The organism is Streptomyces virginiae (assembly GCF_000720455.1).
In the GTDB taxonomy this organism is placed as follows: Bacteria; Actinomycetota; Actinomycetes; order Streptomycetales; family Streptomycetaceae; genus Streptomyces; species Streptomyces virginiae.
In genome coordinates this window covers 169,002-224,362 of sequence record NZ_JOAK01000003.1, presented here as the reverse complement: position 1 = coordinate 224,362, position 55,361 = coordinate 169,002, and the positions used below count along the sequence as shown (strand labels likewise).

At 73.4% G+C, this 55,361-nt stretch carries 53 protein-coding genes and 2 pseudogenes (2 of these 55 cut by a window edge); 28 read left to right on the top strand and 27 right to left on the bottom strand.

The genetic code is table 11. The features are described 5' to 3' along the window. The 3 genes and pseudogenes from IG86_RS0106330 to IG86_RS0106320 all read left to right on the top strand — a co-directional run. Window positions 1–2,540, top strand: partial view of a cation-translocating P-type ATPase gene (locus tag IG86_RS0106330; protein ID WP_051784997.1) — the 3' portion only. The gene continues 37 nt to the left of window position 1, outside the view; the window shows 2,540 of its 2,577 coding nt (coding positions 38–2,577); its start codon lies off the left edge, out of view; its stop codon occupies window positions 2,538–2,540. 35 nt (window positions 2,541–2,575) lie between these two features. Further along, window positions 2,576–2,779: pseudogene (locus IG86_RS45280) on the top strand (DUF1918 domain-containing protein); the annotation flags it as partial. A 118-nt stretch (window positions 2,780–2,897) separates the two neighbouring features. Further along, window positions 2,898–4,655: a sensor histidine kinase gene (locus tag IG86_RS0106320; RefSeq protein ID WP_244305792.1), complete on the top strand. Its 1,758-nt coding sequence runs from the start codon at window positions 2,898–2,900 to the stop codon at window positions 4,653–4,655. Between the two features lie 15 nt (window positions 4,656–4,670). Here IG86_RS0106320 and IG86_RS0106315 read toward each other — a convergent pair whose 3' ends face one another. The 3 genes from IG86_RS0106315 to IG86_RS0106305 all read right to left on the bottom strand — a co-directional run bounded on the left by IG86_RS0106315 (window position 4,671) and on the right by IG86_RS0106305 (window position 6,586). Further along, entirely contained in the window at window positions 4,671–5,369 is a 699-nt protein-coding gene (locus tag IG86_RS0106315) for a response regulator (RefSeq protein WP_030818433.1), read from the bottom strand. An 88-nt stretch (window positions 5,370–5,457) separates the two neighbouring features. Beyond that, the gene (locus tag IG86_RS0106310) at window positions 5,458–6,096 is read right to left on the bottom strand and encodes a CBS domain-containing protein (protein ID WP_030818435.1); all 639 of its coding nucleotides are present in this window, start codon (window positions 6,094–6,096) and stop codon (window positions 5,458–5,460) included. Window positions 6,097–6,121: 25 nt separating this feature from the next. Beyond that, a complete protein-coding gene (locus IG86_RS0106305) occupies window positions 6,122–6,586 on the bottom strand; it encodes a Crp/Fnr family transcriptional regulator (protein WP_030895355.1) in 465 nt (154 codons plus the stop codon). A gap of 340 nt (window positions 6,587–6,926) precedes the next feature. On the opposite strand from IG86_RS0106305, the gene IG86_RS0106300 reads away from it, so the two are divergent. Together IG86_RS0106300 and IG86_RS0106295 are read left to right on the top strand one after the other, a co-directional pair. Further along, complete coding sequence (locus IG86_RS0106300) at window positions 6,927–7,334, top strand: pyridoxamine 5'-phosphate oxidase family protein (RefSeq protein ID WP_234316019.1); 408 nt, start codon at window positions 6,927–6,929, stop codon at window positions 7,332–7,334. An 87-nt stretch (window positions 7,335–7,421) separates the two neighbouring features. Beyond that, on the top strand, window positions 7,422–9,125 hold the full coding sequence (locus IG86_RS0106295; protein WP_030895351.1) for a SulP family inorganic anion transporter: 1,704 nt from the start codon (window positions 7,422–7,424) through the stop codon (window positions 9,123–9,125). Window positions 9,126–9,408: 283 nt separating this feature from the next. Here IG86_RS0106295 and IG86_RS0106290 read toward each other — a convergent pair whose 3' ends face one another. Continuing rightward, a complete protein-coding gene (locus IG86_RS0106290; protein ID WP_030818443.1) occupies window positions 9,409–10,599 on the bottom strand; it encodes an acyl-CoA dehydrogenase family protein in 1,191 nt (396 codons plus the stop codon). A gap of 128 nt (window positions 10,600–10,727) precedes the next feature. On the opposite strand from IG86_RS0106290, the gene IG86_RS0106285 reads away from it, so the two are divergent. Then, window positions 10,728–11,282, top strand: coding sequence for a DinB family protein (locus tag IG86_RS0106285; protein WP_030895349.1), 555 nt, complete (start codon window positions 10,728–10,730; stop codon window positions 11,280–11,282). Between the two features lies 1 nt (window position 11,283). Here the strand turns inward: IG86_RS0106285 and IG86_RS0106280 are convergent, their stop codons facing one another. From IG86_RS0106280 to IG86_RS0106270, 3 genes are read right to left on the bottom strand one after another with little or no spacing between them, the layout of a single operon-like run. Next, a complete protein-coding gene (locus tag IG86_RS0106280; RefSeq protein ID WP_030895347.1) occupies window positions 11,284–11,817 on the bottom strand; it encodes a hypothetical protein in 534 nt (177 codons plus the stop codon). A 19-nt stretch (window positions 11,818–11,836) separates the two neighbouring features. Then, on the bottom strand, window positions 11,837–12,673 hold the full coding sequence (locus IG86_RS0106275) for a class II fructose-bisphosphate aldolase (RefSeq protein WP_030895344.1): 837 nt from the start codon (window positions 12,671–12,673) through the stop codon (window positions 11,837–11,839). Then, entirely contained in the window at window positions 12,670–13,572 is a 903-nt protein-coding gene (locus tag IG86_RS0106270; RefSeq protein WP_030818451.1) for an SIS domain-containing protein, read from the bottom strand. The genes IG86_RS0106275 and IG86_RS0106270 overlap by 4 nt, the downstream gene beginning before the upstream one ends. 189 nt (window positions 13,573–13,761) lie before the next feature. Between IG86_RS0106270 and IG86_RS0106265 the strand changes: the two genes are divergently transcribed. After that, window positions 13,762–14,541, top strand: coding sequence for a DeoR/GlpR family DNA-binding transcription regulator (locus tag IG86_RS0106265; protein ID WP_030818453.1), 780 nt, complete (start codon window positions 13,762–13,764; stop codon window positions 14,539–14,541). Between the two features lie 22 nt (window positions 14,542–14,563). Here IG86_RS0106265 and IG86_RS0106260 read toward each other — a convergent pair whose 3' ends face one another. The 3 genes from IG86_RS0106260 to tdh form a co-directional block, all read right to left on the bottom strand. After that, window positions 14,564–15,478 carry a LysR family transcriptional regulator gene (locus IG86_RS0106260; protein ID WP_030653790.1) on the bottom strand — a complete coding sequence of 305 codons (915 nt, stop codon included), beginning with the start codon at window positions 15,476–15,478 and terminating at the stop codon, window positions 14,564–14,566. Between the two features lie 12 nt (window positions 15,479–15,490). Beyond that, the gene (locus tag IG86_RS0106255; RefSeq protein WP_030818455.1) at window positions 15,491–16,705 is read right to left on the bottom strand and encodes a glycine C-acetyltransferase; all 1,215 of its coding nucleotides are present in this window, start codon (window positions 16,703–16,705) and stop codon (window positions 15,491–15,493) included. Window positions 16,706–16,812: 107 nt separating this feature from the next. Then, window positions 16,813–17,841: an L-threonine 3-dehydrogenase gene (gene tdh / locus IG86_RS0106250; protein WP_030818457.1), complete on the bottom strand. Its 1,029-nt coding sequence runs from the start codon at window positions 17,839–17,841 to the stop codon at window positions 16,813–16,815. A gap of 201 nt (window positions 17,842–18,042) precedes the next feature. Here tdh and IG86_RS0106245 point away from each other — a divergent pair, with 201 nt between their 5' ends. Beyond that, window positions 18,043–18,951, top strand: a complete 909-nt coding sequence (locus IG86_RS0106245; RefSeq protein ID WP_037847304.1) for an alpha/beta hydrolase fold domain-containing protein — start codon at window positions 18,043–18,045, stop codon at window positions 18,949–18,951. A 6-nt stretch (window positions 18,952–18,957) separates the two neighbouring features. On the opposite strand, the gene IG86_RS0106240 is transcribed toward IG86_RS0106245, so the two are convergent. Beyond that, window positions 18,958–19,695: a class I SAM-dependent methyltransferase gene (locus IG86_RS0106240; protein ID WP_030818461.1), complete on the bottom strand. Its 738-nt coding sequence runs from the start codon at window positions 19,693–19,695 to the stop codon at window positions 18,958–18,960. Between the two features lie 129 nt (window positions 19,696–19,824). After that, window positions 19,825–20,745 (bottom strand): LysR family transcriptional regulator, encoded by a 921-nt coding sequence (locus IG86_RS0106235; protein ID WP_030895337.1) that lies wholly within the window; start codon window positions 20,743–20,745, stop codon window positions 19,825–19,827. Between the two features lie 121 nt (window positions 20,746–20,866). Here IG86_RS0106235 and IG86_RS0106230 point away from each other — a divergent pair, with 121 nt between their 5' ends. Next, window positions 20,867–22,375 carry an MFS transporter gene (locus IG86_RS0106230; RefSeq protein ID WP_051784995.1) on the top strand — a complete coding sequence of 503 codons (1,509 nt, stop codon included), beginning with the start codon at window positions 20,867–20,869 and terminating at the stop codon, window positions 22,373–22,375. A 7-nt stretch (window positions 22,376–22,382) separates the two neighbouring features. Further along, window positions 22,383–24,548, top strand: coding sequence for a SpoIIE family protein phosphatase (locus tag IG86_RS0106225; protein ID WP_167751140.1), 2,166 nt, complete (start codon window positions 22,383–22,385; stop codon window positions 24,546–24,548). Here the strand turns inward: IG86_RS0106225 and IG86_RS0106220 are convergent. Next, complete coding sequence (locus IG86_RS0106220) at window positions 24,545–25,390, bottom strand: hypothetical protein (protein WP_030818469.1); 846 nt, start codon at window positions 25,388–25,390, stop codon at window positions 24,545–24,547. The two genes, IG86_RS0106225 and IG86_RS0106220, sit on opposite strands and share 4 nt — an antisense overlap. Before the next feature lie 5 nt (window positions 25,391–25,395). Continuing rightward, window positions 25,396–27,198: a glycoside hydrolase family 15 protein gene (locus tag IG86_RS0106215; protein ID WP_030818471.1), complete on the bottom strand. Its 1,803-nt coding sequence runs from the start codon at window positions 27,196–27,198 to the stop codon at window positions 25,396–25,398. A 176-nt stretch (window positions 27,199–27,374) separates the two neighbouring features. On the opposite strand from IG86_RS0106215, the gene IG86_RS0106210 reads away from it, so the two are divergent. Next, window positions 27,375–28,010, top strand: coding sequence for a VOC family protein (locus IG86_RS0106210; RefSeq protein WP_030818473.1), 636 nt, complete (start codon window positions 27,375–27,377; stop codon window positions 28,008–28,010). A gap of 2 nt (window positions 28,011–28,012) precedes the next feature. On the opposite strand, the gene IG86_RS0106205 is transcribed toward IG86_RS0106210, so the two are convergent. Then, window positions 28,013–28,576, bottom strand: coding sequence for a DoxX family protein (locus tag IG86_RS0106205; protein WP_030895326.1), 564 nt, complete (start codon window positions 28,574–28,576; stop codon window positions 28,013–28,015). A gap of 121 nt (window positions 28,577–28,697) precedes the next feature. On the opposite strand from IG86_RS0106205, the gene IG86_RS0106200 reads away from it, so the two are divergent. Further along, window positions 28,698–29,162 (top strand): MarR family winged helix-turn-helix transcriptional regulator, encoded by a 465-nt coding sequence (locus IG86_RS0106200; RefSeq protein WP_030653762.1) that lies wholly within the window; start codon window positions 28,698–28,700, stop codon window positions 29,160–29,162. Window positions 29,163–29,217: 55 nt separating this feature from the next. Beyond that, window positions 29,218–29,526 carry a YkvA family protein gene (locus IG86_RS0106195; RefSeq protein WP_030818477.1) on the top strand — a complete coding sequence of 103 codons (309 nt, stop codon included), beginning with the start codon at window positions 29,218–29,220 and terminating at the stop codon, window positions 29,524–29,526. 16 nt (window positions 29,527–29,542) lie between these two features. Here IG86_RS0106195 and IG86_RS0106190 read toward each other — a convergent pair whose 3' ends face one another. The 3 genes from IG86_RS0106190 to IG86_RS0106180 form a co-directional block, all read right to left on the bottom strand. Continuing rightward, window positions 29,543–29,914, bottom strand: a complete 372-nt coding sequence (locus IG86_RS0106190) for a VOC family protein (RefSeq protein WP_030895323.1) — start codon at window positions 29,912–29,914, stop codon at window positions 29,543–29,545. A 74-nt stretch (window positions 29,915–29,988) separates the two neighbouring features. Beyond that, window positions 29,989–30,624, bottom strand: a complete 636-nt coding sequence (locus IG86_RS0106185; protein ID WP_030818482.1) for an alpha-ketoglutarate-dependent dioxygenase AlkB — start codon at window positions 30,622–30,624, stop codon at window positions 29,989–29,991. 45 nt (window positions 30,625–30,669) lie between these two features. Beyond that, on the bottom strand, window positions 30,670–31,902 hold the full coding sequence (locus IG86_RS0106180) for an MFS transporter (protein ID WP_030895320.1): 1,233 nt from the start codon (window positions 31,900–31,902) through the stop codon (window positions 30,670–30,672). 366 nt (window positions 31,903–32,268) lie between these two features. On the opposite strand from IG86_RS0106180, the gene IG86_RS0106175 reads away from it, so the two are divergent. The 7 genes from IG86_RS0106175 (at window position 32,269) to IG86_RS0106145 (ending at window position 39,365) form a co-directional block, all read left to right on the top strand. Further along, entirely contained in the window at window positions 32,269–32,496 is a 228-nt protein-coding gene (locus IG86_RS0106175; protein WP_030657740.1) for a CbtB domain-containing protein, read from the top strand. Window positions 32,497–32,508: 12 nt separating this feature from the next. Continuing rightward, on the top strand, window positions 32,509–33,339 hold the full coding sequence (locus IG86_RS0106170) for a CbtA family protein (protein ID WP_030818486.1): 831 nt from the start codon (window positions 32,509–32,511) through the stop codon (window positions 33,337–33,339). 83 nt (window positions 33,340–33,422) lie between these two features. After that, a complete protein-coding gene (locus IG86_RS0106165) occupies window positions 33,423–33,773 on the top strand; it encodes an ArsR/SmtB family transcription factor (protein WP_030818488.1) in 351 nt (116 codons plus the stop codon). 117 nt (window positions 33,774–33,890) lie between these two features. Then, entirely contained in the window at window positions 33,891–35,294 is a 1,404-nt protein-coding gene (locus tag IG86_RS0106160) for an MFS transporter (RefSeq protein ID WP_045936491.1), read from the top strand. A 52-nt stretch (window positions 35,295–35,346) separates the two neighbouring features. Then, a complete protein-coding gene (locus IG86_RS0106155; RefSeq protein ID WP_030895314.1) occupies window positions 35,347–36,777 on the top strand; it encodes a hypothetical protein in 1,431 nt (476 codons plus the stop codon). A 93-nt stretch (window positions 36,778–36,870) separates the two neighbouring features. Further along, window positions 36,871–38,112, top strand: a complete 1,242-nt coding sequence (locus tag IG86_RS0106150) for an AAA family ATPase (RefSeq protein ID WP_107051815.1) — start codon at window positions 36,871–36,873, stop codon at window positions 38,110–38,112. After that, the gene (locus IG86_RS0106145; protein WP_030895311.1) at window positions 38,109–39,365 is read left to right on the top strand and encodes a vWA domain-containing protein; all 1,257 of its coding nucleotides are present in this window, start codon (window positions 38,109–38,111) and stop codon (window positions 39,363–39,365) included. Before IG86_RS0106150 ends, IG86_RS0106145 begins: the two co-directional genes overlap by 4 nt. 7 nt (window positions 39,366–39,372) lie before the next feature. Here the strand turns inward: IG86_RS0106145 and IG86_RS0106140 are convergent, their stop codons facing one another. Together IG86_RS0106140 and IG86_RS40505 are read right to left on the bottom strand one after the other, a co-directional pair. Then, on the bottom strand, window positions 39,373–40,500 hold the full coding sequence (locus IG86_RS0106140) for a CPBP family intramembrane glutamic endopeptidase (RefSeq protein WP_063761494.1): 1,128 nt from the start codon (window positions 40,498–40,500) through the stop codon (window positions 39,373–39,375). A gap of 62 nt (window positions 40,501–40,562) precedes the next feature. Further along, window positions 40,563–42,500, bottom strand: coding sequence for a PAS domain S-box protein (locus IG86_RS40505; protein WP_244305789.1), 1,938 nt, complete (start codon window positions 42,498–42,500; stop codon window positions 40,563–40,565). Between the two features lie 273 nt (window positions 42,501–42,773). On the opposite strand from IG86_RS40505, the gene dhaL reads away from it, so the two are divergent. Together dhaL and IG86_RS0106125 are read left to right on the top strand one after the other, a co-directional pair. Further along, the gene (dhaL, locus tag IG86_RS0106130; RefSeq protein ID WP_030818500.1) at window positions 42,774–43,388 is read left to right on the top strand and encodes a dihydroxyacetone kinase subunit DhaL; all 615 of its coding nucleotides are present in this window, start codon (window positions 42,774–42,776) and stop codon (window positions 43,386–43,388) included. Next, window positions 43,385–43,822: a PTS-dependent dihydroxyacetone kinase phosphotransferase subunit DhaM gene (locus IG86_RS0106125; protein WP_051784993.1), complete on the top strand. Its 438-nt coding sequence runs from the start codon at window positions 43,385–43,387 to the stop codon at window positions 43,820–43,822. The genes dhaL and IG86_RS0106125 overlap by 4 nt, the downstream gene beginning before the upstream one ends. A gap of 56 nt (window positions 43,823–43,878) precedes the next feature. On the opposite strand, the gene IG86_RS0106120 is transcribed toward IG86_RS0106125, so the two are convergent. After that, window positions 43,879–44,268, bottom strand: coding sequence for an RNA-binding S4 domain-containing protein (locus tag IG86_RS0106120; protein ID WP_030818504.1), 390 nt, complete (start codon window positions 44,266–44,268; stop codon window positions 43,879–43,881). Window positions 44,269–44,414: 146 nt separating this feature from the next. On the opposite strand from IG86_RS0106120, the gene IG86_RS0106115 reads away from it, so the two are divergent. From IG86_RS0106115 to IG86_RS0106105, 3 genes are all read left to right on the top strand, one after another. After that, complete coding sequence (locus IG86_RS0106115) at window positions 44,415–44,810, top strand: TOBE domain-containing protein (protein ID WP_030895301.1); 396 nt, start codon at window positions 44,415–44,417, stop codon at window positions 44,808–44,810. Between the two features lie 156 nt (window positions 44,811–44,966). Beyond that, complete coding sequence (gene modA / locus IG86_RS0106110; protein WP_030895297.1) at window positions 44,967–45,782, top strand: molybdate ABC transporter substrate-binding protein; 816 nt, start codon at window positions 44,967–44,969, stop codon at window positions 45,780–45,782. A 254-nt stretch (window positions 45,783–46,036) separates the two neighbouring features. Then, the gene (locus IG86_RS0106105) at window positions 46,037–47,923 is read left to right on the top strand and encodes an ABC transporter permease (protein ID WP_208864249.1); all 1,887 of its coding nucleotides are present in this window, start codon (window positions 46,037–46,039) and stop codon (window positions 47,921–47,923) included. Between the two features lie 45 nt (window positions 47,924–47,968). On the opposite strand, the gene IG86_RS0106100 is transcribed toward IG86_RS0106105, so the two are convergent. Continuing rightward, window positions 47,969–48,979 carry a helix-turn-helix transcriptional regulator gene (locus IG86_RS0106100; RefSeq protein ID WP_030895291.1) on the bottom strand — a complete coding sequence of 337 codons (1,011 nt, stop codon included), beginning with the start codon at window positions 48,977–48,979 and terminating at the stop codon, window positions 47,969–47,971. Window positions 48,980–49,072: 93 nt separating this feature from the next. Between IG86_RS0106100 and IG86_RS0106095 the strand changes: the two genes are divergently transcribed. Next, a complete protein-coding gene (locus IG86_RS0106095; RefSeq protein WP_030818512.1) occupies window positions 49,073–49,471 on the top strand; it encodes a VOC family protein in 399 nt (132 codons plus the stop codon). Between the two features lie 93 nt (window positions 49,472–49,564). Here IG86_RS0106095 and IG86_RS0106090 read toward each other — a convergent pair whose 3' ends face one another. Together IG86_RS0106090 and IG86_RS38395 are read right to left on the bottom strand one after the other, a co-directional pair. Next, a complete protein-coding gene (locus tag IG86_RS0106090) occupies window positions 49,565–51,631 on the bottom strand; it encodes a SpoIIE family protein phosphatase (protein WP_030895286.1) in 2,067 nt (688 codons plus the stop codon). A gap of 137 nt (window positions 51,632–51,768) precedes the next feature. Next, window positions 51,769–51,996 (bottom strand): hypothetical protein, encoded by a 228-nt coding sequence (locus IG86_RS38395; protein ID WP_037847320.1) that lies wholly within the window; start codon window positions 51,994–51,996, stop codon window positions 51,769–51,771. 427 nt (window positions 51,997–52,423) lie between these two features. On the opposite strand from IG86_RS38395, the gene IG86_RS0106080 reads away from it, so the two are divergent. Further along, a complete protein-coding gene (locus IG86_RS0106080; RefSeq protein ID WP_078905845.1) occupies window positions 52,424–53,074 on the top strand; it encodes a DNA alkylation repair protein in 651 nt (216 codons plus the stop codon). A 159-nt stretch (window positions 53,075–53,233) separates the two neighbouring features. On the opposite strand, the gene IG86_RS44150 is transcribed toward IG86_RS0106080, so the two are convergent. Both IG86_RS44150 and IG86_RS44145 read right to left on the bottom strand, forming a co-directional pair. Beyond that, window positions 53,234–53,599 carry a hypothetical protein gene (locus IG86_RS44150; RefSeq protein ID WP_244305787.1) on the bottom strand — a complete coding sequence of 122 codons (366 nt, stop codon included), beginning with the start codon at window positions 53,597–53,599 and terminating at the stop codon, window positions 53,234–53,236. Continuing rightward, window positions 53,590–53,802 carry a hypothetical protein gene (locus IG86_RS44145; protein ID WP_244305785.1) on the bottom strand — a complete coding sequence of 71 codons (213 nt, stop codon included), beginning with the start codon at window positions 53,800–53,802 and terminating at the stop codon, window positions 53,590–53,592. The genes IG86_RS44150 and IG86_RS44145 overlap by 10 nt, the downstream gene beginning before the upstream one ends. A gap of 126 nt (window positions 53,803–53,928) precedes the next feature. Here IG86_RS44145 and IG86_RS0106070 point away from each other — a divergent pair, with 126 nt between their 5' ends. Further along, the gene (locus IG86_RS0106070) at window positions 53,929–54,168 is read left to right on the top strand and encodes a hypothetical protein (RefSeq protein ID WP_030818518.1); all 240 of its coding nucleotides are present in this window, start codon (window positions 53,929–53,931) and stop codon (window positions 54,166–54,168) included. A 540-nt stretch (window positions 54,169–54,708) separates the two neighbouring features. Here IG86_RS0106070 and IG86_RS44140 read toward each other — a convergent pair. Next, window positions 54,709–55,361, bottom strand: a pseudogene (locus IG86_RS44140) (DUF6777 domain-containing protein) (its annotated part continues 580 nt past the right edge of the window); the annotation flags it as partial.

Below are 55,361 nucleotides of genomic sequence, written 5' to 3'. Positions count from 1 at the left end.
CCCCGACCCCGACGGGGCTGACACAGGCCGAGGCCGAACGCCTGCTGGCCAGGTACGGCCGCAACGAGGTGGAACCGCCACGGCCCACACCGCTCCACCGTCGTGTGCTGGCACAGCTGCGCGATCCACTGATCATGGTGCTGCTCGGCGCCGCACTCCTGACCGTCGCGATCGGCGACCACCCGGACGCCGTCGTCATCGGCCTGGTGGTCGTCTTCAACACGACCGTGGGAGTGACCCAGGAAGTTCGGGCGGACCGCGCGGTCGCCGCGCTCTCCGCTCTCTCAGCCCCGCATGCCCGAGTACGGCGGGGCGGTGAAGCGCACGAAGTGGCGGCAGCGCTCGTGGTGCCGGGTGACAGCCTGCTGCTGGGCGAGGGAGACATCGTCGCCGCGGATGCCGATCTCACCGAGGCGTCCGCTCTCCTGATGGACGAGTCCATGCTCACCGGGGAATCGGAACCCGTCGCCAAGACCGCGGGTGACACGGTCAGCGCCGGCACCGTCGTGGTGCGCGGCCGGGGTGTCGCGACCGCCACGGCCACAGGATCCGCCAGTGCCCTCGGACGCATCGCAGCGCTCCTCGACGGAGAACACGAACCGACCCCGCTCCAGCGCCGCCTCGCGTCCCTCGGCCGCGTTCTGGCCGCCGTCACTCTCGCCCTGTGCGTGCTGTTCTTCGCCCTGGGGCTCGTACGCGGCCTCGAAGTGAGCACGATGGCGGTCACCGCCATCAGCCTGGCCGTCGCCGCGGTGCCCGAGTCCCTGCCCGCCGTCGTCACCCTTGCCCTCGCCCTCGGGGCCCGCCGCATGGCGGCCCGCAATGCCCTGATCCGACGCCTCCCGGCGGTCGAGACGCTCGGCTCGGTGAGTGTGTTGGCCACGGACAAGACCGGCACCCTCACGGAGGGCCGCATGGTCGTCCAGCACGTGTGGACTCCGGCCGGAGCAGCGGACCTCTCCGGCAGCGGATACGAACCTCACGGAGAGCTGACCCGTGCCGGACACGCCCTCACCCCCGAGCAGCTGCGCCCCCTGCAGGAGCTGCTCACCACGGCGGCCCTGTGCAACGACGCGAGCCTCAAGCCGCCCCGGAGCCGTTCCGACGTCTGGACGGCTGTGGGCGATCCCATGGAGGCCGCGCTGCTGGCAGCCGCTGCCAAAGCAGGCTGCCCCGACCCGACCGAGCTGCAACAGGCCCGTCCCCGGATCGGAGAAGCACCGTTCGACAGCCTGCGCAAACGGATGACCACCCTCCACCACCTGCCCAACGGCAACGTACTGGTCTGCCTCAAGGGGGCGCCGGAGACCGTCCTGGCCGCGACGGTCCTGGCCGACCCGCCCGAGGTCCTGGACCAAGCGCATCGGCAGGCAGCACGGCTGGCTGCCCACGGATTCAGGGTCCTGGCGGTAGCGGGCGCCGAACGACTCCAGTGGCACCCACCTGCTGCCGAGGCGGAACACGGCCTACGCCTTCTCGGCCTGGTCGCCATCAGCGATCCACCGAAAGCGACCGCCGCCGCCACCTTGGCGGCCTGTCGCGCCGCCGGCATCACCCCCGTCCTGATCACCGGAGACCACCCGGCGACGGCCCACGCCATCGCCGTGCGCACCGGCCTCGTCGAGGAAGGCCCGGCCGACGTGGTCGTCACCGGACCTGAGCTGGCCGCGGCACCGGACACCGATCTGACCGCGGTCCGCGTCTTCGCCCGGACCGATCCACAGCAGAAGCTGGACATCGTCCACGCCTGGCGGGCCCGCGGCGCAGTGACCGCCATGACCGGGGACGGCGTCAACGACGGGCCAGCCCTGCGCCAGGCCGACATCGGCGTCGCCATGGGCGCCCGCGGCACCGAGGTGGCCCGCCAGGCCGCCGACCTCGTCCTCACGGACGACGAGCTCTCCACCGTGGTCACTGCCGTCGAGGAAGGCCGCCGCGTCTACGACAACATCCGGCGCTTCCTCGTCTACGCCATGGCCGGTGGGGCCGCCGAGATCCTCGTGATGCTGGCAGGTCCCCTGCTCGGCCTGGCCCTGCCACTGCGGGCGGGGCAGATCCTGTGGATCAACCTCCTCACCCACGGCCTCACCGGTGTGGCGATGGGCGCCGAACCGGCCGCGCCGCAGGCCATGAGGCGCCCGCCCCGGCCGCCGGGACAGCACATCCTGGCCGCAGGCGTGTGGCAACGCCTCCTCGTCCTCGCTGCAGCCGTGACAGCATTCAGCCTGATCGCCGGCATGAGCGCGCGTGCCATGGGCCTGCCCTGGCAGAGCGTGCTCTTCCTGTCCCTGCTCGGGGCGCAGCTGGGCGTGGCCCTGGGGCTGCGGGCCCGGTTGCTCACCACCCGGAACCTCTTCCTCCCCGCCTCTGTGGCGGCCTCCGCCCTCCTCGCCATGGCCGCCCTGCACGTTCCCGCGCTGCAGTCGCTGCTGAGCACCCAGCCGGTCGGCTGGGCCGGCACAGGCCTCGCCACCGCGGCAGCCCTCGCGGCATTCGTCGCCGCCCGACTCCTGCGGGGCGCATTCCACAGAAAGGCATGACCATGAACGCGTACTCACCGGTCTACGGGCACGGAATCCACGCCGAGGTGGGTGACCAGATCGTCGTGGGCGGCCCCACCGTCGGAAAGCCGGGCCGAGACGGAGAAGTCATCGCCCTGCACCATCAGGACGGCACCCCTCCCTACGACGTGCGCTGGTCCGACACCGGCCGTACCACCGTGTTCTTCCCCGGCCCGGACGCCCACGTCCGGCACCTCCACGATGAAACCGGCACGCCGCGACACGAGGAGAGGCCGTACGGAGCAAGGGCCCGCTGAGCGGGAGGGCCGGGCCACCCGGCCGGAGATACCGTGGAATCGATGGCGCTCTCGCCATCGATTCCGGCCGGAGGTGGGGATGAGCGCAGCCGATCAGCCCGTCGGCCCGAGCGCAGGCGAGCACCCCACCAGCAGTGGTGTTCCCCGGCTGCGGCTCGACGAACTCCTGGATGAGCTGCAGGTACGGATCAACGAGGTCAGGGGCACCCGGGACCGGCTGAACGGGCTGCTCGAAGCCGTAATGTCGGTGGGCCGGGAACTCGACCTGCCGCAGGTCCTACACGGCATCGTCGAGGCCGCCGTGGTGCTCGTGGACGCCGAGTACGGGGCCCTCGGAGTCATCGGGACCGACAAGAAGCTGGCCGAGTTCCTGCCCGTCGGCATCAGTGACGAACTGCGCGGGCGGATCGGGGACCTGCCCTCCGGCCACGGCATCCTCGGCGAGCTGATCCGCCACCCCGAGCCCCTGCGGCTGTCGGAACTGTCCGAGCACCCTGCCTCGTACGGGTTCCCGGCCCACCACCCGCCGATGCACTCCTTCCTCGGAGTCCCCATCCGGATCCGCGAGGAGGTCTTCGGCAACCTCTATCTGACCGAGAAGCGCGGTGGAGTCGAGTTCGACGCCGAGGACGAGGCGGTCCTGTCGACCCTCGCGGTGGCGGCCGGCATCGCCATCGAGAACGCCAGGCTCTTCGAAGGTCTCCGGTTGCGTGAGCGCTGGCTGGAGGCCAGCGCGGACATCACCAGCGCCCTGCTCTCCGGAGCACCCGAGGACGACGTGCTCGAAGGCATGCTGGAGCGGGCCAAGGACATCACCGCCGCCGACATGGGCGTCTTCTACCTGCTGGGCTCCGCCGGTGAGCTGCGGGGCTCCCTCGCCCTCGGAGAGGGAGCAGAGGCTCACCGCGGAATCGTCCTGCCCAGCACCCAGGGAACTCTCGCCGAGGCCGCTCTGGCCCGCGACGGCCTCATCACGGTCCCCGACGTGGCGACCGACGAGCGCGTCACCGTCCAACCCGAGAGGTGGACCGGCTTCGGCCCGGCCGTGGCCGTCACCGTCGGCACCAAGGAAAGGCTCAGCGGCGTCCTGATGCTCGCCCGGCGGCACGGCCGCCCCGGGTTCGCCACCGCCGAGATCGCCGCGCTGCCGGGGTTCGCGGGCCAGGCCGCCCTCGCGCTCGAGCTTGCCGGCCGGCGCCGCGACGCCGAGCAGATGAGCCTGCTGGAGGACCACGACCGCATCGCCCGCGACCTGCACGACCTCGCCATCCAGCGGCTCTTCGCCACCGGCATGACCCTCCAGAGCGCCCAGCGCTTCGTCGACCACCCCGAGGCGTCCGAACGGCTCACCCGCGCGGTGGACGACCTGGACGCCACCATCAAGATCATCCGCTCCACCATCTTCGGACTCCGCGAGCACGAGACCCCCGGTCAGGCATCCAAGGTGCGCTCCCGCCTGGTCCAGGCGATGGACGAGGCCGCGGCAGCCCTCGGCTTCGCCCCGGCCCTGCGGATGGAGGGACTGATCGACACCGACGTACCGTCGGCCGTCGCGGACGAGGCCCTCGCCGTGGTGGGGGAAGCACTCACCAACGTCGCCCGCCATGCCGAGGCCACACGGGCGGAAGTCTCGATCGCCGCAGCCGCCGGAAACCTGACCATCACCGTGACCGACAACGGCATCGGCCTGCCCGAGAACGGCCGGCGCAGCGGACTTCGCAATCTGGCAGAGCGTGCCGAAAGGCTGGGCGGCCGGATGGAGGCCTCAGCGCGGGGTGACGGCAAGGGAGGCACGTACCTGGAGTGGCAGGTACCCCTGGCTCCCCCCTCGCGGTGATCGTCACCGTCGTCGCTAGTGCTTCGCCGTCCCGGTGTCGTGCTCGTGCACCTGGGCGGCGATCACGGCCGCCTGGACCCGCCGCTCCACGCCGAGCTTCCCCAACAGCCGCGAGATGTGGTTCTTGACAGTCTTCTCGGACAGGTAGAGCTGCTTGGCGATCTGCCGGTTGGTGAGGCCGTCTCCGATGAGTTCCAGAACGGCCCGCTCGCGTTCGGACAGAGCCGCCAGCCGGGCGTCCTCCGGCTCCTTCGCCGCCTCGGGGTCCCGCAGGGAGTGCATCAGACGGGCGGTCGTGGCCGGGTCCAGCATGGACTGCCCGGTCGCCACCGTTCGTACGGCGGAGACCAGGTCGGAGCCCTTGATCTGCTTCAGCACGTATCCGGCGGCACCCGCCATGATCGCGTCCAGCAGGGCGTCCTCGTCGTCGAAGGACGTCAGCATCAGGCAGGCGAGGCCGGGCATGCGGGAGCGCAGCTCCCGGCAGACGGTGATGCCGTCGCCGTCGGGGAGCCTCACGTCGAGCACGGCCACGTCCGGGCGCAGCGCCGGCCCGCGGGCCAGTGCCTGCTCGGCCGTGCCCGCCTCGCCGACGACGGTGATGTCCGGCTCGGCGTCCAGGAGGTCGCGCAGCCCGCGCCGGACCACCTCATGGTCGTCGAGGAGGAACACCTTGATCGGCGCCCCGGCGGAGGCGTTCGAAGCATCGGACATGATCGCCCCTGGTTCGTTCCCTGTGACGCATTTCCATCCGAATTGTCTCAAGAAGGCGTGCAACGCACCCCGCGACCGCAGGAAGGCATCAGGCGGCGACGGCGCCGTCCAGCTCCATCCGGACGTCCACGACGCCCTCGACCGCGCGGATCGCCCGCGCGAGAAGGGGAACCAGGGCCCGGTCCCGCAGCGGCCCGCGCAGAGTGACAACCCCGTCCTGTACGGCGAAGTCCACGCTCAAGCCCGGTGTCAGCTCGGTGAGGACGCTCTGGCGGATCTCCTCCTCGAGCTCCTCGTCGGGTCGCAGGAACACCTTGAGGAGGTCACTGCGGCTGACCACGCCTTCCAGCATGCCGAGCGCGTTCACCACGGGCAGGCGCTTGACGTGCTTGCGGGCCATGATCCGGGCGGCTTCGGCGACGGGCGCGTCGGGGTGCACGGTGATCGCCGGGCTCGACATGAGCTCCTCGGCCAGCACCCCGCCGGCCTTCGACGCTTCCTCCAGCTGATCGGGCAGGGTGGGGTCCGTGCGTCGGAACTCCTCCTTCGGCAGCAGGTCCGCCTCCGAAACGACTCCGACGACCCGGCCTTCGCCTTCCAGGACGGGGACCGCGCTGACCTTCCACTCGTGCATCAGCTCGACGATCTCCTTGTAGGACGCCTCCCGGCCGATGGCGACGGCGGTGTGCGTCATGACATCACTGACGGTGTAGCGGGGTGCGGGCATGACCGCTCCTTCGCGGTGGGGAGGATCAGAGGAAACTGCCGCTGCCGTAGGGCGCGTACAGGTCGAGAAGACGCACGCGGGCGGCTTGCAGCCGGTTGGCGAGGACCTGCCCGACCCAGTGGCCCAGGGCGGAGCCGAAGGCGGCGTCGGCGTCCATCAGTGCCCGTACGCGCTCCGCGTCGAACTCGTACGCGCGGACGGGCGTCATCGCCTCGGCGCCCAGGCGCCAGGAGTAGGGCTTGAAGAGCCACGAGCAGCCGACCAGCTGCCCGGCGCCGAGGCTCTCGATGACCGCGGCGCGCCGCCCGGGCACGTGGACGTCCAGGGTGACGGTGCCGGACCGGACGATCCAGAACCGGTCGGCGTGGCCGCCCTCGCGGAAGAGACGCGTCCCTTCCTCGAAGTTGACCTCTCGGGCCAGTTCCATCAGACGGGAGCGGCAGTCGGCGGGCAGCGCCTCGGAGATACGGGTGGGTGATGGGGTGCTCATGGACGGCCTCCTGTTCGAGTCCGTCTTCAGTCTTGGTGGTTCCGCCGGTTCCGAGCATGGGCCCTGTGGTCCCGTCCAGGGGCCGATCGGCCCCTGCCCGAGATCGGCGCACGCGGAGATCCTGGCAGCAGACGGCCCGTTCACGGGCTTCGCCCCTGTCCGACCGGCAGGCGCGCGACACACGGGAAGGCACGGCATGGAGACCAGGGGTGTCCGCCTCCCTCACCATGCCGTCCATCCGGATCGCGGCCTGTTCGCTCGACGAAGGACGTCCACGATGAAAAGCCACCCGGCCGGTGCGACCACCGGTTCGTCTCCCGTCGGTGCGCCGGGACGGCAGATGGAAGAGCTCAGCGCCGACGAGGCGCTGCACCTGCTGGGCACCGCCGAACTGGGCCGGATCGTCTTCACACGTCACGCGCTGCCCGCCGTACGCCCGGTCAACCACGTTCTCGATGCCGGCGACATCATCGTCCGCGTCCAGGACGGATCGACGCTGGCGGCGCTGCTCGCGACCCAGCAGGGTGCGGGCGTGGTCGTCGCCTACGAGGCCGACGACATCGATCCGGGTGAACACCTGGGCTGGAGCGTGGTCGCCACCGGCTACGCCACCGCTGTCACCGACCCGGAAGAGATCGAGCGGTACGTGCGCCTCCTGGAGCCCTGGGCCGCAGGCAGCGCATCGGGGGCGATCCGGATCCGGCCCGACCTGGTCACCGGCTTCCGTTTGCGCGAGGGCGGCCCGTAGCGCCGCCTGTTCGCGCGCTTCACCTCCACGGGGCCCTTCGCACGTCACGATGGTGCGGCACACGCCCGCAGGAGTTCCGGAGGTGCCATGCCGAAGCGCGGTCGGACCACGGCGGTCCCGCCTGCTTTCCGCGGATACCGCGGCTCCTGGCTCCGGGGTGACGCGCTGGCCGGCATCACGGTCGCCGCCTATCTGGTACCGCAGGTCATGGCGTACGCCGGCGTTGCCGGACTGCCGCCGGTCGTCGGTCTCTGGGCCGCCCTCCCGGCCATGGTCCTCTACGCCCTCAGCGGGTCGTCCCGACTGCTGTCCGTGGGACCGGAATCGACCACCGCCCTCATGACCGCCGTGGCCGTGGGCCCGCTGGCGACCGGCGATCCCGCCCGGTACGCGCTGCTCTCGGCGGCCCTGGCCGTCGTGGTCGGCCTGCTCTGCCTCGCCGCGTGGGCCGTCAAACTGGGCTTCCTCGCGGATCTCCTCTCCCGGCCGGTCCTCGTCGGGTACCTGGCCGGGGTCGCCCTGATCATGATCGTGGACCAGCTTCCCCGCCTCACCGGGACCAGCGGCAGCGGATCGGGCTTCTTCCCTCAGCTGTTGTCCTTCCTCCGTCACCTCGGTGACGTGCACCGGCCCACGGCCGTGCTCGCCGCCGGGTGCCTCGCCCTTCTGTTCGCCCTGCCCCTGCTGTGGCGTTCGCTGCCCGGGCCCCTGGTCGTGCTGGCGCTCGCCACCGCCGCGGTGGCGGGCTTCGCCCTCGACGCGAACCACGGCATCAACGTCATCGGAGTCGTCCCGACGGGCCTTCCGGGCTTTGCCCTGCCCGATCCGTCGGACTACGCCGACCTGGTCCTGCCCGCCGTCGGAGTGCTCCTCGTCGGGTATTCGGACGTCGTCCTGACCGCGCGCGCCTTCGCCCGCCACGACGATCCGCATCCCTTGGCGGCCAACCGCGAGCTTCTGGCGCTCGGTGTGTGCAACATCGGCGCCGGCGTCCTGCACGGCTTTCCCGTCAGCAGCAGCGCCAGCCGCACCGCCCTCGCCGACTCCGCGGGCGCCCGCACCCAGGCGTACTCCCTCGTCGGCGCCGTCTGCGTGGCCGCCGTCCTGCTCTTCCTGGGACCGCTGCTGGCCCACACCCCGACCGCCGCCCTCGGCGCCATCGTCGTCTACGCCGCCGTACGCCTGATCGAAGTGGGCGAATTCCGCAGGCTGGCATCCTTCCGCCGCCGCGAGTTCCTGCTGGCCCTCGGCTGCGGACTCGGCGTCCTCACCCTCGGCATCCTGTACGGCGTACTGCTCGCCGTGGCGCTGTCCGTCGCCGAACTGCTCACCAGGGTCGCCCGCCCCCACGACGCGGTCGAGGGCATGGTGCCCGGTCTGGCCGGCATGCACGACATCGACGACTACCCGACCGCGCGCACCATTCCCGGTCTCCTCATCTACCGGTACGACTCACCGCTGTTCTTCGCCAACGCCGAGGACTTCCGCCGCCGGGCGCTGGCCTCGGTGGCGGTCCAGGACGAACCTGTCCACTGGTTCGTCCTGAACACCGAGGCCAACGTCGAGGTCGACATCACCGCCCTCGACGCCGTCGAGGCCCTGCGCTCCGAACTCACCCAACGGGACATCGTCTTCGCCCTCGCCCGCGTCAAGCAGGACCTGCGCCGCCCCCTCGACGCCTACGGCCTGACAGCCGCAGTCGGCCAGGAGCGCATCTTCCCCACGCTCCCCACAGCCGTTGCCGCCTATCGCGACTGGCAGCGCGCCACGGGCCACGATCCAGCCCTCTGACCAAGTCTCCGAGAGGTAGGACGCCGCCCTGAGCATTCGCTTCATCATCGGCGCCGCGGTGGCCGAGACCCAGTGTCATGGCGCGGACCTCCGTTGCCGACCGCCGGGTCGCCGCGCCGAAGAATGCGGCGATCGGTTCCGGCAGCTCGATCAGGAACTCGGCGGGCAGCCGAGGTGCCGTCACGGGTCTGCGTCCCTCGGCACCGCCGCACTCTCGACGAGCACGGTGAGCGGTGCCAACCGGCCTGCTTAAGTGCCCACCCAAAAGGCTGGTCACATCCTGTCAGCGGCGGACGCGGGGCATGCCCAGGCCTATCCAGGAGATGATCTCGCGCTGGATCTCGTTGTTGCCGCCGCCGAAGGTGAAGATGACCGCGCTGCGGTAGCCGCGTTCGAGCTCGCCGTGCAGGACCGCGCCGGCGGAGCCGTCCTTGAGGGGGCCGGCGGCGCCGACGATCTCCATCAGCCAGGCGTAGGCGTCGCGGCGGGCCTCGGAGCCGTACACCTTGACCGCGGAGGCGTCCTGCGGGGTGAGGGTGCCGGCCTCGACCGCGTTCACCATCTGCCAGTTGAGCAGCTTCATCGCGTCGAGGCGGGCGTGGGTGCGGGCCAGCCTGCCGCGGACCCAGGACAGGTCGATGACGCGGCGGCCGTCGGCGAGCTTCGTCGACGCGGCCCAGCGCTGGACGTCGTGGAGGGCCCGGATGGCCATCGTGCCGTGCGCGGCCAGGGTGACGCGCTCGTGGTTGAGCTGGTTGGTGATCAGGCGCCAGCCCTTGTTCTCCCGGCCTACGCGGCGGGCGGCGGGGACGCGGATGTCCTCGTAGTAGCTGGCCGTCGTGTCGTGGGAGGCCAGGGTGTTGATGAGGGTGCAGGAGTAGCCGGGGTCCGAGGTCGGGACGAGGAGCATGGTGATGCCCTTGTGCGCGGGGGCGTCCGGGTCGGTGCGCACCGCGAGCCAGACCCAGTCGGCGGTGTCGCCGTTGGTGGTCCAGATCTTCTGTCCGTTGACGACGTAGGTGCCGGTCTCCTCGTCGCCCTCGCGGACCGCCTTGCACTTGAGCGCGGCGAGGTCGGTGCCGGCGTCGGGCTCGCTGTAGCCGATGGCGAAGTCGATCTCCCCGGAGAGGATCCTGGGCAGGAAGTAGGCCTTCTGCTCGTCGGTGCCGAACTGCATGATGGTCGGCCCGACGGTGTTGAGCGCCATCAGGGGAAGCGGTACGACCGCCTGCGCCGCCTCGTCGAAGAAGATGAACTGGTCCATCGGGGTCATCCCGCGGCCGCCGTACTCCTCGGGCCATCCGACGCCGAGCCAGCCGTCGGAGCCGAGCCTGCGGATGGTCTCGCGGTAGAACCGCTTCTGCGCGGCCGGGTCCTCGTAGCGGGCGTAGACGTCCTCAGGGACCAGCTCGGCGAAGTAGGCGCGCAGCTCGGCGCGCAACTGCTGCTGCTCAGGCGTGTATTCGAGGTGCACGGCCCCTCCGGGAATCTCGCGGCCACAACGGGTTCGCTGCGATGGCGGCGGTCAGATTAGAACCTGTTGCAAGAATTCGGAAGGACCCGCGCGGCGGCCGTTCGGCTCCGGCGGCCATACTTCGACCCATGACGAGCCCACTGAGCAGAGCGGAATTCTTCGTCGACCCCGCGCGTGAGGCCCGCTTCGGCGGCCCCGCCACCGGCGGGGAACGGCCCATGCTGGCCGCCTTCCTGGCCGACCACCGGGCGACGCTGGAGCTGAAGTGCGCCGGGCTGGGAACCGAGTTGGCGCGGCGGTCGGTGGAACCGTCGACGCTCTCGCTGCTCGGGCTGGTGCGGCACATGGCCGACGTGGAGCGCCGCTGGTTCCGGAAGGTCCTGGCCGGTCAGGACGCCCCGCCCCGCTTCTCCTCCGAGGAGGATCCGGACGGTGACTTCGACGGCGCCCTGCCCGACGACCCCGGCGCCGTCGAGGCGGCGTGGGAGGCCTGGCGCGCCGAAGTGGCCTTCGCCGAACGCTTCGTCGCCGAGGCGCCCGACCTGGACGTCGAGGGCGACGACGTGTGGCGCGGCAGGGTGTCCCTGCGCTGGGTGCTGATCCACATGGTCGAGGAGTACGCCCGGCACAACGGGCACGCCGACCTGCTCCGCGAGCGGATCGACGGGGCCGTGGGCATCTGATTCAGGTGTAGAGGTACAGGAGGTCGAAGCGGACGAGGTCCCGGGCCGCGTCGAAGTGGTACTCCCCCGACGGGTGCCCCTCCGCCCCCTCGCGGTTGGCGTACGCGTCGAACTGCGGGCTGTGCTGCCAGGCCGCGCCGCCCGGCGCGTACGGCTCCAGCTCGGCGGGCAGGGCGGACGGCGCGGCGCCCCCGGGCGCGAAGGCGTACTCCGCCCTGCCCGTGATCGCCGCCGCCCCGCCGGCCGCGAGGCGTGCGATGCCGACCAGCCGGATCCTGGAGTCGGGGCCCGGGACGGTGCGGCTGCCGCCGGGGGGTTCGTCGATGTCGTAGCCGAGCCAGTGCGCTTCGGCCAGGGGCCCCACGTACGGGCCGAAGCGCGCGTTCAGGGGCTCCAGATCGGTGCGCACCTGCGGCCCTGGCTCGGCCGGCCCGGGCCACACGGCGTAGGCCGTACCCGCGCCGACGGTCAGCAGCGGGATCCCGGCGAGCAGCAGGAAGCGCCTGCGGTCGGTGCGTCCCCGCTGTGTGTCCACGTCCGCCCCCCGGTGCCCTTCAGTTCAGGGCGCCGATCATAGCCGTGGCCGTCGCCGTCATCGCCGTGCGGGCCGCCCTCAGGTACGGCCGGGGGTCCGCCGGGGTGAGGTGGGTGCGGATGGCCTCCGTCATGGCCAGGTTCAGCGCGGTGCCGATGTTGACCTTGCGGATGCCTCCCGCGACGGCCGCCGCGAGCTCGGAGTCCGGCAGCCCGGACGAGCCGTGCAGGACGAGCGGTACGTCCACCGTCTTGGCGAGCCTCGCCAGCAGCGCGTGGTCGAGGGCGGCGGTCCGGCTGGTCATCGCGTGGCTGCTGCCGATGGCGACGGCCAGTGCGTCGACCCCGGAGTCGGCGACGAACCGCCGCGCCTCGTCGGGGTCCGTACGGGCGCCGGGCGCGTGCGGGTCCGGCGGGGCGGCGCCGTTCTTGCCGCCGACCTCACCGAGTTCGGCCTCGATCCACAGCCCGTTGGCGTGCGCCCAGTCGGCGGCCGAGCGGGTGGCCTCCAGGTTCTCGGCGTAGGGGAGCTGCGCCGCGTCGTACATCACCGAGCTGTATCCCGCGTCGCACGCCTGCCGCAGCAGCTCGGGGCTCTTGACGTGGTCGAGGTGCAGGCCGACGGGGACCGCTGCCGCCTCCGCGCAGGCGGCGGCGGCCCGGGAGATCGGCAGCAGCCGTCCGTCGCGGAACTTCACCGCGTTCTCGCTCAGTTGGAGGATGACCGGCAGACCGGCCGCCTCGGCGCCGGCGACGACGGCTTCGGCGTGCTCCAGCGTGATGATGTTGAAGGCGGCGACGGCGCGGCCGCTGCCGGAGGCCTCCCGGACGAGCGCGCCCGCGCAGACGAGGGTCATCGGACCGCCTCCTCGCCGGTGGAGAGGATCACCGAGCGGGTCAGGTTGCGGGGGGCGTCGGGGTCCAGCCCCCGGTCGGCCGCGACGGCGAGGGCGAGGCGGTGCACACGGACCAGTTCGGCGAGCGGGTCGAGGCGCCCGGCGACCCATTGGCCGCCCGTCCGGCGGACCTGTTCGGCGAGTCCTTCGGGGGCTTCGTCGAGCGACCAGGTGACGGTGCCGGGCCCGGAGACGCTGACCGGCCCGTGCCGGTACTCCATGGCCGGATAGGACTCGGCCCAGGACAGCGAGGCCTCCCGCATCTTCAGGGCCGCCTCGTGGGCGAGCCCGACGCTCCAGCCGCGGCCGAGGAAGGTGAACTGGCCCCGGCTCGCGAGCTCCGCGGGGAGCGGCTCGTCGAGGGCGGTGCGGGCGTCGGCGACGACAGCGGGGCTGTGCAGCCCGACGTGGGCGCGCAGCAGGGTCAGGGCGGTGGTCGCGAAGCGGGTCTGCACGACGGACTGTTCGTCCGCGAAGTCGAGGACGACGATCTCGTCCGCGAGCGCCGTCACCGGGGTCGCCGGATCGCCGATGACGGCGGTCGTGGGCACGCCCGCGTCCCGCAGCGCGGCCAGCAGGTCCAGGACCTCGGTGGTGGTGCCGGAGCGGGTCAGGGCGACGACCCGGTCGTAGCGGCGGTGGCGGGGGAACTCCGAGGCGGGGAAGGCGTCGGTCTCCCCCTGCCCGGCCTCCTCGCGCAACACGGCGGCCGCCTGGGCCATGTAGTACGAGGTCCCGCACCCGACGATCGCGGTACGCTCCCCCGGCTGCGGCAACACCGCCCGCCGGGCCGGGGCCAGTTCGGCGCTCCGCTCCCAGCATGCGGGCTGCGTGCCCAACTCGTACGCGACGTGACTCATACAGGCTCCCTCGTGCGACAGACGGGTCTGAATGCGTTTTGCGTGGTGCGCCATGCGTTTTCCTGCAAGGTATCGGGCACTTTCGCGCAACTTCAAGCAACCACGGGGTGATCTGCTGAGTTAGTGTCGCCGGGTGGCCCGACGATGGCCACGGGGCGAGCACGGGACGAGCACGGGAGGGGACGGCCGATGACCCGCAAGGAGCGCTGGCAGACACTGCTGGACCTGCTGGTGGAGCGGGGCGAGCTGGAGGTGGAGCCGGCGGCCGAGGCCCTCGGGGTGTCCGCCGCGACCATCCGCCGCGACCTCGACCAGCTCGCCGAGCAGCAGCTGCTGGTCCGCACCCGCGGCGGGGCGGTGGTGCACGGCGTCAGTTACGAACTCCCCCTGCGCTACCGGACGTCACGGCGTGCGGCCGAGAAGAGCCGGATCAGCGAGGCCGTCGCGGCGCTGATCACCCCCGGCGAGGTGATCGGCCTGACGGGCGGCACCACGACCACGGAGGTGGCGCGGGCCCTGGCCGGCCGTCCGGACCTGGCCCAGGGCTCGCCGGCGCTCACCGTGGTCACCAACGCCCTCAACATCGCGGGTGAACTGGTGATCCGGCCGCAGTTCAAGATCGTGCTGACGGGCGGCGTCGCACGGCCCCAGTCGTACGAGCTGACGGGGCCGCTCGCCGAACAGGTCCTCGGGCAGCTCGCGGTGGACACGGCGGTGCTCGGCGTGGACGGCTTCGACCCGCAGGACGGGGCGGCGACCCGGCACGAGGACGAGGCCTCGGTCAACCGCCTCCTGTGCGAACGCGCCCGCCGGGTGGTCGTGGCGGCGGACTCCAGCAAGCTGGGCGTGCGCGCCTTCGCCCGCATCTGTGCGACGTCGTCCGTGCACGTCCTGGTGACGGACACCGGCCTCGCCCCGGCGGTGGCCCGCGCCTTCACCGCGGCGGGGGTCGACGTGGTCACGGTGTGAGCGGGCGGCCGGGACCGCCCCCTCAGTGGGCCGGCAGGCGCTCCGACTCCCGGACCAGTGCCGCCAGTACGGGGGCGATCAGCGGGTGGGTCTCGGCGCCGCGGCGGGTCGCCGCGAACACCCGGCGGGTGGCGGCCGGCCCGGCGACCGGCCGGACCTGCACTTCCTTGAGGTCCATGCCGCGCAGCGCGGAGCGCGGTACGAGGGCCACCCCGGCCCCGGCCCCGACCAGCGCCGTCACGGCGCGGAAGTCGTCGGAGGAGTGCGCGAACCGCGGCTGGAACCCGGCCAGTTCGCACGCGAGCAGGGTCACGTCGTGGCACGGGTTGCCGGGGTACTGGCCCACCCAGTCCGAGTCGGACAGGTCCGCCAGCGACACCGCGGGCAGGTCGGCCAGCGGGTGCCCCGCGGGCAGTACCGCGTCGAAGGGTTCCGCGTAGAGCGGGAGGACGGAGAGCCGGCCGTCGTCGGCGCCCGGCGCGCCCCGGTACTCGACCGCGAGCGCGAGGTCGGCCTCGCCGTCCAGGAGCAGCGGCAGGCTCTGGTCGCCCTCCGCGTCACGCACCCGCAGCCGGATCCCCGGGTGGTCGAGCGCGAGGCGGGCGATCGCGGGTGCGAGGACCTCGGCGATGCCCGTCGCGAAGGCGGCGACCGTGACCTCGCCGCCGGCGCCCTCCGCGTACGCCGCGAGTTCGGCCTCCGCCCGCTCCAGCTGCGCGAACACCTCGTGGGCGTGGCCGAGCAGGATCTCCCCGGCCGCGGTCAGCCGTACACCGCGGCCGCTGCGGGTGAGCAGCACGTGGCCCGTCTCCTGTTCCAGCGCCGCGAGCTGCTGGGAGACGGCGGAGGGGGTGAGGTAGAGGGCTGCGGCCGCGGCGGTCACCGTACGGTGGTCCGCCACGGCCCGCAGGATGCGCAGCCGGCGGGGGTCGATCACCCCTCCATGATGTCAGCCCTGAGCAGCGGAAAGCGCCGCGCGGGCGTCGACGAAGGCGGCCACCGCGCGCTCCACGTCGGCCGTGGAGTGGGCCGCGGAGAGCTGGACGCGGATGCGCGCGGCGCCCATCGGCACCACCGGGTAGGAGAAGCCGATCACGTAGACGCCGCGCTCCAGGAGCAGCTCGGCCATCCGGCCGGCCTCCGCCGCGTCGCCGATCATCACCGGGGCGATGGCGTGGTCGCCGGGCAGGATCTCGAAGCCGGCCTCGGTCATCTTCGTGCGGAAGAGCGCGGTGTTGGCGGCGAGGCGTTCGCGCAGGTCACCGGCCGATTCCAGCAGGTCGAGGACCTTGAGGGAGGCGGCCGCGATGACCGGGGCGAGGGAGTTGGAGAAGAGGTACGGGCGCGAGCGCTGGCGCAGCAGTTCGACGATCTCGGCGCGGGCGGCGACGTAGCCGCCGGAGGCGCCGCCGAGGGCCTTGCCGAGGGTGCCGGTGATGATGTCGACGCGGTCCATGACGCCGTGCAGCTCCGGGGTGCCGCGGCCGCCGGGGCCGACGAAGCCGACCGCGTGGGAGTCGTCGACCATGACCATGGCGTCGTAGCGCTCGGCCAGGTCGCAGATCTCCTGGAGGGGGGCGACGTAGCCGTCCATGGAGAAGACGCCGTCGGTGACGATCAGCTTGCGGCGGGCACCGCCCTCGGTGGCCTCCTTCAGGCGCGTCTCCAGCTCGGCCATGTCGCGGTTGGCGTAGCGGAAGCGGCGGGCCTTCGACAGGCGGATGCCGTCGATGATGGAGGCGTGGTTGAGGGCGTCGGAGATGACCGCGTCCTCGGCGCCGAGGAGGGTCTCGAAGACGCCGCCGTTGGCGTCGAAGCAGGAGGAGTAGAGGATGGTGTCCTCCTGGCCGAGGAAGGCCGAGAGCCGCGCCTCCAGCTCCTTGTGCACCTCCTGGGTGCCGCAGATGAAGCGGACGGAGGCCATGCCGTAGCCCCAGCGGTCCAGCGCGTCCTTCGCGGCCGCGACGACCTCGGGGTGGTCGGCCAGTCCCAGGTAGTTGTTGGCGCAGAAGTTGAGCACCTCACCGCCGGTGCCGGCGCCGCCCGAGGTGACGGCGACGGCCGCGCTCTGCGGGGTGCCGATGACGCGCTCGGGCTTGTGCAGACCGGCGGAGCGGATCTCGTCGAGGGTGGTGCGGAGGTCGTCGCGGACGGTCTCGAACATGCTGCGTTCTCCTTGTGCGGCGGAGGGGGCCGGGCCCCGCGGAGGGGGGAGGGTTTGCGGGGCCCGGCCGGAGGGAGATGGTTCGGTGGGACGGTGGACGGCCGGTGTTACGCCGTCCAGTCCAGGATGATCTTGCCGCTGCGGGCGGTCGACGCCTCGTCGAAGGCGGCCTCGAAGTCGCGGTGGGAGTAGCGGCCGGTGATGACGGGGCTGAGGTCGAGCCCGCCCTCCAGGAGCACCGTCATCGCGTACCAGGTCTCGAACATCTCACGGCCGTAGATGCCCTTGATCGTGATCATCGAGGTGACGACCTTCGCCCAGTCGACGGGGAACTCCGTCGCCGGCAGGCCCAGCATGGCGATCCGGCCGCCGTGCGTCATGTTGTCGATCATGTCGCGCATGGCCTCGCCGCGCCCGGACATCTCCAGGCCGATGTCGAAGCCCTCGCGCAGGCCGAGCTGCGCCTGCGCCGCTGCGATCGAGGACTCGGCGACGTTCACGGCGAGCGTGGCGCCCGCCTTGCGGGCGATCTCCAGCCGCTCGGGGCTCACGTCGGTGATGACGACGTTGCGCGCGCCGGCGTGCTTGGCGACGGCGGCCGCCATGATGCCGATCGGGCCGGCGCCGGTGATCAGTACGTCCTCGCCGACCAGCGGGAAGGACAGCGCCGTGTGCACGGCGTTGCCGAAGGGGTCGAAGATCGCGGCGACGTCCAGGTCCACGGCCGTGCGGTGCACCCACACGTTCTGCGCGGGCAGGACCACGTACTCGGCGAAGGCGCCGTCGCGGCCCACGCCGAGCCCGATCGTGCTGCGGCACAGGTGGCGGCGGCCGGCGAGGCAGTTGCGGCACTTGCCGCACACCAGGTGGCCCTCGCCGCTGACCAGCGCGCCCAGCTCGATGTCCGTCACGTCCGCGCCGACCGCCGCGACCTCGCCGACGAACTCGTGGCCGAGGACGAGGGGGGTCTTGACGGCGCCCTGCGCCCAGCCGTCCCAGGAGCGGATGTGCAGGTCGGTTCCGCAGATGCCGGTGCGCAGCACCTTGATCAGCACGTCGCCGGGGCCGTACTCGGGCTCCGGGACGTCCATGAGCCACAGGCCGGGCTCGGCTTTGTGCTTGACGAGTGCCTTCATGGGTGGCTCCAGGCATGCGGAAGGGGGCGCCGTGAGCGTGCGGGGCTCGGGCGGCGTCGGTGACGGGCACCAATCTGCCGATCTCCGTGGTGATCAGTCCATCTAGACTTTCTTAAACGGGCCGACAGCGCAGCTTCACGAGCGTGTCTTCACGCCTATGCTCCTCCCTTGACGGGGCAGGGAAAAGGGGAGGTGAGGGGCGTGCCGAGTCTGCGCAGCAGGGCGCTTTCGGTCGCCATGGTCGCGGCGGGACGGCGAAGACGGTTCGCGAGCGCCGAGGCGGTGCGGGCCCGGGTGGCGGCGGCGGCCCGCCGGCCCGCGTCGCATCTGCCGCCGCGCCGGCTGGGCCGGGTCGCGGACATCTCCCGGACCTTCGTCGGTGCCTGGCCGGTGTACGACGTGTCCCCGCTGGGAGCCGAGCCGTCGGCGCAGGTGCTGTACGTGCACGGCGGCGGCTACGTGGGCGAGCTGGAGCGCCGGCACTGGGAGCTGGTGCGGACCCTGGTGACGCGGGCCAGGGCGCGCGTCGTCGTGCCCGCGTACATCCTGGCTCCGCGCGGCACCGCGGACCGGACCGTCCCGGTGGCCACCGACCTGCTGAGCGGGCTGATCGCGGGCGGCGGTGACGGCGGGACGGTGCTCATCGGCGACTCGGCCGGGGCCGGGCTGGCGCTGGCGGCCGCGCAGCGCCTGCGCGACCGCGACGGCGAGCAGCCTTCACGGATCGTGCTGGTCTCGCCCTGGCTGGACGTGACGATGAGCCATCCGGACCAGGCGGCGATCGAGGAGGCCGATCCCGTGCTGACCCGTGCGGGGCTGGCCGAGGCCGGGCGGCTGTACGCGGGGACGCTGGCCGCCGAGGACCCCTTGGTGAGCCCGCTGCGGGGGACGTTCGGGGGGCTCGCGCCGCTGACGGTCTTCAGCGGGACCCGGGACGTGCTCGCGACGGACAGCCGGGAGCTGGTGCGCCGGGCCCGTGCGGAGGGGACCGAGGTGGAGTTCCACGAGGCGGTGGGGCTGGCGCACGTGTACCCGCTGCTGCCGGTGCCCGAGGGGCGGGCGGCGCGGGACAGGATCGTCGAGCTGGTCAGGTCCGCGGCCCAGCTGTGAGGCCCGCTACGCCGTACAGGTCATCAGGGAGCTGATCGGCCAGGCGCGGTAGGCCGTCCAGTAGGCGTCGTCGCGTACGGGGTCGGCGGGCGGCGTCCGGTTCGGCTGCCAGCCGACGGTGACGAAGCCCGCCTCGACGGCCGCCTCGGCGAGGTCGGCGTGGGCCCATTCGCGGAACTCGAACGGCACGGGCGGCTCGGTCAGCAAGTGGGCCTTCAGCAGGGGCGCGTCGCCGTCGCGGACCCGGTCGAGGATGCGGACCCCGTACGGCGACCAGTCCACCCGCGGGAACGCCCCGGCGTTGGGCACGATGGCGAGCAGCCGGCCGCCGGCGCGGAGGTTGGCGCGGACGGACCGGAACATCGCGTGCAGGGTCCGGCGGTCGGGCGCGTAGCTGAACACGTAGGCGGCGGTGGCGAGGTCGAAGGGGCCGAGGTCGGGCAGGCCGGCCGCGTCGGCGACGAGGTACTCGACGTCGGGGCGGCCCTTCGTGGCCTCGTGTTCGCGGGCCAGCCGGATCATCTCCTCCGAGACGTCCACGCCCACGGTGCGCCGGGCCCCGCCGCGGGCCAGCAGCCGGGTGTTGTAGCCGTATCCGCAGGCCAGGTCGAGGGCGTCGAGGCCGCGCAGCCCGCCGAGCGCGTCGAGGGCCCCGTGCAGGGTGTAGGTGTCGGCCGCGGAGAAGGCCGCCGTGCTCTTGGACTCCGCGTAGCGCTCGCCGATGGTGTCGTACTGGAACCGCATGCTCTGCCTTCCGGGGGCCGGCCGGGGGGTGGGACGCGTGCGTATCGTGCCCCGCGGCGCGGACGGAGGGCCGCCCGCACACCCGTACGTCCCCCGGACGAGGGAAGCGGTCGGCCTATCGCGGACCGCCTACGGGTGCGGCTCGGACCGTGTCGTCATGAGTTCGCGGGCGCGGTCGCGCAGCCAGGCGTGCGCCGGGTCCGCGTCGTGGCGCGGGTGCCAGGCCATGCCGAAGGGCAGCGGGGGCAGGTCGAGGGGGATCTCGAAGGTCTCCAGGCCCAGCGCGGCGGCGAGCGGCACGGCCCGGGCGGTCAGCAGCCCCACGAGGTCGCTCTCGCGCAGGACGAACAGGGAGGCGGGGAAGCTGCCGACGCTGCCCACCACTCGCCGGGACAGCCCCTGTTCGCCGAGGGCGGTGTCCACCGGGCCTTCCAGGCGGCCGCGCCGGGAGGCGATGAGGTGGTCTGCCGCGGCGAAGCGGCGCGCCGTGGGGCGGCCGCGCAGCAGCGGGTGGCCGGGGCGTACGACGGCCACCATCCGCTCGTCGTAGAGGTGCTCGACGTGGACCTCCGGCGAGCGGGTGTCGATGACGCCGAGTTCCAGGTCGGCGACGCCTTCGCGCAGCGCGGGCACCTCCACGTGGCTCTCGGCGAGGAACCTCAGCCGCACCCCGGGCGCCTCGCGGGTCACCCGGCTGAAGAGCGCGGCCCCGGTGACGGCGGTGAAGGCGTCGTTGGCCAGCACGGTGAAGGTGCGGGTGAGGGTGGGCAGGTCCACCTGGCCGCCGCTGAGGAAGAGGGCCCGGGCCCGTTCCACGACCGAGCGGACCTCGCCCCGTACGGCGAGCGCGTGCGGGGTGGGCACCATGACCCGCCCGGCCCGGACCAGGACCGGATCGCCGAGGGCCTTGCGGATCCGGCCGAGGGTGCGGCTCATGGCGGGCTCGGACAGGTGCAGGCGCGCCGCCGCCCGGGACACGCTCGACTCCTCCAGGAGCACGTCGAGGGCGACGAGGAGATTCAGGTCGAGCCCGGATTGCGTCACACGCATGGATCCCTTGCACAACTTGCACTGGAAAGCAGGTCACGCCAACTCTACGGTGAATCAGGGGGGATGAGCACCGCTCTTCCCGTTCCCACTCCCTCTCGATTCCCGACTCCCAGGAGGAGCCGTGCTCCGCCATGCCGTCCCGCGGGACCCGACGGTCGACCCGACCGCGCCATCCCTCTCCCGGCCCGCCCTGTTCGTCCTGTGCGCCTGCGTGCTGACCGCCCAGGCCCTGGTCGCCGCCGTCAACCTGCTGATCCCGCAGCTCGCCGCCTCCGACCTGCGCCCGGACCCCGGCGAGCTGCTGTGGTCGGTGGACGCCTACGTCGTCGTCTTCGCCGCCCTGCTGATCCCCGCCGGGGCGCTCGGCGACCGCCACGGCCGCAAGGGCGCCCTGCTCGCCGGGCTCGGCCTCTTCGTCGCGGGCGCGGCCGTCAGCGCGCTCGCCCCGGTCCCGGCCGTACTGATCGCCGGGCGCGGCCTGTGCGGGGCCGGCGCGGCCCTGATCATGCCCGCCACGATGTCGGTCCTGATCCACCTGAGTCCGCCGCAGGCCCGCGGCCGGGCCCTGGCCACCTGGACGCTCGCCGTGGGCCTCGGCGGACTGGCGGGCAACGTCGGCGGCGGCCTGGCCGGCGAGTACCTGACCTGGCGGGCCCTGTTCTGGACCGTCGTCCCGCTCGGCGCGCTGCTCGCCGTCGCCGTGGCCCGTACGGTCCCCCGTACTCCCTCGCGGCCCGACGCGGCCGTCGACCCCCTGGGCACGGTACTGCTCACCGGAGCACTGGTCGCGGTGGTCTACGGGATCATCGAGGGGCCGGCGTACGGCTGGGCCTCGGCCCGCGTGCTGACCGCCTTCGCCGCGGGCGCGGTACTCCTCGCCGCCTTCACCGGACACGCGCTGCGCGCCGCCCGCCCGCTGCTGGACCCGCGGATCTTCGCCTCGCGCAGGCTGCGCGCCGGGACGCTCGGCATCGGCGCCGGCTTCTTCGGGATGTTCGCGCTGTTCTTCGTCAACGCGCAGTACCTGCAGTACGCGAAGGGGTTCTCCGCGGCCGGGGCCGGTCTCGCGATCGTCCCGCTGACCGTCGGGATGGCCCTGCTGCCCCGGTTCGGGGCGCGGCTGGAGGAGCGCACCGGGCCCCGGCTGCCGGTGGGCGCCGGGCTCGGCCTGATCGGGGCGGGCCTGCTGCTGGTCTCCACGGCCGACGCGGGCACCCCGTACGCCCTGTACGCGCTCTACCTGCTGGTCCTGTCGGCCGGCGCGGGCCTGTCCGCGCCCTCGCTGACCCTGACGGTGGTCGGCGCGCTGCCCGCGCACCAGGCCGGGCTCGGCTCCGGTCTGAACACGGCGGCCAGGGAGGTCGGGGCCGCCCTCGGCGTGGCCGTGGTGGGTACGGTGCTGGCCTCCCGCTTCCACGGGGACGCGCAGGATCCGGTCCAGGTCGCCGCCTTCACCGAGGCGATGGGGACCGCGCTGCGCACGGTGGCCGTGGTGCTCCTGCTCGCGTCGGCCGCGGTGGTGGCGGGGCTGCGCGGAACGGGCCGGCGCGGCCCCGGACCAGGCCCGCGGGAGCGGCCCGAACGGCCTCGGCGCCGGGATGCCGATGCCGTCGCCGATGGCGCATCCTGACTGTGTGATGGCGAGAGCGGACAGCGTCGGCGCCGCCACCGACGCCGTGGTCCAGGCGCTCGCCCGGGCCGCCGTGAGCGCCGTGGAGGCCGTGGGCGGGTACGCGGGCGGGGTCTACCTGCGCTCGCGCTCCGGCGAACTCCTGCAGCTGGCCCTGTTCACGGGGCTGCCGCTGCCGCTGTTCCGGCCGTGGTGGCGGATGCAGGTCAACCGGCCCTTTCCGGTCGCCGAGGCCTACCGCTCGGGGCAGGCCGTACACCTCGCCGACGCCGCGTCGGCCATGAGCCGCTTCCCGCAGCTGGTCGCCGGACTGCCCTTCCCCTTCGCCTCGCTGTACGAGCCGCTGATCGCGGGGGCGGAGCGGTTCGGCGTGCTGCTGGTGCTGCGCCCGGCCACCCCCGGCGTCCCGGTCGGGGCCCGGGACCGCAGGCGGCTCCGGGAGGCCGCGGAGGGGCTGGCGCGCGAGCTGGCGGCGCTGTCGGCGGCCGGGGAGCCGGTGGTGTGGGAAGGCGACCCGGTCACCGTGCCGGCTCCGCCGCCCGAGGCCGAGGCGGGGGCCGGGGGTGCCCGCCGCGCCGTGGACCGGCTCACCCAGGCGGTGCTCTCCCTGGACCGGCAGGGCCGGATCGGCTTCGTCAACATCGCGGCGGAGCACGTGCTGGGCGTCGGCGTCGGGCAACTGCACGGGCGGCTGCTGTGGGAGGCGGTGCCGTGGCTCGGGCACCCCTCGCACGACGACCACTTCCGGGCCGTCTTCATGTCCTCGGAGCCGGTGCACTTCTCCGCCCGCCGCGGCCGGCACCCGCCGGGCGAGTGGCTGTCGGTGGGCCTCTACCCGGCGCCGGACGGCGTGACCGTGACGATCGGCACGGCCGACCCGCCCGCCTACACGCCCACGTCGGCGGCCGATCCCGGCGCGGGCTCGCCGGCCGACCAGGCGTCCGCGCTCTGCCGGCCGGTGGCCCTCGCCATCGCCCTGACGGAGGCGGTCACGGCCCGGCAGGTGTCGGCGGTGGTCACCGAGGAGCTGCTGCCCGCCTTCGGCGGCCGCCAGCTCGCGATCTACCTGCTCGACGAACGGCACCTGCACCTGGCCTGGGAGACCGGTTTCCCCCAGGGGTTCCTGAACCGGTTCGACGGGGTCGCGCTCGACGTCCGGCTGCCGGGTGTGGAGACGCTGACCACGGGCCGGCCGCTGTTCTTCGAGTCGATGCAGCGGCTGGCCGCCGCCTATCCGGGCATTCCGCTGGACGCCGACGTGGGCGCGCGGGCCTTCCTGCCGCTGATCGCCTCCGGCCGTCCGGTCGGCTCGTGCATCCTCGGCTTCGACTCGCCGCGCGGCTTCAGCCCGGAGGAGCGTACGGTGCTGACCGCGCTGGCCGGGCTGATCGCGCAGGCCCTGGCACGGGCCCGGCGTTACGACAGCGAGGCGGCTCTCGCCCACGGGCTCCAGGCGGCGCTGCTGCCGCACCGGCTGCCCGTGCGGCAGCACGTGGACACGGTCGGCCGCTATCTGCCCGGCTCGGCCGGCATGGACGTGGGCGGCGACTGGTACGACGTGGTCGAGACCGGATCGGGCCGGCTGGCCCTCGTCATCGGCGACGTCCAGGGCCACGGTGTGGCCGCCGCCGCGACCATGGGGCAGCTCCGGAGCGCGGTACGGGCCTTCGCGCTCGCCGGCAGCACACCCGAGCAGGTCGTGCGCGGCACCAACCGGCTGCTCATCGACCTCGACCCGGGCCAGTTCGCCAGCTGCTGCTACGTGGTGCTCGACCCGGCGTCGGGCTCCGCCCAGGCGGTCCGGGCCGGGCACCCACAGCCGTTGTTGCGCCGTCCCGACGGCCGGACGGAGGTGCTGGACCTGGCGGGCGGGGTGGTGCTCGGCGTCGACCCGGAAGCCACGTACCCGGTCACGGAGCTCCGGCTGGCGCCGGGCGCGGTGCTCGCCCTGTACACGGACGGGCTGGTGGAGCTGCCCGGCGTCGACATCGACGAGGGGGTGGAGCGGCTGCGGCTGGCGCTGGCGTCGCAGCCGCCGGTTCCGCTGACCGAGACGGCCGACCGGCTGATCGGCAACGCCGCCGACCGGCCGGACGACATCGCCCTGCTGTTGGCGTCCCTCACGGGCGGCTGCGAGCGGGCCGTGACAGCCGGCCCGGGAGCGGACACCTAGGGCCGTTCGAAGGCCTGGAGGATCCCGCCGAGCGAGAAGCACAGGGCGCCGCACAGCGTGCCCCAGTTGGCGATTCCGGAGTTGACCAGGCTGCCGGTGGCGGGCCGGGTGAAGGCGGCCAGGGCCGAGACCATGAACAGCACCGATCCGAACTGGTTCACGGCGACGACCCACCAGCCGAGGCTGCGCGAGCGCAGGCAGGGCCAGGGGCGGTGGCAGATCTCGACGAACGCCAGGTGTCCCGAGAGCAGGAACAGCAGGCATCCGATCACGTCGGGGGTCCAGATCAGCCGGTTGGTCTGCTGGGCGGTGAGGCCCTGGAGGAAGGAGTCCAGGAGGTTGACGCCGAACACGAGCGTCCCGACGAACAGCACGAACGTGCTCAGCCAGTCCAGGCGCATCGGCTCGTACCCCCACCACTTCCAGCGGGCGGTGACCAGCCGGCCGCCGCCCTCCGGGGTGTGCCGGGGCCCGTTGAGCACCTGGAGGAGGGAGACGTAGCCGCCGGTGTTGAAGAACAGGCCTCCCGCGAAGTAGATCGCGGCGCTCTCGGCCGTGTCGCCCCAGCCGAACTGGGCCACAGCGGCGCCGAGGGCGAAGAGGGCTCCGCCGACGAAGAACGCGGCGGAGGCGATGGTGTTGAGGCGTCGCAGTCGGCCGAGGGCCTCGGCATCGGCCGTCGTCGTCCTGGCGGCCGTCTCTCCCGGGCTGCGGACCGCGAGGGTTCCGCGCCTGCGGGCGGGCCGCGACTCCCACACCACCGTGTCGCCTTCGGGGCGCTGCCAGGTGAGCCGGGTGGTGAAGGGTCCTGCGCCTTCGGCGCGCTGCTGGGGCAGTTCCACGGTCGTCAGCCCGCCTCGGTGGTCCGCTTTTCCATGCCGGCCAGGGTGAGTGCGGTGTTCACCAGGCCGACGTGGCTGAACGCCTGTGGGAAGTTGCCGAGTTGGCGCCCGGAGACGGGGTCGTACTCCTCGGCGAGCAGTCCGACGTCGTTGCACACCGTCAGCAGCCGTTCGAAGAGGGCGCGGGCCTCGTCCTCCCGGCCCGTCAGGTGCAGGGCGTCGGCCAGCCAGAACGAGCAGGCGAGGAAGGCGCCTTCGTCGCCGGGCAGTCCGTCGTTGGTGTCGGCGGTGCTGTAGCGGCGGACCAGACCGCTGCGGCCGAGTTCGGCGCGCACGGCGTCGACGGTGCCGGTGACGCGGGGGTCGTCGGGCGGGAGGAACCCGACCCTGGGGATGAGCAGGGTCGCCGCGTCGAGTTCGCGGGAGCCGTAGTACTGGGTGAAGGTGCCCCGCTCTGGGTCGAACCCCTTCTCGCACACGTCCTGGTGGACCGCGTCGCGCATGGCGCGCCAGCGGTCCACCTCGCCGGGCAGCGAGGGGTCGCTCTCCAGGGTCCGCACGGCCCGGTCCGCGGCCACCCAGGCCATCACCTTGGAGTGCACGAAGTGCCGGCGGGGGCCGCGCACCTCCCAGAGGCCCTCGTCGGGGCGGTGCCAGTTCCGTTCCAGGAAGTCCAGGAGCGCGAGCTGGATCCGCCAGGAGTGGGCTTCGGCGGGCAGCCCGAAGGATCTGGCCAGGTGCAGTGAGTCCATGACCTCCCCGTACACGTCGAGCTGGAGCTGGTCGACGGCGGCGTTGCCGACGCGGACGGGTGCGGAGGAGGCGTAGCCGCGCAGCCAGGGCAGTTCGCTCTCGGGGATCCGCCGTTCGCCCCCGATGCCGTACATGATCTGGAGGTCGGCGGGGGCGCCGGCGACCGCGCGCAGGAGCCATTCGCGCCAGGCGCGGGCCTCGTCGAGGAAGCCGGTGGTGAGGAGGGAGCCGAGGGTGAGGGTGGCGTCGCGCAGCCAGCAGTAGCGGTAGTCCCAGTTGCGCACGCCGCCGAGCTCCTCGGGCAGGGAGGTGGTGGCGGCGGCGACGATGCCGCCGGTCGGGGCGTAGGTGAGGGCCTTGAGGGTGATCAGGGAGCGGGTGACCGCTTCCTTGTAGGGGCCGTCGTAGCGGCACTGGGAGGCCCACTCGCGCCAGTCGGAGAGGCTGCACTCCAGGGCCTCGAAGGGGTCGGTGGGTTCGGGGCGCGGGTCGTGCGAGGGGTGCCAGGTCAGGACGAAGGCGACGCGTCGGCCGGCGGTGACGGGGAACTGGGAGCGGGTGCTGTTCTCCTCGCCCCAGGTGCGGACGGGGGGTTCGCTGCGGAACCACGCGGAGTCGGGTCCGGCGACGGCGACCCGGTCGCCGTCGCTGCGGCGCACCCAGGGCACGACGTGGCCGTAGTCGAAGCGCAGGCGCAGGGTGCTGAGCATCCTGACGGTGCCGCTGACGCCCTCGACGATGCGGACGACGTCGGGGGCGACGTCGCGCTGCGGCATGAAGTCGATGACCTTGACGGTGCCGGTCTCGGTCTCCCAGTACGACTCGAGGACCAGTGAGCCGTCGACGTAGGCGCGGCGGGTGCAGCGTTCGCCGTCGGCGGCGCCGAGGGGGGCGATGCGCCAGTGGCCGTTCTCCTCGTCGCCGAGGAGCCTGGCGAAGCAGGCCGCAGAGTCGAAACGCGGCAGGCACAGCCAGTCGATGGACCCGTCGCGACCGACGAGCCCGCTGGTCATGAGGTCGCCGATGAGTGCGTAGTCCTCGATGGGTTGTGTCATTTGAGCGCTCTTCCCCCGAATGTCCGGGGCCAATCAGCTCGGGCCCCGGACACCCCCGGGCGCCCCCGCCGGGATGACGGTGATCGATCCCCTCCACGGCTGAATCCACGGGGGACGGGGCCGGGCGGCGGGCGTGGCGTCGGGATTTGTGCGGGTTGCCGGGTGATGCTGGCGCGGTGCGACTTGATCACGTGTCCTATGCGGTGGCCCGCGACAGCTTCGTCTCGACCGTTCAGTGGATCGGATCGGCCCTCGGCGCCGGGTTCGTCGACGGGGGCGTGCACCCGCGGTTCGGCACCCGCAATTTCGTTCTCCCGCTGAGCGGCGGCACCTACGTCGAGGTCGTCACCACGCTCGACCACCCCGCCGCCGACCGCGCACCCTTCGGCCGGGCGGTCGCGCGCCGCGCCGCCGAGGGCGGCGGCTGGCTCGGTTGGGTGGTCTCCGTCGACGACATCGCCCCGGTCGAGGCCCGCCTCGGCCGCACCGCGGCCGACGGGCACCGCGTCCGCCCCGACGGCTTCGACCTGAGGTGGAAGCAGATCGGCCTGCTGGAACTGCTGGAGGACCCGCAACTGCCCTACTTCCTCCAGTGGTTGGTGCCCGACGAGGAGCGCCCGAGCGCCGATCCGCGGACCTCCACCACCATCCACGGGGTCTCCCTCGCCGGCGACGCCGCCTCCATCGCCGAGTTCCTCGGCGAACCGGCCGACCACCCCCTCGACCAGATCGACGTCACCTGGGTCGAGGACGAGGAACCGGGCCTGGTATCGGTCGAGTTCGCCACCGCCCGCGGCCCGGTCACGATCTGAAACTAGTTGCGCACGAGGAGCATGACGGCCGCGAGGACGACGCCGAGGCCGAGGGCGAGGGCTCCGTGGGCGAGGCGGTGGGCGCGCAGGACGGGGAGGAAGCCGTCGACGGCGTACCGGCCGGGGCCGGTCAGGGCGAGGGCCGCGGCGCCCGCGGTCAGCACGAGTTCGTATTCGATGCCGGCGGGGGCGAAGAAGGCGCCCGTGCCGTGGACGGCGATCGCGTTGACGAGGGTGCCGACGACGGCGGCGCCGGCGAGCGGGGTCAGCAGGCCCGCGGCGAGGCCGAGGCCGCCGAGGGTCTCGGTCAGGCCGGCGAGGACGGCCATGGCGTCGCCGGCGGGGTAGCCGCTGGCGGTGAAGAACTGGCCGGTGCCGCTGATGCCGCCGCCGCCGAACCAGCCGAAGAGCTTCTGGGCGCCGTGTCCGGCCATGGTGAGGCCGAGGACGAGGCGCAGGAGCAGCAGGCCGGTGTCGTGGCCGGGGGTGGAGAGGGCGGCGGGCCGGGACGGCGCTGCGGGCGCGGCCGCCTGCGGCGTCGTGGCGGTGGCGGAGGGGCTGGTCATCGTGGGGGTCCTTCCGGTCGTGCGGCCCGGGGAGGCAGGTGAAGAGTTGTTCAAATTCGAACCGCTGGCCATGGACCCTAGCCGGTGATTCAAATTCGAACAACCCGTGTAGGGTGGGGCCATGGCTGAACCGAGATGGCTGGACGAGCGGGAGATGCGCGCCTGGAGCGGCTTCCTGGCCGCCTCGGCCCTGGTGAACCGGCGCCTCGACCAGCAGCTCAAGGACGACGCGGGGCTCTCGCACCCGCAGTACGAGATCCTCGTACGGCTCGCCGCGGCCCCGGGGCGGGAGCTGCGGATGACCGAGCTGGCCAACGGCCTGATCAACTCCAAGAGCGGGCTGACGTACCAGGTCACCCAGATGGAGAAGGCCGGGCTGGTCCGCCGCCGCAGCTGCCCCTCGGACGTGCGCGGGGTCTTCGCCGTGCTCACCGACGCCGGCAGCGCGAAGCTGGAGGAGGCCGCGCCGGGTCACGTGGCCACGGTCCGGGAGGTCCTGGTCGACGTCCTCACCCCGGCGCAGCTCGACGCGCTCGCCGAGGGGCTGGGCGAGGTCGGGCGCCGCCTGCGCGGGCAGGGCGCCTGAGGGGCTCCGGCCGCCGGGCAGGTATCACCACCCGAAATCGGGGTATAGGGGCGCCATGGACGGAAAGGTCTGGCTCATCGTCGGCACGGTCCTCACGGTGGGGGTCGCGATCGCCGCGGCCGTGCTGTTCGTCCGCGTGCTCAAGGCGCGGCGGCTGCTGACCGACGCGGGCATCCCGCTGCACGACAAGGCCCTGTTCTGGGGCGCCCTGATCTACACCGTCTCCCCCGTGGACCTGATTCCGGACCCGGTGTACCTGGACGACATCGGAATCCTGATGCTGGCGCTGCGCTCCCTGCACGCGGCGGCAGCGGCCGCACGGCCGTCGAAGGAGCCCGGCGTCGACGTAACGACCCGTATCTGAACCGGTCTCCGCCCCCTCAGACGTGCTGGTCGACCAGGACCGGATTGCCGTCCGGGTCGAGCACGAGGAAGCTGCCCGGTCCCGAGCCGGACTCGTCGGCCTCCGTAAGGAACTCCACGCCGCGCGCCTTCAGCTCCCGCTGGAGTTCCCGCACGTCCGTGTAGGAGCCGACGGAGGCCGCGTTCTGGTCCCAGCGCGGGTTGAAGGTCAGCATGTTCTTCTCGAACATGCCCTGGAACAGCCCGATCACGTGGTCGCCGTTCCTGAGGATCAGCCAGTTCTGCGCCGGGTCCCCGCCGAAGGCGGTGAAGCCGAGCTTCTCGTAGAACGCCCTGGAGGCCTCGATGTCCCGCACGGACAGACTCACGGAGAACGCGCCCAGGTCCATGCGCACCAGCGTGAACGTCCGCCGCCGGGGCCGCAACCGCGACGCCGGCTGCGGCCCGGGCTCCGGAGCCGAGGTCAGCGCACGCCCCGGGTGCGGAACTGGATGCTGATGCGGGGCCCGACGGCCCGCGCCGACTTCGGTACCGCGTGTTCCATCGTCCGCTGGCAGGATCCGCCCATGACCACGAGGTCGCCGTGGCCGAGCGGCAGCCGCAGCAGGGTGGCCCCGCCGTCGCGGGGACGGATGGCGAGGTCGCGCGGATCGCCGACGGAGACGATGGCGACCATGGTGTCCTCCGTGGAGGAACGGCCGGTCCGGTCGCCGTGCCAGGCGACGCTGTCCCGGCCGTCGCGGTACAGGCACAGCCCGGCGGTGGTGAACGGTTCGCCCAGCTCGGCGGCGTAGTGGCCGCCCAGCGCATCGCGGGCCTCCACGAGCGAGGGGTGCGGCAGGTCCTCGTCCTCGCCGTAGAAGGCGAGCAGCCGGGGCACCTCCACCTGCCGTTCGTACATCTGACGCCGCTCGGCGCGCCACGGAACGTCGGCGGCCAGGCGCTCGAAGAGCTCGTCGGCGCCGCGCAGCCAGCCGGGCAGGTGGTCGACCCAGGCGCCGGCGCCGAGCTCGGTGCGGCGCAGCCCGTCGAGGGGACCGAGACCGATCTCGTCGCCCTGGTCGAAGAGGGAACCCTGGAGGCCCTGGACCGCGTGCATGGCCCCAGCTTAAACCCATAACCGAACACGTGCACGAATTCCTGGTCAGGGCGCATGTCCGTGGCGCGTACGGCGGGACGGCCGGGTGAGGAGCGTGACGGCGAGGGAGGCCGCGGCGGCGAGTGCCATCGCCGCCGCGGGTCCGAAGCACTGGGCCAGGCCGCCGGCGATCGCGGCGCCCAGGCCCTGCCAGGTCATCCGCCCCGCCGACTCGACCCCCTGGACCTGCCCGCGGATCGCTTCGGGGGTCACTTCCAGGAGCTGTTCCTGGAGGGGCAGGGTGGCGGCGAACCCGGCGCCGGCGAGGAACACCGCGACCGCCAGGACGGGAGCGGGCGGGTGGGCCGCGAAGAGGAGGAAGGGAGCGGCGAGCAGCAGCCGCAGGGCGGAGGCGTGGCGGCGGCGGCCCGCGGCGGTGAGCAGCCTGCCGACGGCCAGGTCGCCGAGGAGCATGCCGGCGGATCCGGCGGCCAGGAAGATGCCGGCGTGGCCGGGGTCGTAGGAGATGAAGAGGGCCTCGCAGCCGACGATCAGGCCGTTGGGGACCCACAGGGCCAGCAGCAGCGCCCGCCTGCGGGGGTGGGAGAACAGCTCGGCGTTGGTCCGCCAGGTCTGCCGCAGGCCCGGTCGGCGGGTGAACCGGACCGAGTGCTCCCGGACGGTGGCCGTGACCACGGCCGCGCCGAGGGCCGTCAGGCAGGCGGCGATGACGAAGACGCCCCGCGGACTCGCGTACCGCAGCAGTACGGCGCCGACGGCGTAGCCGAGGATCGCGGTACCGCCCGAGGTGATGTTCATCAGGGAACGGGCCGGCGCGTAGGCGGACACCGGCACGACCTCGCAGAGCAGCCCGAGCCGCGCGCCCGTCCCCAGGGACTGGAGAAAGCCCAGGAGCAGCAGCAGGGCGAACCGAACGGCCAGCGGCAGTCCGGGTATCGCCTGCGCGGCGACCCCGGTCAGCGAGGCGAGCTGGAGCAGGACGAGGGTCCGGCGCGGACGCCCGCCGTCCGCGACCGACATCAGCGTCAGTGCGCCGAGCACCGTCGCGAAGGTGGCGCCGTACATGCTCACGGCGGTCAGGAAGGGGGAGCCGGTCTGCTCGTCGACGAGCGTGCCGAGCGCGAAGCCCGACAGGGTGCTCGCCGCGACCGTCAGGGTGAAGCCGGCGTACAGGCCGGTGAACTCCCTGTTGCGGAGCAGGCCGAGATAGCCGGTGGAAGCGGGGAGGGGATCGGGTACCGGGGTCGCGGTGGAGGGGGGCGTGGGGTCTGAAGGCATGAAAAAAGCCTCCGGACACGTGCAACGGGGCACGTACGCCGAAGGCCAACACCGGGGATTTTAGCACCACTCCGGGCCCGCTCGCCGCGCGTCGCCGTTCCCCGAAACGTCCCGAAACGGCATTACCGCAGCGTAACCGTGTGATCAGAGACTCACGGTCTTGGCCGCGGGCCCGTCACGCGGTAGCGTCAACGCGACATAAAGACATAGCGACGACGGCGAGACGGAAGCCCGGTGTGAATCCGGCATGGTCGCGCCACTGTGTGCTGTGGTGACTCCCCCGGGGGTTGCCGCGGCGAGTCAGACCCGAGGACCGTCGTCCTGCACCACCGTATGGGACGCGTTGTTCCCCAAGGAGGTTCCATCATGGCCGAGGCCGTCGCTTCCGCTGCCATATCCACCCCCGCCGTCTCGCCGTCGGCTCCGCTGCCCGTGCGCGCCGTCCTGCCCTGGGCGGTCTTCGTCGGTCTCCTGATGCTCGTGGCCCTGTACTTCGTCGGAGCCGAGCAGGGCGCCACCGCCGTGTTCGCCGGCGAGGGCGTGCACGAGTGGGTGCACGACGGCCGCCACCTGCTCGGCTTCCCCTGCCACTGAGAGGCCGCACACATGTACGCCTCTACTGTCAGAGGTCTGCTGGTCCGCGGCATGCTCGCGGGCCTGATCGCCGGACTCTTCGCCTTCGCGGTCGCCTACGTGGTGGGTGAGCCGCCCGTTCGCGGTTCCATCGCCGTGGAGGAGGCCGCCGCCGCCCAGGACGCCGCGAGCGCCCCGAGCGGCCACGCCGGGCACGGTGGTGACGCCGCGTCGGGCGAGGCCGCCGAGGAGGAGGAAGAGCTCGTCAGCCGGCCGGTCCAGTCGACCGTCGGCCTCGCCACCGGCGTGCTGGTCTACGGGGTCGCGCTGGGCGGCATCGCCTCCCTCGCGTTCTCCTTCGCGCTCGGCCGCGTCGGCGGGTTCAGCCCGCGGGCCACGGCCGCGCTCACCGGTGCGGGCGCGTTCGGCCTGGTCTACCTGGTGCCGTTCCTCAAGTACCCGGCCACCCCGCCGGCGGTCGGCAACCCGGACACGATCGGGCAGCGCACCACGCTGTTCTTCCTGATGATCCTGCTGAGCGTGCTGCTCGGCGTCGGCGCGATCATCCTCGGGCGACGGCTGGCACCGCGCCTGGGCAACTGGAACGCGACGCTGACCGCGGCCGGCGGCTTCGTCGTCGCCACCGCCCTGGCGTTCGTGTTCCTGCCGGACAACAGCGACGCGGTCCAGCCCGGTTTCCCCGCCGCCCTGCTGTGGGAGTTCCGGATCGCCTCGCTGGCCGTCCAGCTCGTGCTGTGGACGGTGTTCGCCGTCGTCTTCGGCGTCCTGGCCCAGCGGCTGCTGGCCACGCGCACCGACGACGCGGAAGTGACGGCCCGGCAGCAGGCGCCCGCCCTCGGCTGATTCACCACCACGTCCGCGCACGGGCCCCGCGACCCCCTGGGGGTGGCGGGGCCCGTGCGCATGCGCCCCCATACGATGTACGGATGAGCCGAGGCATGCATCCGGCAGGTGCACAGGGTGCGCAGGAGCGGGGTGACCGACTGGAGGTCGCCGCGTCCGTCCTGGCCCTGCTCGCGGACCGCACGCGCCTGGCGTTGATGGAACGGCTCGGCCGGGGCGAGGCGGACGTCACCACGCTCACCGAGGCGTGCGGGGCGGCCCGGCCCTCCGTCAGCCAGCACCTGGCCAAGCTCCGTCTCGCCGGCCTGGTCACCACCCGCAAGGACGGGCGCCGCGTCGTCTACGCCCTGCGCCACGGGCACCTGCGCCGGCTGGTGGAGGAGGCCGTGAACGTCGCCGACCACCAGATCGGCTCCCTGCCGCCGCACGACTGAGCCCGTCCACCAGTACCGCCGTCCGGTCCGTTCCCCCGCCGAACACGTGCACAGGTGCGCACATGTTGGCTACGCTGGCATCGCGTCATCGATCCGCCGACCGGAACGGGGCCGCCCTTGCCGTCCGTGCTGCGCAACGGGACCTACCGCCGCCTGTTCACCGCCCAGGTCGTCGCCCTGGTCGGCACCGGGCTCGCCACCGTCGCACTGAGCCTGCTCGCCCACGATCTGGCCGGCGACGCCGCCCCGGCGGTCCTCGGCACCGCGCTGGCGATCAAGATGATCGCCTACGTGACCGTGGCTCCCCTGGTCACGGCCGTCGCCGACCGGGTGCCGCGGCGGACCCTCATGGTGGCGACGGACCTCACCCGCGCGGGCGTCGCGGTGGCACTCCCCCTCGTCTCGCAGGTGTGGCACGTCTACGTCCTCGTCTTCCTGCTCCAGGCGGCTTCCGCGGCCTTCACCCCGTCCTTCCAGGCCACGATCCCGCTGGTCCTGCCCGACGAACACGACTACACCCGAGCCCTGTCGATGAGCCGGCTCGCCTACGACCTGGAGAGCCTGTGCAGCCCGGTGCTGGCGGCGGCGCTGCTCACCGTGGTCCCCTACGACCGGCTGTTCGCCGGCACCACCGCCGGCTTCCTCGCCAGCGCCGCGCTCGTCACCGCCACGGCCCTGCCCGGGCCCGCTCCCGCCGGGCGGAGCGGCGGGGTCTACGCCAAGGCCGCCTTCGGGACCCGTCTGTTCCGCGCCACGCCGCGGCTGCGGGCGCTGCTCGCCCTCGACCTGGCGGTCGCCGCCGCCGGAGCCGTGGTCTTCGTGGACACCGTCGCCGCCGTCCGCGACCACCTCGACCGGACGGCCGGCGCGGTGTCCGTCGCCCTCGGCGCGTACGGCGCCGGGTCCGTGCTCGCCGCGCTCGCCCTGCCGCGGCTGCTGCGGCGCTCCACCGACCGCGCGGTGATGCTCTGGGCCGCCTCCGCCCTCCCGCTGGTACTCGCCGCCGTGGCCGTGCTCACCGCGACCGCCCCCGGCCCCTGGTCCTGGCCCGCGCTGCTGGCGGCGTGGGCGGCGATCGGAGCCGCCTGCTCGGCCGTCCTGACCCCCGGGGGCCGCGTGATCCGCCGCTCCACGGCCGAAGCGGACCTGCCCGCCGCCTTCGCCGCCCGCTTCTCCCTCTCCCACGGCTGCTGGCTGCTCACCTACCCACTGGCCGGCTGGCTCGCCCCGTGGGCCGGGCTGCCGCTGACGGCCGCGGTCCTGGGGGCGGTCGCCCTGGCCGCGACCGCAGCCGCCGCGGTGATCTGGCCGGTCCGTGACCCGTACCGGCTGGAACACGTACACCCGGACCTGCCGCCCGGTCACCCGCACCTCGCCGACGCCCGTGCGGCCGGAAGCGGTTGGCTGCACGGCCACCACTACGTCATCGACCAGCACCACCACCGCTGGCCCGGGCGGGACGGCAGGCGCCGGAAAACACCTGGCCGGTCCCGGGCGGGGAAGCTACGATCACCGCGATGACCACTCCTTCCCTTCACGGATCGGAGGTCCCCACCGCGCAAGGTGAGCGCTGATGCTCACTCAGACCGCGAACCGGGACCCCCGCCTCGCCCTCTGGCTCCGCGTACGCGAGTACGCCGTGCCGGCGTCCATGATCGAGACTGCGACCACCCGCCGCCACGTCGGCGACTGGGCCGCGGCGTGCGCCGCCGCAGGCATCGACGTCGATTTCAACCTGCGTTCCCTGGCCCGCTCGCACGGCCGCGACCTCGCGGACCGCATCCGGGCCGATCTGCGCCACCTGGCGCCCGACCTGCTCCGCTGGCACATGCCGCGCATAGCTCCCGACGGGCTGCTGCGCCCGGACCTGACCGTCACCCTGGCCCGGTACGACACCGCCGGCTCCGCGGACGCCGCACCTCCGGTGCACCTCGTGGCCCGTACCCCGCCCGCCTGGGCGGACGGCGGACAGCGGATCAGCCTCGCCCTGTGGGACGGTTCCCGCTCCGGGACCGGGGTCGCCGCCGGTGATCCGCGCCCCGGCTCCCGCCCCGACCGGCGGTTCCGCCTCGACCTGCACCGCCACTTGTGGGACGCGCGCAGGACGGACGAGCTGCGGGTCCGCTCCGGGGCCGACCGGCCGGCCTCCGAGGGCCCGCCCGGACCGGAACCCGGGCCGGAACTCACGCGAACGCTCCCGCCGGAGCACCGCTGCGCCGTCGACCGGTGGGCCGCCGAGGCCGCGATCGTGCTCCGGGCCGAGGGACGGACCACCGGCAGCGTCACCGTCCGGCTCGGGGCCCGGCAGCGGCTGGTCCTGGACCTGGTGGCCGACGGTGACGGGGACGGGCAGGGCGCCGGGACGCCGTCGCTCCGGATCGGGGCCGCCCCCACGGACGGCAGCGCCCGCGCGCTGCCGGTCCTGCCCGACGCGGCCGCGTGGGTGCTCCCCGACCTGGATCTGCTCCGCACCGGCTCCATCGGGGCCGACCGGCTGCACCCGCTGGTCGCCGCCGCCCTGGCACCGGGTCGTGCGCCGGCCGCGCCGGACCGGCCGTCACGGACCGCGGGTCCGGGGCCGGGGCAGCCGCGCCTCGTCGAATGCCGCGGAGCCCGGCACCGCATCGGCCTCGTCGACGGCGTACTGACAGCGCTGGACCACGACCCGGCCGAGGTCCGGCGCGAGGAACTGTTGGCCGGCCTGTCGGGCACCCCGCTGCCCTGCTTCCGGGCCATCGACGCGGCCCACCGCCGACCGGACTGCCTCACCGGCGTCCGCGAACGCCTGGACCACGGAGACGTCGCCGGGGCGCTGGCCGTCGTCGAGGGCCTCCTGGGCCCCGACGCGACTCTACGCCCGGGCCCCCTGCTGGACGAACTGGAGGCGGCCGCCCGACGGCGGATCACCTACGGGCTGTTCCGCGCGGGCCTGGCCGGGCCGGGTCCCGACCGCCTCCCTCCGAAGCCCAGTCGCTCCCGGCACGACCGCCGGGCCGCCGCCTGAGATCCGGCGGACTACGCCGTCGACCGGGACCGCCCGGCCGGGCCCCCTCACCCTTCGTCCTTCACCCTTCACGAACCCCACAGGTGATCACCCATGCCCATGAACACGCCCGTCGCCTCCCAACTGGACCTCGCCGGCGAGCTGCTGGCCCTGCTCCGCGAGACCACCACCGAGCCGCGCCCCGACGACCAGCTGGAAGCCCTCACCCTGGCCGTCGCCGCGGACCTGCCCGTCCTGCTGTGGGGTGAGCCGGGCATCGGCAAGACCGCCGCCCTCACCCAGCTCGCCGCCTCCCTGGACCTGCCGCTCACCACGGTGATCGCCAGCGTGCACGAACCGTCCGACTTCTCCGGACTGCCCGTCGTCGGCGACGACCCCGCGGTGCAGGGCGTCCCCATGGCCCCGCCGGACTGGGCGGTGCGCCTGGTACGGGCCGGGCGCGGGCTGCTCTTCCTCGACGAGCTGTCCACCGCGCCACCCGCCGTACAGGCAGCGCTGCTGCGCCTGGTACTGGAACGGCGGGTCGGCGCCCTGCAACTGCCGCCCGGCGTAAGGATCGTGGCGGCCGCCAACCCGCGGTCCTCGGCGGCCGACGGCTGGGAACTGAGCCCGCCGCTGGCGAACCGGTTCGTCCACCTCCAGTGGACCCACGACCACGATGTCGTCGTACGCGGGCTGGGCGGGACCTGGCCGCGGGCCACCCTGCCGCGCCTCGACGCGCAAGCCCTGCCGGGCGCCGTGGACTTCGCCCGGCGCGCGGTGTGCGAGTTCCTCACCACCCGGCCCCCGCTCGTGCACCGGCTGCCCTCCGGTGAAACGCGGCGCGGGGGCGCCTGGCCGTCGCCCCGCAGCTGGGACATGACGCTGCGTCTGATCGCGTTCGCCACCGCGGCCGGCTCCTCCAGGGAGGTGCTGTCCATGCTGGTCCGGGGAACGGTGGGGGACGGTCCGGCGCTGGAGCTGCTGGCCGCCCTGGACCGGATGGAACTCCCTGACCCCGAGGTGCTGCTGGCCGACCCGGCCGGCGCCGAGCTGCCCGAACGGGGCGACCAGCGCCAGGCCGTCCTCGACGGAATCGTCTCGGCGGTGTGCCGGCGCCCGGAGAAGTCCCGCTGGGACGCGGCGTGGGCGATCATGGTCCGGGCGCTGGAGACGGGGGCGCCGGACCTGGTGGTCGTCCCCGCGACCTCGCTGGCCGCGCTGCGCCGGGAGGAGTGGGACGTGCCGGCCGCGATCGAGCGGCTCGCCGGGGTGGTTGACCTGTCCCGGCGAGCGGATCGGGCGGCGGAGCGGACCGCGGTCCGTACGGGCGTCCCCGCGGGGGCCGGCCGGTGAGCGCCGGGGCGCCGGGGGCGCTGGACCTCGACAAGCTCTACACCGCCCGGCTGCACGCCGCGCGGGTCCGGCCGTACCTCGCGACGGCGCTGTTCGCCCTGCACACCGTGGAGTCGCGGCAGGTGCCGACGATGGCCGTCGACAGGTACTGGCGGGTCTACGTCTCTCCGGGGTTCGTGGACCGGACGCCGGTGGAGGAACTGGCCGGGGTGTGGGTCCACGAGGTGTCGCACCTGCTGCGCGACCACCACGGGCGCGGTGACCGGGCGGCGCGGGTCCAGGGGCTGGAAGGCCCCGGGGCGCGGCTGCGGATGAACATCGCCGCGGACTGCGAGATCAACGACGACGCGTTCGGCGAGGGGCTGGTCCGGCCCGAGGGCGCTGTCACCCCGCAGCACCTGGGGCTGTCCGGGGGCGAGCTGATGGAGGACTACCTGCGCCAGTTCGGGCTCGGGCCGCTGACACAGGGCCTGGTCTGGCTTGACTGCGGCAGCGGCGCCGACGGGATGGAACGCGAGTGGGACCTCGGGCCGGACGGCGCGGACGGACTCGGCGAGCAGGAGCAGGACGCGGTCCGGTTCCGGGTGGCACAGGGCATCAACGGGCGGCCGGGGCACGCCCCGAAGGCATGGAAGCGGTGGGCGGAGGAGGCCTTCCACCCACCGCAGCCGTGGCGGGAGTTGCTGGGAGCGGCGGTGCGCTCGGCGGCCTCCGGCGCGGGCGCCGGCGAGGACTACAGCTACGGCCGGCCCTCCCGGCGCTCGGCCGGGCTGCCCGGTGTCGTCCTGCCGAGCCTGCGGCGCAGGCCGCCGCGGGTCTGCGTGGTGATCGACACCTCCGGGTCGGTCAGCGACGCCGAACTGGGCAGTGCGCTCCTGGAGGTCGCCGCGATCGCGCAGGCCGTGGGCGGCCGCCGCGACCTGGTCACCGTGGTGCCGTGCGACGCGGCGGCACGGGTCGTGCATCCGCTGTGCGAGGGCGAGGGGATCGCGCTGCTGGGCGGTGGCGGTACGGACCTGCGCGCGGGTTTCGCCAAGGCGCTGCGATCGGGGCCCCGACCCGACGTCATCGTGGTCCTGACGGACGGGCAGACGCCCTGGCCCGCCGTAAGCCCGCCCTGCCGGACGGTCGTGGGCCGCTTCGCCCGTCCCAAGACCCCGCGGTGGGACGAGGACGATCCGTACTACCGGCCGGCCCCGACACCGCCCTGGGCCCGGGTGGTCGAGATCGGATCGGCTGCCGCCGGCCGGTGACCCGCTGCTACACGGCCGGTTCCGCACGATCCGCCGGCTCGTCCCGCCCGGCCGGTTCCGCACTCTCGGCCGGTTCCGCACGCCCGGCGGGCCCTCCCGGGCTGAGGCGTCGTACGCCGTGGGTGGTGGCGAGCCTGGCGATCAGCAGGCAGTACGCCGGTGCCGCGACGAGCTCGAGGACGAGTGCCTGCCACGGGGCGTCCGCCGCGTTGCCCGACTCCGCCAGCTGTCCCAGGGCGACGGTGATGCCGTAGGCGGTGACGTTGTTCGCCACGTGCACCGCGATGGCGGCTTCGAGGCCTCCCGTGCGGACGGTCAGCCATCCCCACCACATGGCGGAGTAGAAGAGCAGGGCGAATCCCGACAGCTCGCCCAGCCCGTGGGCGACGGCGAAGAGGGCGGACGCGATGACGATGCCGGGCCAGGGCGATGTGAGGAAGCCGCCGAAGAACTGGGCGAGCCAGCCCCGGAAGACGAACTCCTCGGCGGCTGCCTGGAAGGGGATCAGCGCCCACAGCACGACGAGTCCGAGAGCGAATTGGGACCAGCCGGGGAAGTCGCCCGCGAGGCTCTCCTCGCCGTCGGTGAGGTAGCCCCACAGGGCCAGCCCGCCCATCTGGAGCACGATCAGGGGGAAGGCGACCGCCGAGCAGCGGGCCAGCCAGCCCCAGCGCACCCGCCCCAGGACGGAGGCCACGGTGCCGGCGGGGCGGCTGCCGCACCAGCGGACGGCGAGCATCACGACGAGTATGCCGGCGGCTATGGAGAGCAGGGAGAGCGCCTCGTCGGCGAGCGGGTCCCCCAGGATCCGCTCGCCGTCCTCCGCGAAGTCCAGGCCCAGCACGTACCAGACGACGGCGCCGCACGCGATCACCAGCAGCGGTGCGACCAGGTTCCCGACGAGGACGAGGAGGAACTCCCCGACGCGCTGCGGGGTCTTCTGGCGACCGTTGCGGGCCTGCTCGTGGTAGGCGCTTCCGGCCGGCGCGGCCTCCGTGGGCGGCTGCTGCACGGTGGGCGCGCCGAACGGCGGACCGCCCTGGGCGGTGGGCGGCCGGCCCTGGGCCGGGGCCGGCCATTGCGGAGCGCTTCCGGCCGGCGCGGCCCAGACGTTCGGCGGGGGCGTATCTGACACAGCGGGACCCTTTCCGTCACGGCCGTTCACACGCCCATTCGATCACGTGATCGGCCGGCGGTTCAGTCGGATTGCGTGGGGGGTTCCGCCGGGGTCCGGCCGGGGGCGGGCAGGGGGCGCGGGTCGGTACGGGGGGCGGGCAGGGGCAGGGAGAACCAGACGGCCTTGCCCTCGGCCGTCGGGAGGGTTCCCCAGGAGGAGGCGAGGGAGTCGACGAGGAGCAGACCGCGGCCTGATTCCGCGTCGGGTTCGGCGAAGCGGGCCTGCGGCAGGACCGGACTGCCGTCGCAGACCTCGACGCTGAGTTCGCGGCCTGCCTGGCGCAGTCGCAGGCGGACGGGACCGCGGCTGTGGTTCACGGCGTTGGAGAGCAGCTCGGAGGTGAGCAGGCAGGCGGTCTCGCGGAGGTGTTCCTCGTCCCTGCCCCACTGGGCCAGGGTGGAGCGAAGGAACCGCCGCCCGGCACCGACGCTGCTCGGGTCCGCGGCGAGGAGCATGCTCTGCGAGGTCACCGGCGTGTCGGGAATGCGGACGAGCAGGAGGGTGACGTCGTCGGGGTTGTCGTCGGCGTCGGGCAGCAGTTCGGCCAGCAGCCGGTCGGCGGCCGCCTCCAGGCCGTCCGTCGTCGTGACGGCCTTCTCCAACGCCGCGGCGAGACCGTCCACTTGGCCCTCGATGTCGCTGTCGGGCGTCTCGACCAGGCCGTCCGTGTAGAGGGCGAGGACCGAGCCGGGCTCCACGCTGTGCCGGGTCTCGTGGTGGGGCACCTCCCCCACCCCCAGCGGCACGCTCACCTCGACGGGCAGCCGGGTGACCTCGCCGCCCGGGGTGACGAGGAGGACCGGCAGGTGTCCTGCGGAGCACATGGTGATCTCGGCCGCGTCGGCGTCGACGACCAGGTAGCAGCAGGTGACGAACTGGTCCGGCAGTTCGCTGACGACCGCGTCCAGGGCGCGCATGAGCTGCCAGGGCGGCATCCCCGTCTTGGCCAGTGCGTGGGAGGCGGACCGGAGCTGGCCCATGACGGCGGCGGCGTCCAGGCCGCGCCCCATCACGTCGCCGACCATCACGCCGACCCGGCCGCCCCCCAGCGGGATGAGGTCGAACCAGTCGCCGCCCACCCCGGCCCCCTGCCGGGCCGGGAAGTACCGGCTCGCCGTGGGCATCCCCGGTACGTCCGGCGGGGATCCCATGAGGCTGCGCTGGAGGGTGAGCGCGACGTGGCGCTGCTGCTCGTAGAGCCGCGCGAGCATCTCCTCGGCGGACTTGCGTTCGGTGACGTCGCGGATGGCCGCGGAGACCAGGGTGCCGTCGGGGGTCTCCAGCGGGCTCAGGCTGATCTCGACCGGGAACTCGCCGCCGTCGCGGCGCAGGCCGTACAGCTCCAGACCCGCGCCCATGGGGCGGGCCCTGCGGTTGACGACGTAGCCGTGCCGGAAGTCGGAGTGGTGCCCGCGGAACCGTTCCGGGACGAGCACCTCGACCTGTCTTCCCAGCAGGTCCTCCCGGGCGTATCCGAAGAGGGCCTCGGTCTGCGCGTTGACGAGCTGGATCGCGCCCTGCTCGTCGACGATCACCATCGCGTCCGGCGCCGCCTCCAGCAGCGCCCGGAAGCGCTCCTCGGCGGCCCTGCGCTCGCTCACGTCGCGCACGGCCGCCGAGATCAGCAGGCCCTCCGGGGTCTCCAGCGGGCTCAGGCTGATCTCCACGGGGAACTCGCGCCCGTCCCGGCGCAGGCCGTAGAGCTCCAGGCCCGCTCCCATCGGCCGGACCTGGCGGCTGGCGGCGTAGCCTAGCCGGTGGTCCGGGTGGTGCCCGCGGAACCGCTCGGGCACGAGGACCTCGATGTGCCGGCCCAGGAGTTCCCGGCGGGGGTAGCCGAACAGGGTTTCGGTCTGCGCGTTCACCAGCCGGATCACCCCGGCGTCGTCCACGATCACCATCGCGTCCGGTGCCGCTTCCAGCAGAGCCCTGAAAGGCTCTTCAGTCGTCGCTGCCACGCTGCGCCTCGCACTCGTCGAATCCCGCAGAAGCAGACATCCGACCACGTGGCTGAATCTCGCGCTTCCGGTTGACCGCATGCGGCGCCAATTGACCGATTCTGCGCGCCGGGCGCCCCCGGGTCCGGCGGGGGCCGGCGCGGTCGGAGCGGGGCCGACGCGCCCGTACGGACGCCGCGGGCCCGGCATGATCGGCACGGCACGCCCTCACGGCCGCGCTGATCTATGGTGGCGGGAGGACCGGCCAGGGCGGACGCGAGGCGAGGAGATCCGGTGCGTGACGCAGAGTTCTTCCGGAGCTGGATGGCGGCCACCGCGGCCGCCGTGGAGCGTGAGGCGGACCGGCTCACCGAACTCGACTCCCCCATCGGGGACGCCGACCACGGGAGCAATCTGCTGCGGGGTTTCACGGCGGTGCGCACCGCCTTGGACGCGGAGACCCCGGCGGCGCCGGGCGCGGTGCTCCAGCTCGCCGGGCGGACGCTGATCTCGACGGTCGGCGGCGCGTCGGGACCGCTGTACGGGATGCTGCTGCGGCGGACCGGCAAGGAGCTCGGGGAGGCGTCCGAGGTGTCCGACGCCGAGCTGCGCGAGGCCCTGGACAAGGGGGTCGGCGCGGTGGCACAGCTGGGCGGTGCGGCGCCGGGCGACAAGACGATGCTGGACGCGCTGCTGCCGGGCGTGGCCGCGCTCGGCACCTCGTACCGGGCGGCGGCCCAGGCGGCGCAGGACGGGGCCCTCGCCACCGTACCGATGCAGGCGCGCAAGGGGCGGGCCAGCTACCTGGGCGAGCGGAGCATCGGGCACCAGGATCCGGGCGCGACCTCGTCGGCGCTGCTGCTGGGAGCGCTCGCGGACGTGGCGGAGCGGGCGGAGGGCGCACGGTGACGGCCGGACGTGGAGACGGGGACGCGGCCGCGCAGCAGGCCCTGGTCGGGGTCGTACTGGTCTCGCACAGCGCTCAGGTCGCCGAGTCGGTGGCGGAGCTGGCGCGGGGCCTGGCGGCGGGCGGGCCGGTGGCGCCGGTGGCCGCGGCGGGCGGCACGTCCGCCGGCGGGCTCGGCACGAGCGCGGAGCTGGTCGTCGCGGCGGCCCGGGAGGTGGACCGGGGTGCCGGGGTCGCGCTGCTGGCGGACCTGGGCAGCTCGGTGCTGACGGTGAAGGCGCTGCTGCTGGAGGACGAACTGCCGCCCGGTTCACGGCTGGTGGACGCCCCGTTCGTCGAGGGCGCGGTGGCGGCGGTGGTCGCCGCGTCGGCGGGTGCCCCGCTGGCACAGGTCGCGGAGGCCGCCGCCGAGGCGTACGCGTACCGCAAGGCCTGAGGTCCCGGGCGGGCGGCGGCAGCCGTCCCGGCCCGGGCCTCGCGGTCGCGGCCGGGTCAGCGTCCGCGCAGCGACTGCATCTCGCGGCGGTCGCGCTTGGTGGGGCGTCCCGTGCCCCGGTCGCGGATGCCGACGACCGCGGCCTCCACGGGGGTCGGCGGCGGCGGGCTCTTGTCGATCAGGCACTCGGCGGCGACCGGCGGGCCCACCCGCTTGGACACGGGCCGCTTGACGACGACGATCCGCTCGCGACCCGCGTGGAAGAGCCGCACCTCGTCGCCCGCGCGGATCGACTGCGCCGGCTTGGCCCGTTCCCCGTTGACCTTCACATGGCCCGCCCGGCAGGCCGTCGCCGCGATCGAGCGGGTCTTGGTCAGACGCACGGACCAGATCCACGCGTCGACCCGCACCGTGCCCGTTTCCGTTCCCGATACCTCATCAGCCATGCCCCGACTCTAGCGAGCCGGGCCGAAAAGGACGGAACGACTTTTCCGGCAGCTTTTGGCGGATGCACCAATGACCCTGGCACCTACCATGGCGATCCCCCCAAGAGAATTGCAAATGCGCCACGCGTGGACCTACCTTGTCGCACATGCAGTCCTACACCATCGGACAGGCAGCGCGACTGCTGGGCGTCAGCCCGGACACCGCGCGGCGCTGGGCCGACGCCGGCCGGGTCGTGACCCATCGCGACGAGGTCGGCCGGCGGCTGATCAACGGCCGTGACCTGGCCACCTTCTCCGTGGAGGTGGGCCAGGGCGCCCACACCGAGGACGGGGAGCCGTACACCTCGGCGCGCAACGCCTTCCCCGGCATCGTCACGGCCGTCCGGCTCGGCGACGTGTCCGCCCAGGTCGACATCCAGGCGGGTCCCCACCGCCTGGTCTCCCTGCTCACCCGCGAGGCCGTCGAAGAACTCGGGCTGGAGGTCGGCATGCGGGCCACCGCCCGCGTGAAGTCGACGAGCGTGCACGTCGACCGCGCCTGAACCACAGGCGACGTCCGCCGCGGCCCGCCCGAGGCCCCGCACCACCGCTCAGCATCACTGCACCGTCCCCACCCGCTCCGCCCGTCACCGGCGCGGGTCACCACCGCGCGGATCCGGCACCGGCCGGCCGCCGACCCGACCGAGGAGCCTGCGCTCATGTCCCCGACCCTGACCCGCCGCCGCACCGTCGCCGCCGCCGCCCTGTCCGCCGCCCTGCTCGCCGGGCTGACCGCCTGCGGCAGCGGCGACGACAAGCCCGCCGCCTCCGGCACCGGCTCCGCCGCACCGTCGGCCTCCGCCGCGCCGCAGGCGAACCTCACCGTCCTGGCCGCCTCCTCCCTCACCGACGTCTTCAAGACCGCGGGTGCGGCGTACGAGAAGGCCCACCCCGGCACGAAGGTCACCTTCTCCTTCGCCGGTTCGCAGGAGCTCGCGGCGCAGGTCAAGCAGGGCGCCCCGGCCGACGCACTGGTCACTGCCGACACGAAGACCATGGACGGGCTGAAGTCCGAGACCGGCGACCCCAGGATCATCGCGAAGAACCGCCTGGTCATCGCGGCCGGCAAGGGCAACCCCTTCAAGATCGACGAGCTGAAGGACCTCGCCGACACCAAGCTCAAGGTGGTGCTCGCCGCGCCCGAGGTGCCGGTCGGCCGCTACAGCAAGCAGATCCTCGACGCCCAGAAGGTCGAGGTGAAGCCGGTCTCCCAGGAGCCCAACGTCCGTGCCGTCCTGGGCAAGGTCGAGATGGGTGAGGCCGACGCCGGCCTCGTCTACGAGACGGACTCCGCCAAGTCGGGCGACAAGGTCGTCACCGTGGAGATCCCGGACGAGCAGAACGCCGTGGCCTCCTACCCGGCCGCCACGCTGAAGCAGTCCAAGAACACCGCGGCCGCAGCCGCGTTCGTGGCGTGGCTGAGCACCCCGGAGGCGCAGAAGATCCTCCAGGAGGCGGGCTTCCAGCAGCCGTAGCCGGCGCCGCTCCCCCGCGGTGACCGAAGGGGCTGTCCGGTCCGGGGGGACGGGCAGCCCCTTCGGCGTGCCCGCGCGCACCCGCGTCCCGGCGGCCCCCGCATACGCTTCCCCCTTGCGCCCCTGCCCGAGCGCCCCGCCCCGTCCGGCCTCGCCGGCCCCAGCCAGGAAGTCCCGTGAGCAGACTCCGTACCCGCACCCGGCCCCCGGTGGCCCTGGCGCTGCCCGCGCTGCTCGCCGTCGCGTTCCTGCTGATGCCGCTGATCGGGATCCTCGTCCGTACTCCGTGGGGCGACCTCGGCGAGCACCTCGGCAGCCCCGGCGTGGTCGAGGCCCTGAAGCTCTCCCTCCTGGTGTCCCTGTGGGCGCTGGGCCTCTCCCTCGTCCTCGGCGTGCCCCTGGCCTGGCTGCTGGCCCGCGTGGAGTTCAAGGGCAAGGCCCTGGTCCGCTCGCTGGTGCTGCTGCCCATGGTGCTGCCGCCGACCGTGGGCGGTGTCGCCCTGCTCCTCGGCTTCGGCCGGCGCGGACTGCTGGGGCCCTGGCTGGAGGAATCCTTCGGGATCACCCTGCCGTTCCACACCTCGGGGGCCGTCGTCGCGGCGACCTTCGTCGCGATGCCGTTCCTGGTCATCAGCCTGGAAGGGGCCCTCGGCGGTCTCAAGCACAGCTACGAGGAGACGGCGGCCTCGCTCGGCGCCTCGCCGGTCCGGGTGTTCTTCACCGTGACCCTGCCCATGGTGGCGCCCGGTCTGGTCGCCGGCGCCGCCCTCACCTGGGCCCGTGCGCTGGGCGAGTTCGGCGCGACCATCACCTTCGCCGGGAACCTGCCCGGCACCACCCAGACCCTGCCGCTCCAGGTGTACCTGCTGCTCCAGGACCAGCCCGAGGCGGCCACCTCGGTCTCCCTGCTGCTGCTGGCGATCGCCATGGCGGTACTGATCGCGCTGCGCGGCCGCTGGACGGGCACCCCGATCGACCGCGGGGCGGTCACGACGCCGCAGCCCGCCCCGGAAGAGGCCCCGGCCCCCGGCCCCGGCCCCGCCCCGGGGCCGGGCGAGGAGCCGGGCGCGGCCGACGCCGCGCCCGCGCAGTCCGCGCGGGCGGGGCACTGGCCGCTGCACGCCACCGTCACCGGCTTCAACCGCCTCACCCTCGAAGCCGAACCGGGCACCACGATCGCCGTCGTCGGCGAGAACGGCGCCGGCAAGACGACCCTGCTGCGCGCCCTGCTCGGCCTCACCCCGCGAGCCCATGCCGACCTGCGGCTCGGCGACGCCGACGTCACCGCCCTGCCCCCGCACAAGCGGCAGGTGGCCTGGGTCCCGCAGGACGGCGCCCTGTTCCCGCACCTGAGCGCGCTGGCGAACACCGCGTACGGACTGCGCGCCCGCCGCGTGCCGCGCGCCGACGCCCGCCGCGATGCTCAGGCCTGGCTGGACCGGCTGGGCGTGGGGCACCTCGCGCAGCGCAGGCCGTCCCAGCTCTCCGGCGGCCAGGCCCAGCGGGTCGCGCTCGCGCGCGCCCTGGCGGCCCGCCCGCGGCTCCTGCTGCTGGACGAGCCGCTCGCCGCCCTCGACCAGACCACGCGGGCCCACGTCCGGCACACCCTGCGCACGCACCTGGCCGGCTTCGGCGGGGTCTGCCTCATCGTCACCCACGACCCCGTCGAGGCGGTGTCGCTGGCCGACCGGGTCCTCGTACTGGCCGACGGCCGGGCCCTGCAGGACGCGCCGCCCGCCGAGGTCTCCCGGCACCCGCGCTCCCCGTGGGTGGCCCGGATGCTGGGTCGCAACGCCTGGCCGGGCATCGCCTCCGCGGACGGCCTCGCCCTCGCGGCGGGCGGCCGCCTGGTGGTCGCCGAGGCCCTGCCCGAAGGGGCCCAGGCCCTGGCGATCATCGCCCCGGAGGCGGTGTCGGTCCACCGGGACCGCCCGGGCGGCAGCCCCCGCAACGTGTGGCGGGGCACCGTCCGGGAGATCACCGCTGTGGGCAGCCGGCTGCGCGTGCTGATCGCGTCGCCCCACGCACCCGACCTGGTCGCCGAGATCACCCCGGACGCGGCCGCCGAACTGGGCCTGGCCGACGGATCCGAGGTGTGGACGAGCGTGAAGGCCACCGAGGTCACGCTGGTGCGCCTGTAGCGTCGCGCCGTTCGCCGTGCCGGCCCCCCGCCCTGGGTGGCCATCTCACGACATCGGTTCCTCGCGGTCAGGCTCGGCGGCGTAGGACGTCAGGCGTTGGGCAAGCGCGATGACGAGGTCGCGGAGTTCATCGGGGCGCTCGATGACGAACGGCCGGTCGAGTGAGGCGAGTACCGGGGGCAACCAGTCGAGCCGCTCCACCCGGAGCTCGACGCGCAGCCAGCGCTCGGTCGCGTGGTCCTCACCGGCCGCGGACTCGTGCTGCTCAAGGTTCGCGACACTGGCCGGAAGGTGGGCGCGGATCTGCTCGACTGTGCCGTGGATCCGCAAGGTCACCTCATGCCGGTACTCGGCCGTGGCGAACCCTGACAGCACGCGCTGTTCCGGATCGGGCCCCCCTGGCGCTTCGAACGAGCCGGGCAGGGTCCGCGCGTCTGCGATGCGATCGAGCCGGAACGTTCGGTCCTCGCCGATCCGGGCGTCCTTGCCCGTGACGTACCACCGGCCCGCATGGGCGACGATCCCGTACGCGTGCAGGGTGCGTTCGCTGCGCCGTCCGTCACGGTCGGTGTAGCGGATCGAGACCGGTCGGTGGTGGCGCACCGCGTCGGCGATCGTGAGCAGGACCCCGGCGTCCGGGGTGTCGAACTCGCCGGGCCGCTCCGTGAAGGCGAGGGCTTCCAGGAGTGTGTCGAGCCGACGGGCGATGTGCTTGGGCAGCACCCGCCGGATCTTCGCCGACGCCGTCTCGCTTGCCGTGCGCTCCGTCGTCGTCAGCCCTGCTCGGCGGCCCGCGACCAGGCCGAGCACCACGGCCAGCGCCTCGTCGTCGCTGAGCATGAGCGGAGGCAGGCGGTAGCCGGGAGCCAGCCGGTACCCGCCGTAGCGGCCACGCACCGACTCCACGGGCACGTCGAGGTCGATCAGCTGGTCCACATACCGGCGCACGGTGCGCCCTTCGACGCCGAGCCGGTCGGCGAGCTCGGCCACCGTCCGGGTACCGCCCGACTGCAGCAGCTCCAGCAGTGTCAACACGCGGCCGGTGGGTCGAGGCATGTCCGCAGCCTAACGCGAATACAGGACCGATTCTGTCCACTATTTCTCCTAGCCTGCGACGAGCACGCACCCGGCACAGCCAAGGAGATCCCCGTGAACTTCGTCTCGATCCGCATCATCACCAGCGACGTCACACGCCTCGTCGACTTCTACGAGCGAGCCACAGGGGCTCGGGCGACGTGGGCCACCGAGGACTTCGCCGAACTCAAGACCGCGGGCGCCACCCTCGCGATCGCCGGCACCCGCACCGTCCCGCTGTTCGCCCCGGGCTCTGCCCGCCCGGCGGACAACCACAGCGTCATCACCGAGTTCCTCGTCGACGACGTGGACCGCGTGCACCAGAATTTGACCGGCTTCGTCACCGACTTCGTCACCGAGCCCACCACGATGCCCTGGGGCAACCGGTCGCTGCTGTTGCGCGACCCCGACGGCAACCTCGTCAACTTCTTCACCCCCGTCACCCCGGCGGCCATCGAAAAGTTCGCACGCTGACGCCACCGACACCCCGTAGGGAGTGTCCGCAAAGTAGCGTCGGCCACCCGGAGGCCGGACCCCGCCGCGCAGGCGGGACTTTGCGGACACGACCTAGTGCTGCGGCGGGGGCAGGGCGAACTCGCACCAGACGCACTTGCCGCCGCCCCGCGGTTCCACGCCCCACGCGTCCGCGAGTTGTTCCACCAGCATCAGTCCGCGCCCCGAGACCGCCCAGTCCCCCGCCTCGCGCCGCCGCGGCAGTGCGCTGCTGGAGTCCTCGACCTCGATCCGGATCCGCCCCTGGGGCGTGATCCGCATGCTGATGTGGCCGCCGCCGTCCGTGTGGACCAGGGCGTTGGTCATCAGCTCGTCCGCCGCCAGCTCGATCTCGTCGGCCCGGTCCCGCGCGCCCCAGGCGGCCACCGCCGCCCGGATGAGGTGCCGGGCCAGGGCCGGGGCCTCGGCGTCCCCGGGGTCCAGGCGCTGGCGCAGCGGGCCGCCGCCCCGCCCGGTGGGCGTACCGCGGCGGCGCAGGACGAGCAGGGCCATGTCGTCCCCGCCGCCCGAGTCCCCGACGAGGTCGCACAGCACGTCGGCGAGTTCGTCGACGTCCGCGGGACCGCTGTGGATCGCCGCCATCAGCTCGCGCATGCCGGTGTCGGGGTCCGCGCCCGGCCGCTCGATCAGGCCGTCCGTGCACAGCACCAGGGTGTCCCCCGGGTGCATTTCCAGGCTGGTGACGGGGTAGCCGGAGCCCGCGGCCGCCGACGGTTCGGGGGGCGGCAGCCCGAGCGGCAGTCCGCCCGCCACCTGGATCCGGTGGCAGCTGCCGTCGCCGCGCCGCACGACCGGGTCGAGGTGGCCGGCGCGGACGATCTGGAGCATGCCGCTGATGAGGTCGACCTCGGCGTACGTGCAGGTGGCGAAGCGCTCCGTCTCCAGGTCGCGCAGGAACGCGGAGGCGCGGGCCATCGCCGCGCCCGGCGTGTGTCCCTCGACCACGTACGCGCGCATCACGATGCGCAGCTGCCCCATGACGGCGGCCGCGTCCGTGTCGTGGCCCTCGACGTCACCGATCATCACACCGACCCGGCCGCCGCCGAGCGGCACCACGTCGTACCAGTCGCCGCCGATGTCCCTTCCCATCCGGGCGGAGCGGTAGCGCACGGCGATCAGCGCGCCCGGCACCGCGGGGATCCGGCGGGGCAGCATGGCCCGCTGGAGGCCCTCGGCCAGGTCGTGCTCCTGCTCGAAGAGGATGGCGCGCTGCAGGCTCTGGGCGACGCCGCTGCCGAGCGCCATCAGCAGGTTGCGTTCCTCGGCGGTGAAGTCGCCGTCCCGCTTGTAGAGCAGCCCCAGGGCGCCGACGGGCCGGCCCTGGGCGATCAGCGGCAGGTAGACCCCGCTGCGGACGTCCAGCGGCTCGATGTACGGCCACAGTTCCGGGTAGCCCTCCTGGAACTCCTCCCGCGAGACGATGAAGACGGGCTGCATGGTGCGTACGGCCACGCTCATCGGGAACTGCGCGTCGATCCGCGTGTACTCGATCTCGGGGACGTACGTGCCGAGCTGTCCCTCCGCCACGAGGTGGATGCGGCCCCCGTCGACGACGCCCAGCATCACGCTGATGGCGCCGAGGTGGCCGAGGGCCTGGGGGTCCTTGAGGACGTCGGTCACGTCGTTGACGGTGCGGGCGTGGGCGAGGATGGCGGTCGTCCGCTCGACGACGCCGGTCATCCGGCGGCGCCCCTCGTCCTGCTCGCCGGCGGCTCCGGGCTCGCCGGGGTCGTGGGCGGCGTCGCGGAGGATGCCGATGACGCGGTACGGGCGGCCGCCCGGGTCCCGCAGGATGTGCCCCTGGATGTGGGTCCAGGCCGGTGTCCCGTCGCGGCGGCGGCTGCGCACGTAGGCGCCGTAGTGGCTCCGGCCGTCCTTGATCGCCTGGGCGACCCGGGAGTCGAGCCGGGCCTCCTCGGCGGGCGCGATGCGTGCGCGGAGCCCGGCGGGGGTGCCGCTGTACTCGTCCGGGCGCAGGTCGAGAACCTCGAGGGCGGTGGGATCCAGGTGCATCCGCCCGCTGTCGAGGTCCCAGTCGAAGGTGCCCATGCGGTTGAGCGCAAGGCTCGTGTCCGGCCGCGCGGGCCAGTCGACCTCGGGAACGTCTCCCCTACGGGCCATGCAGCCAGGGTCTCACCGTCCCCGGCCGGTGTCCCCGTGGGGTGGGCCGGCAGTGGGGGGTGGGCCGGCAGTGGGGATCGCCGCGCGGACACGCCGCTGTGCGGCCCGTCGCGCGGGCCGCACAGTGTGCTGTGGTGTCAGCAGTCGTGGCCGTAGCCTCCGCCACGGTAGTCGTCGTCGTCATCGTCGTACCAGCCGTGGTGGTGGCCGCCCCTGTCATGGTCCCAGCCGCCGCCACTCACGTACGTGACGGACTGGGTGGGGGTCGCCGCCGAGGCGGTACCCGCGGCGCCCAGGGCGCCGCCGGCCATCAGAACGCCGATGGCGGACACCGCGAAGAGGCGCTTGACTCTCGTTGCTCGCATGGTTGAGAACCCTTCTCGTTGCTACGGCACGAAAATTTGTTCTTCCTCCTCACGCAAGGGATGTTCATGGCTGCACCTGTGGCCGTACAGATTTCATGAATGCGCGCATCCCCCGTCAACGCGGCCTCGTTGGGCCACGGACCTTCGGGGCCGGTGCGATATGTCGCACGCCTCGCGCTCCGGCGTGTCACCGCGGGTAAAGGGTGTGATTCCCGCAGTTGCCACAGCTACCTACGGATGATATTAGTCACCGCCCCGCCGATCGGCATCTCGGGCGGGGACGGAATCCACCCGCTTTCCGCGGCAATTCCGGTGCATCGGCCAACTATGCGGGGCGGCCGCACGTCACCGCAACGGACTAGGCTCGGGAAGCGAGGGAGAGGTGGCTGAGGTGGCTGAGGTGACCGGGACGGCGCCGGCCGATGTGATGGCCGAACTGGCCGGGCTCGAGGACCCGAAGGCACGTGCCGTGAACGAGAAGCACGGTGAGGACCACGGTGTGAACCTCGGCAAGCTGCGCGCGGTGGCGAAACGGCTGAAGACGCAACCGGAACTGGCGCGCGAGCTCTGGGACACGCAGGACACGGCGGCGAGGCTGCTGGCACTCCTGATCTGCCGCCCGAAGGCGTTCGAGCGTGAGGAGTTGGACGCCATGCTGCGGGGGGCGCGGACGCCCAAGGTGCACGACTGGCTCGTGAACTACGTGGTGAAGAAGAACCCGCACGCGGAGGAGCTGCGCGTGGCCTGGTTCGCCGACCCGGATCCGGCGGTCGCGAGCGCCGGCTGGTCGCTGACCACGGAGCGCGTGGCGAAGAGGCCGGAGGGGCTGGACCTGTCGGGACTGCTCGACGTCATCGAGGCGGAGATGAAGGGCGCCCCGGACCGCCTGCAGTGGGCGATGAACCACTGCCTGGCGCAGATCGGTATCGAGCATCCGGAGCACCGCGCCCGCGCGATCGCCGTCGGCGAGCGCCTGGGGGTACTGAAGGACTACCCGACGTCCCCCGGTTGCACGTCCCCGTTCGCCCCGGCCTGGATCGCCGAGATGGTCCGCCGATCGGCCCCGCCGGTGGCGTGAGGCCGGTGACGTCACCGGTCCGTGCGGCGCGACCGGCTCGCCAGGTGGGCGAGTTCGTTTCCCGCCCCCCGGCATTCTCCCGGCGGCCGGACCTGCGCCCACCCCGGTGCCTCAGGCGGAACCCCGCAACCGGCCCTCGCCCAGGCCGAGTCGGAGCGCTCAGGCCGGTTCGTCCGCGTCGTGGACCAGCAGGGCGATCTGAACGCGGTTGTCGGCCCTGGACTCCGCGTCCGCCTCGGCCAGTTCGGCGAGCGCCCGCAGCGAGGCGATCAACTGCCCGCGCGAGCGCCGGAACAGTCCCCAGCCGACGGCCCCGGCGATGAGGGCGAAGTAGGTCAGGGCGGAACCCGCCCGGTCCTCCGGCATGTCGGGCAGCTGCCACAGGAAGACCGGCAGCGGGGCGAAGACCGACGCCGCCACCCATGCCGTGGCCCGCCACGGCATGGTCGCGGCCACCGTGAAGACCGCCACCATCGCCGGTCCGGTCATGTAGTGCGTCTGGCTGCCGGCCAGGATCAGTGCCACGGCCAGGGGCACCGGCCAGCGCCGTCGCAGGAGGAGCGCGGCGCATCCCAGCCCCCGGCCACCTGGTCGAGGGTCCGCCATGCCTGGCCGAGGCCCTCCGGCACCGGGATGGACTGCGAGCTGACGGCGGCGAAGCAGGCCGCGAAGGGGACCACCCCGAGGTCCACGGCCCGGTCCCGGCCGGTGCGGTGAATACGGCGCATGTCCGGGAAATCTACGCGGGCCCGCGCGCCCGCGGACGTCCGAGACGGGCATCAAATACTTAAGTACGACCCCGCGCAGCCTTCGGACGGATCCGCCGTCGTACGCGCCGCGCCTACGGTCGGACCATGACCTCCACCCATCCCAAGTCCCCGCTGGCAGCCGTGACGGGGCTGCTGAGCTTCGTCCTCGTCCTCGGCGGCGGGAGCGGCCTCCTGCACGAGTGGCTCGGCTGGATCCACTTCATGGGCTTCGTCCGCTTCCTCGTTCCCGACGGCTACGAAATCTACGGCTACGTCGTCATGGTCGCCCTCGGCGTGGCGGTGGGCGCGGCGGGTGACTCGCTGACCCGCCGCGCCCGGACCTGACCGGTGCTCTGCCACCGGTCACCGGTTCCCGCCGTCACCGCCGTTCCCGCCGTCACCGCCGTCACGGCCGTTCCCGCCACCGTCCTCGCGGGGCTGGTCCTGCGGCGGCGGCTCGATGGCCGTACGTGCCGGTTCCGGCTCCGGCTGCGGCGCGACCGGTGACTGCGGAGCTGCGGACCTGGTCGGCACGGAAGGCGTGCGGTCGGTCGGGCGCGGCGTCCGCGTCGGCAGCGAGGGCGTGCGGTCGGTCGGCTGGGGCGAACGAGCCTCAGAGGGCGACGGTGACAGCTTCGGCGAGGGCGATGCCGCCGGGGACCCCGAGGGGGAGCCCGACGGCGACGGAGGTTCCGACGGGGACCCCGAGGGCGGCTTGGACGGAGAGGGCGACGCCTTCTCCGTCGGCGAACCCGACGGCGAGACCGAGGGCGACACCGACGGCGAGGCCTTCGGGGAGGGTGTCGGCGAGACCGACGGGGATCCCGAGGGAGACGTCGACGGGGACTGCGAACCCGAGGGCGACTCCGACGCAGACTTCGACGGGGACCCCGACGGCGGCTTCGACGGCGACTTCGAGGGGGACTCGGAGCCGGAGGGCTTCCCGGACGGGGATGTCGAGGGCGACTTCGAAGGCGACTTGGACGGCGGCTTCGGCCCCGTGTGCGAGGGCGACTTCGACGGCGGTCCCGGCGGCTTCGGCGGCTTCGGCCCGGTGTGCGTCGGCGTGACCCACGGACTCGGCGTGGTCGGCGGCGTCGGGATCACCGGCGGCGGGATCGGCCGGTCTGGCCGCCTCTCCTGGTGGTGGCCCTTCTCGCGCTCGAACCAGTGCCGGTTCTGGTGGTCGTAGATCACGATCTTCTTCACGGGCTGCACAGCCGGTGCGATGACGACGACCTTCGCCGGCTGGTACGAGGGCCACGTCTGCCCGTAGCGCTTCGGGGCGGCCTTGAGCGGCACCGGCGGACCGAGCGGGTTCCCGCACGCGCAGCGCACCCGCGGCACGCCGCGGTCGTCCACGAGCACGGCCGTTCCGGCCTGCAGTACGGCCTGGTAGCTGGTGACCTTGCCGTTCTGGAAGCCGTGGTTCGTGACCCGGGTGTCCAGCCGCAGCTGCACCGGGGTGAGCGAGCGAAGGTACTGGGGCACGGCCGTCGGCTGGATGCCGAGCGTCGCGGCGAAGGCCGCGTTCTTGG

Bases quoted from the DNA above. Each gene is read 5' to 3' on its own strand.
- IG86_RS0106275 (WP_030895344.1), bottom strand. From the start codon at position 12,673: ATGACCCTCGTCTGCGCGGGCGCGCTCGTCCGGGAGGCCTCCGGCAGC.
- tdh (WP_030818457.1), bottom strand. From the start codon at position 17,841: ATGAAGGCACTCGTCAAGCACAAAGCCGAGCCCGGCCTGTGGCTCATG.
- IG86_RS0106150 (WP_107051815.1), top strand. From the start codon at position 36,871: ATGCCCATGAACACGCCCGTCGCCTCCCAACTGGACCTCGCCGGCGAG.
- IG86_RS0106080 (WP_078905845.1), top strand. From the start codon at position 52,424: ATGGCCGAACTGGCCGGGCTCGAGGACCCGAAGGCACGTGCCGTGAAC.
- IG86_RS0106235 (WP_030895337.1), bottom strand. From the start codon at position 20,745: ATGCGTGTGACGCAATCCGGGCTCGACCTGAATCTCCTCGTCGCCCTC.
- IG86_RS0106190 (WP_030895323.1), bottom strand. From the start codon at position 29,914: ATGGACCTGGGCGCGTTCTCCGTGAGTCTGTCCGTGCGGGACATCGAG.
- IG86_RS0106255 (WP_030818455.1), bottom strand. From the start codon at position 16,705: ATGTTCGAGACCGTCCGCGACGACCTCCGCACCACCCTCGACGAGATC.
- IG86_RS0106285 (WP_030895349.1), top strand. From the start codon at position 10,728: ATGACGAGCCCACTGAGCAGAGCGGAATTCTTCGTCGACCCCGCGCGT.
- IG86_RS0106105 (WP_208864249.1), top strand. From the start codon at position 46,037: ATGCCGCTGATCGGGATCCTCGTCCGTACTCCGTGGGGCGACCTCGGC.
- IG86_RS0106265 (WP_030818453.1), top strand. From the start codon at position 13,762: ATGACCCGCAAGGAGCGCTGGCAGACACTGCTGGACCTGCTGGTGGAG.
- IG86_RS0106205 (WP_030895326.1), bottom strand. From the start codon at position 28,576: ATGACCAGCCCCTCCGCCACCGCCACGACGCCGCAGGCGGCCGCGCCC.
- IG86_RS0106120 (WP_030818504.1), bottom strand. From the start codon at position 44,268: ATGGCTGATGAGGTATCGGGAACGGAAACGGGCACGGTGCGGGTCGAC.
- IG86_RS0106315 (WP_030818433.1), bottom strand. From the start codon at position 5,369: ATGTCCGATGCTTCGAACGCCTCCGCCGGGGCGCCGATCAAGGTGTTC.
- IG86_RS0106155 (WP_030895314.1), top strand. From the start codon at position 35,347: ATGCTCACTCAGACCGCGAACCGGGACCCCCGCCTCGCCCTCTGGCTC.
- IG86_RS0106300 (WP_234316019.1), top strand. From the start codon at position 6,927: ATGGAAGAGCTCAGCGCCGACGAGGCGCTGCACCTGCTGGGCACCGCC.
- IG86_RS0106215 (WP_030818471.1), bottom strand. From the start codon at position 27,198: ATGACACAACCCATCGAGGACTACGCACTCATCGGCGACCTCATGACC.
- IG86_RS38395 (WP_037847320.1), bottom strand. From the start codon at position 51,996: ATGCGAGCAACGAGAGTCAAGCGCCTCTTCGCGGTGTCCGCCATCGGC.
- IG86_RS0106090 (WP_030895286.1), bottom strand. From the start codon at position 51,631: ATGGCCCGTAGGGGAGACGTTCCCGAGGTCGACTGGCCCGCGCGGCCG.
- IG86_RS44145 (WP_244305785.1), bottom strand. From the start codon at position 53,802: ATGCGCCGTATTCACCGCACCGGCCGGGACCGGGCCGTGGACCTCGGG.
- IG86_RS0106180 (WP_030895320.1), bottom strand. From the start codon at position 31,902: ATGCCTTCAGACCCCACGCCCCCCTCCACCGCGACCCCGGTACCCGAT.
- IG86_RS0106305 (WP_030895355.1), bottom strand. From the start codon at position 6,586: ATGAGCACCCCATCACCCACCCGTATCTCCGAGGCGCTGCCCGCCGAC.
- IG86_RS0106225 (WP_167751140.1), top strand. From the start codon at position 22,383: ATGGCGAGAGCGGACAGCGTCGGCGCCGCCACCGACGCCGTGGTCCAG.
- IG86_RS0106100 (WP_030895291.1), bottom strand. From the start codon at position 48,979: ATGCCTCGACCCACCGGCCGCGTGTTGACACTGCTGGAGCTGCTGCAG.
- IG86_RS0106115 (WP_030895301.1), top strand. From the start codon at position 44,415: ATGCAGTCCTACACCATCGGACAGGCAGCGCGACTGCTGGGCGTCAGC.
- IG86_RS0106200 (WP_030653762.1), top strand. From the start codon at position 28,698: ATGGCTGAACCGAGATGGCTGGACGAGCGGGAGATGCGCGCCTGGAGC.
- IG86_RS0106310 (WP_030818435.1), bottom strand. From the start codon at position 6,096: ATGCCCGCACCCCGCTACACCGTCAGTGATGTCATGACGCACACCGCC.
- IG86_RS0106270 (WP_030818451.1), bottom strand. From the start codon at position 13,572: ATGAGTCACGTCGCGTACGAGTTGGGCACGCAGCCCGCATGCTGGGAG.
- IG86_RS0106165 (WP_030818488.1), top strand. From the start codon at position 33,423: ATGAGCCGAGGCATGCATCCGGCAGGTGCACAGGGTGCGCAGGAGCGG.
- IG86_RS0106320 (WP_244305792.1), top strand. From the start codon at position 2,898: ATGAGCGCAGCCGATCAGCCCGTCGGCCCGAGCGCAGGCGAGCACCCC.
- IG86_RS0106185 (WP_030818482.1), bottom strand. From the start codon at position 30,624: ATGCACGCGGTCCAGGGCCTCCAGGGTTCCCTCTTCGACCAGGGCGAC.
- IG86_RS0106195 (WP_030818477.1), top strand. From the start codon at position 29,218: ATGGACGGAAAGGTCTGGCTCATCGTCGGCACGGTCCTCACGGTGGGG.
- IG86_RS0106170 (WP_030818486.1), top strand. From the start codon at position 32,509: ATGTACGCCTCTACTGTCAGAGGTCTGCTGGTCCGCGGCATGCTCGCG.
- IG86_RS0106240 (WP_030818461.1), bottom strand. From the start codon at position 19,695: ATGCGGTTCCAGTACGACACCATCGGCGAGCGCTACGCGGAGTCCAAG.
- IG86_RS0106175 (WP_030657740.1), top strand. From the start codon at position 32,269: ATGGCCGAGGCCGTCGCTTCCGCTGCCATATCCACCCCCGCCGTCTCG.
- IG86_RS0106295 (WP_030895351.1), top strand. From the start codon at position 7,422: ATGCCGAAGCGCGGTCGGACCACGGCGGTCCCGCCTGCTTTCCGCGGA.
- IG86_RS0106070 (WP_030818518.1), top strand. From the start codon at position 53,929: ATGACCTCCACCCATCCCAAGTCCCCGCTGGCAGCCGTGACGGGGCTG.
- modA (WP_030895297.1), top strand. From the start codon at position 44,967: ATGTCCCCGACCCTGACCCGCCGCCGCACCGTCGCCGCCGCCGCCCTG.